The 57,671-nt window shown below is 61.6% G+C and carries 47 protein-coding genes (2 of these 47 running past the window's edge); 20 read left to right on the top strand and 27 right to left on the bottom strand.

The genetic code is table 11. The annotated features are described in order from the left end of the window. From bioC to bioB, 4 genes are all read right to left on the bottom strand, one after another. A protein-coding gene (bioC, locus tag J3P95_RS02680) for a malonyl-ACP O-methyltransferase BioC (protein ID WP_434578806.1) crosses the window boundary here: on the bottom strand, nt 1–627 show its 5' portion. The gene continues 186 nt to the left of window position 1, outside the view; the window shows 627 of its 813 coding nt (coding positions 1–627); its start codon is at nt 625–627; the stop codon falls past the left edge of the window. Then, nucleotides 620–1,351: an alpha/beta fold hydrolase gene (locus tag J3P95_RS02675; RefSeq protein WP_434560518.1), complete on the bottom strand. Its 732-nt coding sequence runs from the start codon at nt 1,349–1,351 to the stop codon at nt 620–622. Before J3P95_RS02675 ends, bioC begins: the two co-directional genes overlap by 8 nt. Next, nucleotides 1,344–2,522, bottom strand: a complete 1,179-nt coding sequence (gene bioF / locus J3P95_RS02670) for an 8-amino-7-oxononanoate synthase (RefSeq protein WP_434578808.1) — start codon at nt 2,520–2,522, stop codon at nt 1,344–1,346. Before bioF ends, J3P95_RS02675 begins: the two co-directional genes overlap by 8 nt. An 81-nt stretch (nt 2,523–2,603) precedes the next feature. Further along, a complete protein-coding gene (gene bioB, locus J3P95_RS02665; protein ID WP_434560514.1) occupies nt 2,604–3,659 on the bottom strand; it encodes a biotin synthase BioB in 1,056 nt (351 codons plus the stop codon). Between the two features lie 90 nt (nt 3,660–3,749). On the opposite strand from bioB, the gene J3P95_RS02660 reads away from it, so the two are divergent. The 5 genes from J3P95_RS02660 (at nt 3,750) to rarD (ending at nt 9,359) form a co-directional block, all read left to right on the top strand. Further along, nucleotides 3,750–4,490 carry a ComF family protein gene (locus J3P95_RS02660; RefSeq protein WP_434578810.1) on the top strand — a complete coding sequence of 247 codons (741 nt, stop codon included), beginning with the start codon at nt 3,750–3,752 and terminating at the stop codon, nt 4,488–4,490. A gap of 57 nt (nt 4,491–4,547) precedes the next feature. After that, on the top strand, nt 4,548–5,312 hold the full coding sequence (locus tag J3P95_RS02655; protein ID WP_434560510.1) for a TOBE domain-containing protein: 765 nt from the start codon (nt 4,548–4,550) through the stop codon (nt 5,310–5,312). Between the two features lie 67 nt (nt 5,313–5,379). After that, a complete protein-coding gene (locus J3P95_RS02650; protein ID WP_434560508.1) occupies nt 5,380–7,281 on the top strand; it encodes a PhoX family protein in 1,902 nt (633 codons plus the stop codon). Nucleotides 7,282–7,409: 128 nt separating this feature from the next. After that, the gene (locus J3P95_RS02645; RefSeq protein ID WP_186612855.1) at nt 7,410–8,384 is read left to right on the top strand and encodes a serine/threonine protein kinase; all 975 of its coding nucleotides are present in this window, start codon (nt 7,410–7,412) and stop codon (nt 8,382–8,384) included. A gap of 87 nt (nt 8,385–8,471) precedes the next feature. Then, nucleotides 8,472–9,359: an EamA family transporter RarD gene (gene rarD, locus J3P95_RS02640; protein ID WP_434560506.1), complete on the top strand. Its 888-nt coding sequence runs from the start codon at nt 8,472–8,474 to the stop codon at nt 9,357–9,359. A 217-nt stretch (nt 9,360–9,576) separates the two neighbouring features. Here rarD and J3P95_RS02635 read toward each other — a convergent pair whose 3' ends face one another. Next, nucleotides 9,577–10,095, bottom strand: a complete 519-nt coding sequence (locus tag J3P95_RS02635; RefSeq protein WP_434578813.1) for a glycine cleavage system protein R — start codon at nt 10,093–10,095, stop codon at nt 9,577–9,579. Nucleotides 10,096–10,534: 439 nt separating this feature from the next. Here J3P95_RS02635 and J3P95_RS02630 point away from each other — a divergent pair, with 439 nt between their 5' ends. Then, nucleotides 10,535–12,712: a malate synthase G gene (locus J3P95_RS02630; protein WP_434560502.1), complete on the top strand. Its 2,178-nt coding sequence runs from the start codon at nt 10,535–10,537 to the stop codon at nt 12,710–12,712. A 230-nt stretch (nt 12,713–12,942) separates the two neighbouring features. Here the strand turns inward: J3P95_RS02630 and J3P95_RS02625 are convergent, their stop codons facing one another. Next, nucleotides 12,943–13,389, bottom strand: coding sequence for a response regulator (locus J3P95_RS02625; RefSeq protein WP_060740319.1), 447 nt, complete (start codon nt 13,387–13,389; stop codon nt 12,943–12,945). A gap of 258 nt (nt 13,390–13,647) precedes the next feature. Between J3P95_RS02625 and J3P95_RS02620 the strand changes: the two genes are divergently transcribed. The 8 genes from J3P95_RS02620 (at nt 13,648) to J3P95_RS02585 (ending at nt 22,606) form a co-directional block, all read left to right on the top strand. After that, the gene (locus J3P95_RS02620) at nt 13,648–15,582 is read left to right on the top strand and encodes a putative nucleotidyltransferase substrate binding domain-containing protein (protein WP_434560500.1); all 1,935 of its coding nucleotides are present in this window, start codon (nt 13,648–13,650) and stop codon (nt 15,580–15,582) included. After that, nucleotides 15,579–16,286 carry a 3'-5' exonuclease gene (locus J3P95_RS02615; RefSeq protein ID WP_434560498.1) on the top strand — a complete coding sequence of 236 codons (708 nt, stop codon included), beginning with the start codon at nt 15,579–15,581 and terminating at the stop codon, nt 16,284–16,286. The genes J3P95_RS02620 and J3P95_RS02615 overlap by 4 nt, the downstream gene beginning before the upstream one ends. Nucleotides 16,287–16,424: 138 nt before the next feature. Continuing rightward, a complete protein-coding gene (locus tag J3P95_RS02610) occupies nt 16,425–16,943 on the top strand; it encodes an RNA polymerase sigma factor (protein WP_434560496.1) in 519 nt (172 codons plus the stop codon). Beyond that, the gene (locus J3P95_RS02605) at nt 16,940–17,920 is read left to right on the top strand and encodes a FecR domain-containing protein (protein WP_434578816.1); all 981 of its coding nucleotides are present in this window, start codon (nt 16,940–16,942) and stop codon (nt 17,918–17,920) included. Before J3P95_RS02610 ends, J3P95_RS02605 begins: the two co-directional genes overlap by 4 nt. Before the next feature lie 151 nt (nt 17,921–18,071). Next, nucleotides 18,072–20,510, top strand: coding sequence for a TonB-dependent siderophore receptor (locus tag J3P95_RS02600; RefSeq protein WP_434578818.1), 2,439 nt, complete (start codon nt 18,072–18,074; stop codon nt 20,508–20,510). 68 nt (nt 20,511–20,578) lie between these two features. Further along, a complete protein-coding gene (locus J3P95_RS02595) occupies nt 20,579–21,709 on the top strand; it encodes a PepSY-associated TM helix domain-containing protein (protein WP_434560490.1) in 1,131 nt (376 codons plus the stop codon). Beyond that, nucleotides 21,706–21,885 (top strand): hypothetical protein, encoded by a 180-nt coding sequence (locus J3P95_RS02590; RefSeq protein ID WP_434560488.1) that lies wholly within the window; start codon nt 21,706–21,708, stop codon nt 21,883–21,885. Before J3P95_RS02595 ends, J3P95_RS02590 begins: the two co-directional genes overlap by 4 nt. A 91-nt stretch (nt 21,886–21,976) precedes the next feature. Beyond that, on the top strand, nt 21,977–22,606 hold the full coding sequence (locus J3P95_RS02585; protein ID WP_434578821.1) for a glutathione S-transferase N-terminal domain-containing protein: 630 nt from the start codon (nt 21,977–21,979) through the stop codon (nt 22,604–22,606). A 181-nt stretch (nt 22,607–22,787) separates the two neighbouring features. Here J3P95_RS02585 and creD read toward each other — a convergent pair whose 3' ends face one another. The 4 genes from creD to J3P95_RS02565 form a co-directional block, all read right to left on the bottom strand. Next, nucleotides 22,788–24,161 (bottom strand): cell envelope integrity protein CreD, encoded by a 1,374-nt coding sequence (gene creD / locus J3P95_RS02580; RefSeq protein ID WP_434578823.1) that lies wholly within the window; start codon nt 24,159–24,161, stop codon nt 22,788–22,790. Between the two features lie 118 nt (nt 24,162–24,279). After that, nucleotides 24,280–25,698, bottom strand: coding sequence for a two-component system sensor histidine kinase CreC (creC, locus tag J3P95_RS02575; protein ID WP_434578825.1), 1,419 nt, complete (start codon nt 25,696–25,698; stop codon nt 24,280–24,282). Further along, the gene (creB, locus tag J3P95_RS02570; protein WP_434560480.1) at nt 25,698–26,378 is read right to left on the bottom strand and encodes a two-component system response regulator CreB; all 681 of its coding nucleotides are present in this window, start codon (nt 26,376–26,378) and stop codon (nt 25,698–25,700) included. Before creB ends, creC begins: the two co-directional genes overlap by 1 nt. Before the next feature lie 69 nt (nt 26,379–26,447). Beyond that, entirely contained in the window at nt 26,448–26,954 is a 507-nt protein-coding gene (locus J3P95_RS02565; RefSeq protein ID WP_434578827.1) for an ATP-dependent zinc protease family protein, read from the bottom strand. Nucleotides 26,955–27,145: 191 nt separating this feature from the next. Between J3P95_RS02565 and J3P95_RS02560 the strand changes: the two genes are divergently transcribed. Next, nucleotides 27,146–28,033 (top strand): acyltransferase, encoded by an 888-nt coding sequence (locus tag J3P95_RS02560; RefSeq protein ID WP_434578829.1) that lies wholly within the window; start codon nt 27,146–27,148, stop codon nt 28,031–28,033. On the opposite strand, the gene J3P95_RS02555 is transcribed toward J3P95_RS02560, so the two are convergent. Next, entirely contained in the window at nt 28,034–28,603 is a 570-nt protein-coding gene (locus J3P95_RS02555; protein ID WP_434578831.1) for a DUF2780 domain-containing protein, read from the bottom strand. 306 nt (nt 28,604–28,909) lie between these two features. Between J3P95_RS02555 and J3P95_RS02550 the strand changes: the two genes are divergently transcribed. The 3 genes from J3P95_RS02550 (at nt 28,910) to J3P95_RS02540 (ending at nt 30,407) form a co-directional block, all read left to right on the top strand. After that, the gene (locus tag J3P95_RS02550) at nt 28,910–29,332 is read left to right on the top strand and encodes a DUF3757 domain-containing protein (RefSeq protein WP_434578833.1); all 423 of its coding nucleotides are present in this window, start codon (nt 28,910–28,912) and stop codon (nt 29,330–29,332) included. An 89-nt stretch (nt 29,333–29,421) separates the two neighbouring features. After that, nucleotides 29,422–29,997 carry a hypothetical protein gene (locus J3P95_RS02545; protein WP_434560472.1) on the top strand — a complete coding sequence of 192 codons (576 nt, stop codon included), beginning with the start codon at nt 29,422–29,424 and terminating at the stop codon, nt 29,995–29,997. Nucleotides 29,998–30,194: 197 nt separating this feature from the next. Beyond that, nucleotides 30,195–30,407: a cold-shock protein gene (locus tag J3P95_RS02540; protein WP_434578835.1), complete on the top strand. Its 213-nt coding sequence runs from the start codon at nt 30,195–30,197 to the stop codon at nt 30,405–30,407. A gap of 96 nt (nt 30,408–30,503) precedes the next feature. Here J3P95_RS02540 and fdhA read toward each other — a convergent pair whose 3' ends face one another. From fdhA to J3P95_RS02500, 8 genes are all read right to left on the bottom strand, one after another. Beyond that, complete coding sequence (gene fdhA, locus J3P95_RS02535) at nt 30,504–31,703, bottom strand: formaldehyde dehydrogenase, glutathione-independent (RefSeq protein WP_434560468.1); 1,200 nt, start codon at nt 31,701–31,703, stop codon at nt 30,504–30,506. A gap of 127 nt (nt 31,704–31,830) precedes the next feature. After that, nucleotides 31,831–32,688 (bottom strand): formyltetrahydrofolate deformylase, encoded by an 858-nt coding sequence (gene purU, locus J3P95_RS02530; RefSeq protein WP_134926133.1) that lies wholly within the window; start codon nt 32,686–32,688, stop codon nt 31,831–31,833. Between the two features lie 158 nt (nt 32,689–32,846). Beyond that, complete coding sequence (locus J3P95_RS02525; protein WP_305498315.1) at nt 32,847–33,479, bottom strand: sarcosine oxidase subunit gamma; 633 nt, start codon at nt 33,477–33,479, stop codon at nt 32,847–32,849. A 59-nt stretch (nt 33,480–33,538) separates the two neighbouring features. Next, nucleotides 33,539–36,556 carry a sarcosine oxidase subunit alpha gene (locus J3P95_RS02520; RefSeq protein ID WP_434578838.1) on the bottom strand — a complete coding sequence of 1,006 codons (3,018 nt, stop codon included), beginning with the start codon at nt 36,554–36,556 and terminating at the stop codon, nt 33,539–33,541. Further along, complete coding sequence (locus tag J3P95_RS02515) at nt 36,553–36,882, bottom strand: sarcosine oxidase subunit delta (RefSeq protein ID WP_014340581.1); 330 nt, start codon at nt 36,880–36,882, stop codon at nt 36,553–36,555. The genes J3P95_RS02520 and J3P95_RS02515 overlap by 4 nt, the downstream gene beginning before the upstream one ends. Before the next feature lie 14 nt (nt 36,883–36,896). Next, a complete protein-coding gene (locus tag J3P95_RS02510) occupies nt 36,897–38,147 on the bottom strand; it encodes a sarcosine oxidase subunit beta (RefSeq protein WP_003177603.1) in 1,251 nt (416 codons plus the stop codon). A gap of 21 nt (nt 38,148–38,168) precedes the next feature. Beyond that, nucleotides 38,169–39,422 (bottom strand): serine hydroxymethyltransferase, encoded by a 1,254-nt coding sequence (gene glyA / locus J3P95_RS02505; RefSeq protein ID WP_434560464.1) that lies wholly within the window; start codon nt 39,420–39,422, stop codon nt 38,169–38,171. A gap of 177 nt (nt 39,423–39,599) precedes the next feature. Continuing rightward, on the bottom strand, nt 39,600–40,304 hold the full coding sequence (locus J3P95_RS02500; protein WP_434578841.1) for a TraX family protein: 705 nt from the start codon (nt 40,302–40,304) through the stop codon (nt 39,600–39,602). A gap of 196 nt (nt 40,305–40,500) precedes the next feature. Between J3P95_RS02500 and J3P95_RS02495 the strand changes: the two genes are divergently transcribed. Then, nucleotides 40,501–41,541 carry a low specificity L-threonine aldolase gene (locus J3P95_RS02495; protein WP_434560460.1) on the top strand — a complete coding sequence of 347 codons (1,041 nt, stop codon included), beginning with the start codon at nt 40,501–40,503 and terminating at the stop codon, nt 41,539–41,541. A gap of 192 nt (nt 41,542–41,733) precedes the next feature. Here the strand turns inward: J3P95_RS02495 and gbcB are convergent, their stop codons facing one another. Then, entirely contained in the window at nt 41,734–42,834 is a 1,101-nt protein-coding gene (gene gbcB, locus J3P95_RS02490) for a glycine-betaine demethylase subunit GbcB (protein ID WP_434578843.1), read from the bottom strand. A 284-nt stretch (nt 42,835–43,118) separates the two neighbouring features. Between gbcB and gbcA the strand changes: the two genes are divergently transcribed. After that, complete coding sequence (gene gbcA, locus J3P95_RS02485; protein WP_434578845.1) at nt 43,119–44,414, top strand: glycine-betaine demethylase subunit GbcA; 1,296 nt, start codon at nt 43,119–43,121, stop codon at nt 44,412–44,414. A 43-nt stretch (nt 44,415–44,457) separates the two neighbouring features. Here gbcA and J3P95_RS02480 read toward each other — a convergent pair whose 3' ends face one another. From J3P95_RS02480 to dgcA, 7 genes are all read right to left on the bottom strand, one after another. Beyond that, a complete protein-coding gene (locus J3P95_RS02480) occupies nt 44,458–45,705 on the bottom strand; it encodes a metallophosphoesterase (protein WP_434578847.1) in 1,248 nt (415 codons plus the stop codon). 27 nt (nt 45,706–45,732) lie between these two features. Continuing rightward, on the bottom strand, nt 45,733–47,601 hold the full coding sequence (locus J3P95_RS02475) for a hypothetical protein (RefSeq protein ID WP_434578849.1): 1,869 nt from the start codon (nt 47,599–47,601) through the stop codon (nt 45,733–45,735). Between the two features lie 153 nt (nt 47,602–47,754). Beyond that, nucleotides 47,755–51,207, bottom strand: coding sequence for a GMC oxidoreductase (locus J3P95_RS02470; RefSeq protein ID WP_434578851.1), 3,453 nt, complete (start codon nt 51,205–51,207; stop codon nt 47,755–47,757). A 1,004-nt stretch (nt 51,208–52,211) separates the two neighbouring features. Beyond that, the gene (locus J3P95_RS02465; RefSeq protein WP_434578853.1) at nt 52,212–52,982 is read right to left on the bottom strand and encodes an electron transfer flavoprotein subunit beta; all 771 of its coding nucleotides are present in this window, start codon (nt 52,980–52,982) and stop codon (nt 52,212–52,214) included. 15 nt (nt 52,983–52,997) lie between these two features. Further along, on the bottom strand, nt 52,998–54,218 hold the full coding sequence (locus J3P95_RS02460; protein ID WP_434560446.1) for an electron transfer flavoprotein subunit alpha/FixB family protein: 1,221 nt from the start codon (nt 54,216–54,218) through the stop codon (nt 52,998–53,000). Beyond that, on the bottom strand, nt 54,218–56,167 hold the full coding sequence (gene dgcB / locus J3P95_RS02455; protein WP_434560444.1) for a dimethylglycine demethylation protein DgcB: 1,950 nt from the start codon (nt 56,165–56,167) through the stop codon (nt 54,218–54,220). The genes J3P95_RS02460 and dgcB overlap by 1 nt, the downstream gene beginning before the upstream one ends. A gap of 104 nt (nt 56,168–56,271) precedes the next feature. Further along, nucleotides 56,272–57,671 carry the 3' portion of a dimethylglycine demethylation protein DgcA gene (dgcA, locus tag J3P95_RS02450; RefSeq protein ID WP_434560442.1) on the bottom strand. It continues 661 nt past the right edge of the window, so the window shows 1,400 of its 2,061 coding nt (coding positions 662–2,061); the start codon falls outside the window, past its right edge — the gene reads right to left on this strand; it ends in the stop codon at nt 56,272–56,274.

The following is a 57,671-nucleotide window of genomic DNA, read 5'->3' as shown; positions in this document are numbered from 1 at the left end:
GTCCGGGTAATGCAATACATGAGGCTGATTTTCAAGACTGACGACCTTCAATCCGCTGGTAGCGCACAGCTGTTGATAAGTCTCGAATGGACGGAAACGGTTGACGTGCACCAGGCCATCCACCTGCCGCCAGCTGTCGCGCAGCTCGTACAGTGTGCCGACACACAGACTTGTGAAAGCGAACATTCCGCCCGGTTTCAGGACGCGATGGGCCTCGCTCAACACCGAGGCGAAATCGGCGCACCATTGCACCGCAAGGCTGGAGAAAACCAGCTCGCAGCTCGCCGATTGCAAAGGCAAGCGCTCAGCGTCGCCGGCGATGAAATGCGCCGCACCGCCTTGGGGGCGAGCATGGTTGAGCATGCCCTCGGCGATATCCAGCGCCAAGCCGGTCGCCACGCCGAAGCGCGCGCCCAGCGCCCGGGTGAAATAACCCGTGCCGCACCCCAGATCCATCCAGCGCCCCGGTTTGAATGACGACGGCAAACACCCGAGTAATTGCCAGCCCACATCACGCTGCAATTGCGCGACGCTGTCATAGCTGGCCGCCGCTCGGGAAAACGAGGCCGCCACCTGACGTTTATCCGGTAAGGCACCGGGGAGTTTCACAGCAGCCAAATCAGTCATCACCGAACTCATGCAAAAAAGCCTGGATCGCCCCCGCCACGCCGTGGGGATCATCCAGAAGGAATCCGTGACCGGCCTGTTCAATCAGACCGATTTCGACATCCGGCAGTAACGCCAGCAAATCACCGGCCGCTTCGGCCGGTACCAAGGCGTCGAGGCCGGCAAACAGATGCAATTGCGGGCCGCGAAAGCCCTGCAACGCAACGCGGGTGTCGAGTTGCGCCAGCAGTTCGAGCCCGGCCATCAAGCCATCGGGCGACGTGGTCGGTGCACCGGCGAGCAACAACCGCGACAACCCACGCGGGTCGCTGCACCCTTGGGCACACAGCAAGCTGAAGCGCTTGAGCGTCTGGCGCGGGTCGGCGGCACATCCGGCAAGAAATCCATCGAAGGTCTCGCCGGCCATCGCGCTCGGCCATTGTTCGTGGGCCACGAAAGAAGCATTGCTCGCCAGGGTCAACAGGCCGCAGCAGCGCTCGCCCCGGCGCGCCGCCAGTTCCGATGCCAACATACCGCCCAGGGACCAGCCGCCCAGCCAGGCATCCTGGGGCAAGGTGGCATCCAGCTCATCGAGCCATTCATCGAGGTCGCTCGATGCCAGTGCAGGCAAGGGCTCGATTTCCACCTGCAAGTGCTCGTCGAGCCCTCGTAGCGCCGCCGCAAGAGGTTCGAGCGGCGAAATGCCCAGCCCCCAGCCAGGCAACAAAATCAGTCGATCACGCATCACTTGGCTCCGGTCCCAGCCGGGCAACACACTCGGCCAGTGCCTCTAACAATAGTTGCACCTGAGCTTCGCTGTGGGCAGCGGTCAGGGTTACCCGTAAACGGGCGCTGCCGGCCGGCACGGTCGGTGGGCGGATCGCCGTGACCATCAGCCCCCGCTCTTGCAGCATTTTCGACAAGCGCATAGCCCGCCCCGCGTCACCGATCAGAATGGGCTGGATCGGCGTGAAGCTGTCCATCAATTGCAGGCCGATCTGCTCGGCACCCAGGCGGAACTGGCGGATCAGCACCTGCAAGTGCTCGCGCCGCCAACGTTCGCTGCGCAGCAATTCAAGACTCTTGAGGGTGGCGCAGGCCAATGCCGGCGGCTGGCTGGTGGTGTAGATATAAGGCCGTGCGAACTGGATCAGGCTTTCGATCAGTTCCTCGCTACCGGCTACAAAGGCACCAGCGGTGCCGAACGCCTTGCCCAGCGTGCCGACCAGCACCGGCACGTCGTCCTGGCTCAAGCCGAAATGTTCGACGACACCGCCGCCGGTGGCGCCTAGCGTGCCGAAACCGTGCGCATCATCGACCATCAGCCACGCCCCTTTGGCCCTGGCTTCGCGGGCCAGGGCCGGCAGATCGGCGATGTCGCCGTCCATGCTGAACACGCCATCGGTAACTACCAGCGTATTGCCGACGGCCTTTTCCAGACGGTTAGCCAGGCTTTGGGCATCGTTGTGCAGATAACGGTTGAAACGGGCTCCGGACAACAGCCCGGCGTCAAGCAACGAAGCGTGGTTAAGACGATCTTCCAGCACCGTATCGCCCTGCCCGACCAATGCGGTCACGGCGCCAAGATTGGCCATGTATCCGGTGGTGAACAACAGCGCCCTCGGCCGCCCGGTCAAGTCGGCCAGGGCCTCCTCCAAAGCGTGATGCGGTCCGCTGTGGCCAACCACCAGGTGCGAGGCGCCACCGCCCACGCCCCAACGAGACGCCCCGGCGCGCCAGGCTTCGATGACCTGGGGGTGATTGGCCAGGCCGAGGTAATCGTTATTGCAGAACGCCAGCAACGATTGGCCGTCCACCACCACTTCCGGCCCCTGGGGACTTTCGAGCAGCGGGCGCTGGCGATAAAGATTTTCGGCACGACGGGCAGCCAGGCGTGCGGCGAGATCGAAGGGCATGCAGGCCTCGGGTGAACCGTTATTCAAAGGCTGGAAAGATCCCAATGGGAGCGGCTTGCTCCCACTGGGTTATGCATCCACTCAAACCGCTGCGTTGTAGAACTGCTCGCTGCTCTTCTGCTCCACCAGCGCCTGCTCGATAGCGGCCTGGTGCACTTCGTCGGCGTGTTCTTCGCGGGCTTCGGGCTGGATGCCCAGGCGCGCGAACAACTGCATGTCCTTGTCCGCCTGCGGATTGGCGGTGGTCAGCAACTTGTCACCGTAGAAAATCGAGTTGGCGCCAGCAAAAAACGCCAGTGCCTGCATCTGCTCGTTCATCGCTTCACGACCAGCGGACAGCCGTACATGGGACTGGGGCATCAGGATCCGCGCTACGGCGAGCATGCGGATGAAATCGAACGGATCGATGTCTTCGGCGTTCTCAAGCGGCGTGCCGGCGACTTTCACCAGCATGTTGATCGGCACCGACTCCGGATGCTCCGGCAGGTTCGCCAACTGGATCAACAGATTGGCGCGGTCATCCAGAGACTCGCCCATGCCCAGGATCCCGCCGGAGCAGATCTTCATCCCCGAGTCACGCACGTAGGCCAGGGTCTGCAGACGCTCGCTGTAGGTGCGGGTGGTGATGATGCTGCTGTAGAACTCAGGCGAGGTGTCGAGGTTGTGGTTGTAGTAATCCAGGCCGGCCTGGGCCAGCGCTTCGGTCTGCTCCTGGTCGAGGCGACCAAGGGTCATGCAGGTTTCCAGGCCCATGGCTTTCACGCCTTTGACCATCTCCAATACGTAAGGCATGTCCTTGGCGGAGGGGTGCTTCCAAGCGGCGCCCATGCAGAACCGGGTCGAACCGATGGCCTTGGCGCGCGCGGCCTCCTCGAGGACCTTCTGCACCTCCAGCAGCTTCTCTTTTTCCAGCCCGGTGTTGTAGTGGCCGGACTGCGGACAATATTTGCAATCTTCCGGGCAAGCACCCGTCTTGATCGACAGCAGCGTGGAAACCTGGACGCGGTTGGCGTCGAAGTGCGCGCGGTGCACGGTCTGCGCCTGGAATAGCAGGTCATTGAACGGCTGGACGAAGAGTGCTTTGACTTCGGCCAAAGACCAGTCATGACGCAGGTTGGCAGTGGTGCTGGCGCTCATGGGCATTTCCTTGATTATGCTTGGCTGGCACCTGGGGCATGGAATACCCACAGGCGCGACACGGATGTTCGGCATATTTAAGGAAGAGTCATGCGCTGTCAACCACGAGCCAAAGGACCGGTTTACATCTGGTTAAAAAACAAACAATCCTGCCTGCTGTGTGGCGAGAGCACCGATACGCCACAGCCGATCTGCACCCCTTGCGAAAGCGAGCTGCCCTGGCTCGGCGGCCAATGCAGCGTATGTGCCCTTGCGCTGCCCACGACCGGGCTGCGTTGCGCACAATGCGCCACACGCGCCCCTGCCTACGAGCGCGTCCTGGCGCCGTGGGCCTACGATTTTCCGGTGGACAGCCTGATCACCCGCTTCAAGCATCAGGCGAAGTGGCCGCTGGGCCGGTTGCTCGGCGAATTGCTCACGCAATCACTGCAGCACCATTTCGACGAAGGGCTGGAGCGTCCCGATGCGCTGGTGCCGGTGCCGCTGGCAACCCGACGTTTGCGCCAGCGGGGTTTCAATCAGGCGACGCTGTTGGCCCGTTGGCTCAGCGGGCCGCTGCAGATCCCTTGCGAAGAGAACCTGCTGCTGCGCGTTCAGGACACGCCCGCGCAACAAGCCCTGGACGCCCGGGCCAGGCGTCGGAATCTGCGCCAGGCCTTCGCGTTGATGCCCGACGCGTTATTCAAGAATCGGCACCTGGCGCTGGTGGACGATGTACTCACCACTGGCGCCACGGCTGAGACATTGGCGCGCCTGCTGCTCGATGCCGGTGCCGCACGGGTCGATGTCTACTGCCTGGCGCGAACACCGAAACCCGGCGACCCGGCTTGACGCGCGGCGGCCGAGGAGCCAACGTCGGCACATCGCCCCCTGCGCACAGTTTCCGTCATGTCATTGCCCACGCTTCTGACCCAGCACATCGCCCGCCGGCCACAACGCATCGCCCTGTTGCAGCACATTGCCGAACAGGGCTCGATCACCCGGGCCGCGAAAAGCGCCGGGCTGAGCTACAAGGCAGCATGGGATGCGATCGATGAGCTGAACAACCTTGCGGATCAGCTGTTGGTCGAACGCAGCGTCGGTGGCAAGGGCGGCGGCGGCGCGAAATTGTCCGAAGAGGGCCGGCGCGTGCTGCGCCTTTACCAGCGCCTGCAAGCGTTGCAGGCGCAACTGCTGGAAGCCAGCGAAGACGCGGGCGACCTGGGTCTGCTCAGCCGTCTGATGTTGCGCACCAGCGCCCGCAACCAACTGCACGGCAAAGTCGTACGCATCGAGGCCCACGGGCACAACGACCGGATACGCCTGGAACTGGCGCGAGGGTTGCTCATCGAAGCGCAGATCACCCGTGACAGTACGCTGCGCCTGGAGTTGGAGATCGGCGCCGAAGTGGTTGCATTGATCAAGGCCGGCTGGCTGGAGCTTTATCCCGCCGATCAGCCAGGCCATCCGCAGATCAACAGTTTGCCAGGCGTAATCGAGCACATCGCCGCCGCCGAAGACGGCCCCAGCGAAGTGCGCATTGGCTTGCCCAACGGACAGACGCTATGCGCCCTGGCCGCCCCGCTCCAGTTAAGCGAGCGAAACCTGGCCGCCGGCTCCCCGGTTCAGGTGCGGTTTTCGCCGTCAAACGTGCTGCTTGGCACACCGCTTTAGTGCCCTGAAACAAAAGCTTCATGTGCCCGCTTTAAGGTGACTGCCAAAACCAGCAGGGAGCCTCCCGATGAGCCTATTAGAAGAAAACCAATCCACCGACCTGGAAAAAATCGTCGGCATGAGCCGTCGTCGCTTCATCGGCGCCGGCGCCCTGTGCGGCGCGGCGATGTTCCTGGGCGGCAACCTGCTGAGTCGCAGCGTCATGGCCGCCGCCGTGAGCGAAGGCAACAAAAGCATGCTGGGCTTCGACAGCATCGCTGCCGCAACCACCGACACCATCACACTGCCGTCAGGCTACAAGGCTTCGGTGCTGATCAGCTGGGGCCAGCCGCTGCAAAAAAATGCGCCGGCATTCGACCCAAGCGGCAACGGCACCGCCCGCGCCCAGGAAATGCAATTTGGCGACAACAACGACGGCATGAGCCTCTTTCCATTTCCCGGCGACAACAACCGGGCGCTGATGGCAATCAACAACGAATACACCAACTACCGCTACCTTTTCCCCCACGGCGGCCAGCCGCAGTCGAGCGAAGAAGTCCACAAGGCCCAGGCCAGCGAAGGCGTGTCGGTGATCGAGATCCAGCGTCGTCGAGGCCAGTGGCAGTTCGTCCAGGACTCACGCTACAACCGCAGGATCCACGGCAACACGCCGATTCGCCTGGGCGGCCCGGCAGCCGGCCACGACCTGCTGAAAACGAGCGCCGACAAGAGCGGCAAGAACGCGCTGGGGACTTTCCAGAACTGCGCCAACGGCATGACGCCATGGGGCACTTACCTGACCTGTGAAGAAAACTTCACCGACTGCTTCGGTAGCAGCGACGCCGACCTGAAATTCGACGACGCGCAAAAACGCTATGGCGCCACCCTCACCAGTCGCGAAATCAACTGGCACCTGCATGACCCGCGTTTTGACCTGGCGAAGAACCCCAACGAACTCAATCGCCACGGCTGGGTGGTGGAAATCGACCCGTTCGATCCAAAGTCCACCCCGGTGAAACGCACCGCCCTGGGCCGCTTCAAGCACGAAAACGCTGCCCTGGCGCAGACTCACGACGGTCGCGCCGTGGTGTACATGGGCGATGACGAGCGTGGTGAATTCATCTACAAATTCATCAGCCGCCAGCGCATCGACCACGGCAACGCCAAGGCCAACCGCGACCTGTTGGACCACGGCACCTTGTACGTGGCGCGCTTCGATGCCGGCGACGGCAATCCGGACCATCCGAAAGGCAAGGGCCAGTGGATCGAATTGACCCACGGCAAGAATGGCCTCGACGCCGGCAAAGGTTTCCCCGATCAGGCGCACGTGCTGATCCATGCGCGCTTGGCCGCCAGTGCCGTCGGCGCGACTCGCATGGACCGTCCGGAGTGGATCGTGGTCAGCCCGAAAGACGGCCAGGTCTATTGCACCCTGACCAACAACGCCAAGCGCGGCGAAGACGGCCAACCGGTGGATGGGCCGAACCCTCGGGCCAAGAACGTCTACGGACAGATCCTGCGCTGGCGCACCGAGCGCGACGATCATGCGTCCAACTCTTTTGACTGGGATCTGTTCGTGGTCGCCGGCAACCCGACGGTACACGCCGGCACGCCAAAAGCCGGCTCGTCCAACGTCAACGCCCAGAACATGTTCAACAGCCCCGACGGCCTGGGCTTCGACAAGGCCGGACGGCTTTGGATCCAGACTGACGGCGATTCCAGCAACGCTGGGGACTTCGCTGGCATGGGCAACAACCAGATGCTCTGCGCTGACCCGGACAGCGGCGAAATCCGCCGCTTCATGGTCGGCCCCGTGGGTTGCGAAGTGACCGGCATCAGCTTCGCGCCGGACTACAAGACGATGTTCGTCGGGATCCAGCACCCTGGCGAAAACGGTGGTTCGACATTCCCCGAGCACTTGCCTAATGGCAAGCCGCGGTCTTCGGTAATGATCATTACCCGGGAAGATGGCGGAGTCATCGGCGCCTGACACTTCGCGGCGAGGGAGCTCGCTCCCTCGCTGCGAAGAGCGATTTAACGCCCACCGATCAATCGGGACTGCTTTACGCTAAGATGCTGGGTCGGACGCGGCAGCCCTGCCGCTGCGCAGGAGTCAGCATGTCCCATCCGTTTGAAACCCTCACGCCCGACCTCGTCCTCGATGCCGTCGAGAGCATTGGCTTCCTCAGCGACGCCCGCGTGTTGGCCCTCAATAGCTACGAAAACCGCGTGTATCAGGTCGGCATCGAAGACGCCGAGCCACTGATCGCCAAGTTCTATCGCCCGCAGCGCTGGACCAACGAAGCGATCCTGGAAGAACACCGGTTCACTTTCGAGCTGGCCGACTGCGAAGTGCCGGTGGTGGCGCCGCTGATCCACAACGGCGAAAGCCTGCACGAACACGCCGGGTTTCGTTTCACCCTGTTTCCCCGTCGCGGCGGCCGTGCGCCGGAGCCGGGCAACCTTGACCAGCTCTATCGCCTGGGCCAGTTGCTCGGCCGTCTGCATGCGATCGGGGCGACTCGTCCGTTCGAGCATCGAGAAGCCCTGGGCGTGAAAAACTTCGGTCATGACTCATTGGCGACTGTGCTGCAAAGCGGTTTCGTCCCCCGCAGCCTGCTGCCGGCCTACGAGTCAGTGGCCAGGGATCTGCTCAAGCGTGTCGAAGATGTCTACGCCGCTACGCCCCACCAGAACATCCGCATGCACGGCGACTGCCACCCGGGCAACATGATGTGTCGCGACGAGGTGTTCCACATCGTCGACCTGGACGACTGCCGCATGGGCCCCGCGGTACAGGACCTGTGGATGATGCTCGCCGGGGACCGTCAGGAATGCCTGGGGCAGCTGTCGGAACTGATGGACGGCTATCGAGAGTTCCACGACTTCGACCCGCGCGAACTGGCCCTGATCGAACCCCTGCGCGCCCTGCGACTGATGCACTACAGCGCCTGGCTGGCCCGCCGCTGGGACGATCCGGCGTTTCCCCGCAGCTTCCCTTGGTTCGGCAGCGAGCGTTATTGGGGCGATCAGGTACTGGCGTTGCGCGAACAACTGGCGGCGCTCAACGAAGAGCCGCTGAAGTTGTTCTGACGTCCATCGCTCGAAAAGGCCAGCAGCGTTATCAGATAAATCTCCTTACAATCATGCTTTTGTTAGCTGCCTAAGCAAGGACTCTGCATGCAAGCCGCCAACCCGCGTCGCGGGTATATCCTGGGCCTGAGCGCCTACATTATCTGGGGCCTGTTCCCGATTTACTTCAAAGCCATCGCTAACGTGCCCTCGGTGGAAATCATAATCCATCGAGTGCTCTGGTCCGCCCTGTTCGGCGCGGTCTTGTTGATGGTCTGGAAACACCCGGGCTGGTGGCGTGAATTGCGCGACAATCCGCGTCGCCTGGCGATCCTTGCCCTGAGTGGCACGCTGATTGCCGCCAACTGGCTGACCTATGTCTGGGCGGTGAACAACGGGCGGATGCTCGAAGCCAGCCTGGGCTATTACATCAACCCGCTGGTCAACGTGCTGCTGGGCATGCTGATCCTCGGCGAGCGCTTGCGGCGCATGCAATGGGTGGCGGTCGGGTTGGCAGCGCTCGGCGTAGCACAGCAGGTCTGGCAGGTGGGCAGCCTGCCGTGGGTGTCGCTGATGCTGGCGTTGACCTTTGGCTTCTACGGGTTGATCCGCAAGCAGGCGCCGGTGAAGGCATTGCCTGGGCTGGTGGTGGAAACCTGGATGCTCGTACCGATTGCTGTCGCCTGGCTGTTGCTCAATCCAGCAGCCACCAGCGCCCAAGCGGTGTTCTGGACGACTTCCGAAGCCTGGTGGCTGGTGGCGGCCGGCCCGGTGACGCTCGTACCGTTGGTGTGCTTCAACGCAGCGGCACGACACTTGCCCTACACCACGCTGGGCTTCTTGCAGTACATCGCGCCGACGCTAGTGCTGCTGCTCGCGGTGCTGTTTTTCGATGAACATTTGTCCTCCAGCACCCTGGTCGCGTTCCTGTTCATCTGGGCCGGCCTGGCGGTGTACAGCGTGGACGCAGTGATGAGTATGCGCCGGCGCAACTGATCATAAATTGCACAAATGTCTACAGGCCACGTCTGGCGTGGCCTGCGTTTATCTTTCCCAAGGTTATCCACAACGTGATCCCCGCCGTTTGTGCACAAGCCCTTGAAAATTGGCGATTTTTTGACCATTACCCGCTAAGGCCCGGCGGGCCTGGGCTGGCGGCGGGTCTCTACAGGTTATCCACAGGCAGGCGCAACGTTTCCTTGGATAACCAGCATCAGCTTTCGTCGTTCAGTTTCAGTTCGACCATCAGCTCATCGGCCAGCGTTTCCAAGCGTTCCTGCAACATATCCAGCGACAAGGTCAAAGGCACGCCAAGAATCGCCTCGGCATGAAACAGCAATTCGCTGCTCATCGGTGCGGGTCGAACATGGGTCACCAGTCGCTCGACGTTCACGCCCTGCTCGCTCAGAAGGCGAGTGATGTCGCGCACGATGCCGGGACGATCGTTGCCCACCAGCTCCATGGCGATGGGTTTCCAGGTACAGGACTCTTCTATTGGATTTTCCGCGATCAGCACCCGAATGCCGCGGGCCGATAGTCCGTGCAAGGCTTCGATCAGTGCTTCATGAGACTCGGCCGGAGCGCTGAGGCGCAGGATCCCGGCGAACTGCCCGGCCAAGTGCGACATGCGGCTTTCCAGCCAGTTACCGCCGTGCTCGGCAATGCACTCAGCGATACGCTCGACCTGCCCCGGCTTGTCCGGTGCAAAAACAGTGATGACAAGGTGGTCCATGGCACAGCCTCTGTGGGGTGGATGACACAGTATAGGCAGCGCTGCGGATTAGGCCGGCAGGGCCTTCTCAGCAGATAATGTGTACAGTTAAAAAGATTTATCTGGAACAATCTGACTGTTTTTTGAGAACATTCGGTGCCGCGCCGTGACTGTACTGCTTTAATCGGTCGCGGAACGACGCAATTAGTCTGATTTTCACAACCGCAATTGATCATGTAGTATTCCGCAGCGCGCACTACATAACCGCGATACACCGGTTGTACCTATGTCTGCTTAAGGCCAGTCGCATCCCTGAATAGCCCCGTCAGCAAGGCTTGAACACCCAGCCGCCAGCGATGGCATGTACTGGTTCCGGGGTTTGTGGTTTAAATGTCCCGAGGCTTCATTATCAAAATCGAAGAGCTGAAAAGCGAAATAGCTGAGCAGAGTGAGGCAAGCAATGACTGAACACGTTCAAGTCGGTGGCCTGCAGGTCGCCAAAGTCCTGTTCGACTTCGTGAATAACGAAGCCATTCCCGGAACCGGCCTCACCGCCGACGCGTTCTGGGCCGGCGCCGACAAGGTCATTCATGACCTGGCTCCGACGAACAAAGCCCTACTCGCCAAACGCGACGATTTCCAGGCACAGATCGATGCCTGGCACCAGGCTCGTGCCGACCAGGCCCATGACGCCGTGGCTTACAAAGCGTTCCTGCAAGACATTGGTTACCTGCTGCCAGAAGCCGCGGATTTCCAGGCCACGACGCAAAACGTCGACGATGAAATCGCGCGCATGGCCGGTCCGCAACTGGTCGTGCCGGTGATGAATGCCCGCTTCGCCCTCAACGCCTCGAACGCCCGCTGGGGTTCGTTGTATGACGCGCTGTATGGCACCGACGCCATCAGCGAAGCCGACGGCGCGGAAAAAGGCAAAGGCTACAACAAGGTGCGCGGCGACAAAGTCATCGCCTTCGCCCGCGCCTTCCTCGACGAAGCCGCGCCGCTGGCGGCCGGCTCCCATGTCGATTCCACCGCGTACAAGATCGTCGACGGCAAACTGGTGATCACCCTCAAGGGCGGCAGCAACAGCGGCCTGCACGATGACGCCCAACTGATCGGTTTCCAAGGCGAGACTTCGGCCCCCACCGCAGTTTTGCTGAAGCATAACGGCCTGCACTTCGAAATCCAGATCGATGCCAGCACCCCAGTCGGCCAAACCGACGCCGCCGGCGTGAAGGACATCCTGATGGAGGCCGCGCTGACCACCATCATGGACTGTGAAGACTCGGTCGCCGCCGTCGACGCAGATGACAAGGTAGTGATCTACCGTAACTGGCTCGGCCTGATGAAGGGCGACCTGTCGGAAGAAGTCGCCAAGGGCGGCCAGACGTTTACCCGGACCATGAACCCCGACCGCGTCTACACCGCCGTCGACGGCTCAGGCGTGACCCTGCACGGCCGTTCGCTGCTGTTCGTGCGTAACGTCGGCCACCTGATGACCATCGACGCGATCCTGGACAGGGACGGCAACGAGGTGCCGGAAGGTATCCTCGACGGCCTGGTGACCAGTCTTGCAGCGATCCACAGCCTCAACGGCAACACCTCGCGCCGCAACAGCCGCACCGGTTCGGTGTACATCGTCAAGCCGAAGATGCACGGGCCGGAAGAAGCGGCGTTCACCAACGAATTGTTCGGTCGCGTCGAAGACGTGCTGAACCTGCCGCGCAATACCCTGAAAGTCGGGATCATGGACGAGGAGCGCCGTACCACGGTCAACCTCAAGGCCTGCATCAAGGCGGCGAGCGAGCGCGTGGTGTTCATCAACACCGGCTTCCTCGACCGCACCGGCGATGAAATCCACACCTCCATGGAAGCCGGCCCGATGGTGCGCAAGGCTGACATGAAAGCCGAGAAGTGGATCGGCGCCTATGAAAACTGGAACGTCGATATCGGCTTGAGCACCGGCCTGCAAGGTCGCGCACAAATCGGCAAGGGCATGTGGGCGATGCCGGACCTGATGGCAGCGATGCTCGAACAGAAAATCGCTCATCCGCTGGCTGGCGCCAACACCGCGTGGGTTCCCTCACCGACCGCCGCCGCCCTGCACGCGCTGCACTACCACAAGGTCGACGTGTTCGCCCGCCAGGCCGAACTGGCCAAGCGCACCCGCGCTTCGGTGGACGACATCCTGGCCATCCCGCTGGCGGTCAACCCGAGCTGGACGCCGGAGCAGATCAAGCACGAACTGGACAACAACGCCCAGGGCATCCTCGGCTACGTGGTGCGCTGGATCGACCAGGGCGTCGGCTGCTCCAAGGTGCCGGACATCAACGACATCGGCCTGATGGAAGACCGTGCGACGCTGCGTATCTCCAGCCAGCACATCGCCAACTGGCTGCGCCATGACATCGTCACGCAAGACCAGGTGATGGAAAGTCTCAAGCGCATGGCACCAGTGGTCGACCGCCAGAACGCCAGCGACCCGCTGTACCGGCCGCTGGCGCCGGACTTCGACAGCAACATCGCCTTCCAGGCGGCGGTTGAACTGGTGGTCGAAGGCACGAAGCAGCCTAACGGCTACACCGAGCCGGTGCTTCACCGTCGCCGTCGCGAGTTCAAGGCAGCCAATGGGCTGTGATTGAGCGGTAGACGCGGCACAAGAAAAAGCCCTGATCTCTCGATCAGGGCTTTTTCTTCTGCAATACATGACCGCCTTTGTGGCGAGGGAGCTTGCTCCCGCTCGGTTGCGCAGCGACCGCAATCCACGTCAAGAATATTCCGAACTCTGAAAAAAGGGTCTGCTTCGCAGCCCAGCGGGAGCAAGCTCCCTCGCCACAGAAGCACTTCGGCACCATTGAAGAGGATGGGTTAGAGATCCATCCCCAACTCATGCTTGACCAACCCCAGCAGCTTGTCGGTATCGATCGGCTTGAGCAGAAAGTCCACCACGCTCAAGTGCATGGCTTCGATGGCGTCCTTCACGTCTGCATCGCCTGACACGATGATGATCGGCAGCGCTGCCCGTTCGGACTCGCGCACCAGGCGCACCAGCTCCAGACCATCGACATTGCCCATGCGCAGGTCGGTGATCAGCAGGCCGATCGACGGCTTGGTTTCCAGCATCTTGAGCGCCGTTTCGCCACTGGCGGCGGTCATGCAGTGAATCCCGTCCAATGCCAGGATCTCCGACAGCAACTCGCGGGCGTCCTTGTCATCGTCGACGATCAAGACTCGCTGCGGCGGCAGGTCGGGTTCCAGCATGACGGCACTCAGCGCCTCGCGCTCGGCGTCACTCAAAATATCGTGGTCGGACATGATGCTCTCTACGTTTTTGAATCGATCCCCTGGCACAGTGGTCAGACATCGTTCTGCGGCGCTTCAATGTGCACTTCGTCGGATTTTTTTCCAAGAGCATTCCAGGAAGAATTTTCCGAGGCCGGGCGTAGGATTTTTCCGTAGTTTCGGCCCCGTTGCGGCGACCTAGACTTACGTCCAATGGGCAACCGCACGCTCAGGGGCCGACCATGGGGCACAGATCCGACCACAATAATTCGAAAAAGCTGCGTAATCGTTATGAAAAAAGCGGACGCCTTCATCCAGGCAGGGAAAACCGCGGTGTTGCAAAACATCCAGGGGACGCTGCAGTTTCTTCAGCGCTTCCCACCGTTCAACCAAATGGAAAACGCCCACCTGGCCTATCTGGTGGAGCAATGCCTGCTGCGTTTCTATGCGCCGGGCGAAACCATCATCAAGCCGGCCGACGGTCCGGTGGAACACTTCTATATCGTCAAGCAAGGTCGGGTGGTGGGCGAGCGCCCGCACACGGCCAAGGGCGGCACCGAGACGACCTTTGAAATCACCACCGGCGAATGCTTCCCCCTCGCCGCGCTGCTGGGTGAGCGAGCCACCCGCACCGAGCACCGGGCGGGCGAGGATACCTTCTGCCTGCAACTGAACAAATTGGCCTTCATCAAGCTGTTCGCCTTGTCCGCCCCGTTTCGCGACTTCGCCCTGCGCGGCGTCAGCAGCTTGCTCGACCTGGTCAACCAACAAGTACAGCAAAAATCCGCGCAGACCCTGGGTACGCAATATTCGCTCAATACCCGCCTGGGCGAACTGGCGATGCGTCATCCGGTCAGTTGCAGTCCCGAAACGCCGCTGCGCGAAGCCGTCAAGCTGATGCACGATCAGCAGGTCGGCAGCATCGTGGTGGTGAACGAGCAGAAAGCGCCTGTGGGTATTTTTACCTTGCGCGACCTGCGGCAGGTCGTGGCCGATGGTATCGGGGATTTTTCCGAGTCGATTGGAATGCGCATGACCCAGGCGCCGTTTTTCCTGTCACCGGACCACAGTGCCTTCGACGCGGCCATCGCCATGACCGAGCGCCATATTGCGCACGTCTGCCTGGTCAAGGACCAGCGCTTGTGCGGCGTGGTGTCGGAGCGCGACCTGTTTTCCCTGCAGCGGGTCGACCTGGTGCATCTGGCCCGGACGATTCGCAACGCCCCGAGGGTGGAAAACCTGGTGACCCTGCGCGGCGAGATCGGTCAACTGGTGGAACGCATGTTGGCCCATGGCGCGTCGTCGACCCAGATCACCCACATCATCACCCTGCTCAACGACCACACCGTCTGCCGCGTCATCGAGCTGACCCTGGCCGAAAAGGGCGACCCGGGCGTGCCGTTCAGTTGGCTGTGTTTCGGCAGCGAAGGCCGGCGCGAGCAGACCCTGCACACCGACCAGGACAACGGCATCCTCTTTGAAGCCCAGGACGCGGCCCATGCGGCGCAGATCCGCGGCCTGCTGTTGCCCATCGCCCAGCAGATCAACCAGAGCCTGGCGCTGTGCGGCTTCACGTTGTGCAAAGGCAACATCATGGCCGGCAACCCCGAGCTGTGCTTGTCCCGCGCCGAATGGGCGCGACGCTTCGCAGCATTTATCCGTGAAGCGACCCCGGAGAACCTGCTGGGCTCAAGTATTTATTTCGACTTGCGAGTGGTCTGGGGAGACGAGCAAGGCTGCGAGCAGTTGCGCCAGCAGATCCTGGGTCAGGTGGCTGACAACCGTTTGTTCCAGCGCATGATGGCTGAAAACGCCCTGCGCCATCGCCCGCCCGTTGGGCGTTTCAGGGACTTTGTGCTCAGCCGCAAGAACGGCGAAAAAGCCACCCTCGACTTGAAGGTGCAAGGCCTGACACCCTTTGTCGACGGTGCAAGGTTGCTGGCGCTGGCCAACGGTATCGAGGCCAACAACACCTTGGAGCGCTTGCGGCAACTGGTCGTCAAGGAAGTGATCGAGCCGCTCGACGGCGCTGCCTATGAAGAGGCTTATCACTTCATCCAACAGACGCGCATGCAACAGCACCAGTTGCAAACCCGGGAAAACCAGCCCTACTCCAACCGGGTCGATCCCGACAGCCTCAATCACCTGGACCGGCGCATCCTGCGCGAATCCCTGCGCCAGGCTCAACGCCTGCAAAGCAGCCTGACGCTGAGGTATCAGTTGTGAGCCTGTTTTCCTGGTTGCGTCCGGTCCAACCGACGTTGTCGGAGGCCTTGCAACAGCGCCTCAGGGACCTACCCACGCCCACTCAACTGACTGAACGCAGCCTGCGTGAACAGCGTTGGGTGGTGGTCGATCTGGAAACCACCGGCCTTAACCTGAACAAGGACCATGTACTGTCCATCGGCGCCGTGGTCATAGAAGACGGCGCCATCGATTTCAGCCAGCAATTCGAGCGGACCTTGCAATGCAACAAGCAGAAGCTCGGGCCAAGCGTACTGATCCATGGCCTGGCGCCGAGTGCCATCGCCGCCGGCAGCGATCCGGCCGAAGCCCTGCTGGCTTTCATGGAGTTCGTTGGCGACAGTCCGCTGCTGGCGTTCCACGCGCCTTTTGATTGCCACATGCTCGGGCGCGCGCTGAAAGACTACCTGGGCTATCGCTTGCAGCACCGCTTTGTCGATGTAGCCGACATGGCGCCGATGCTTTGCCCTCAGGCGAATATCCGCCAAGGGGGACTGGACGAGTGGATCGACTGGTTCAAACTGCAAATCTTTGACCGTCACAACGCCAGCGCCGACGCCTTGGCCACTGCGGAACTGGCCCTGATCCTGTTCAGTCGCGCCCGCCAACAAGCGATCCACAGCCCACTCGATCTGCAACAACGCCTCGGACAATGGAAACGGCGGCAGCAGGCGCCCTCGCTTTAATCCGCAGCCCTGAAGCGCAGGGTTCACGCGGGAGTGGCATATCGCTATAACTCCCGACCAGTGCCAATTGCTTTCTTTCCCCCGCCTCTGCCACAATTGCGAACAATTCTCGTTACTTAATGCGTCGGTGAATGTTCCGTGTCGTCAGTCCCCAGTTCCCACAGTGATTTGGTTGGTGCGTTGTACCGTGACCATCGCGGTTGGTTACTGGCGTGGCTTCGGCGCAACGTGGCCTGCCCGCAGCGTGCCGAGGACTTGAGCCAGGACACCTTCGTGCGCCTGCTGGGCCGTGGCGAGCTGACGGCACCGCGCGAGCCCCGGGCTTTTCTGGTAGCGGTCGCCAAGGGCCTGCTGTTTGATTACTTTCGTCGGGCGGCGCTGGAGCAGGCGTACCTGACCGAACTTATGCTGATCCCCGAGGCCGAGCACCCGTCGGTGGAAGAACAGCAACTGATCCTCGAAGACCTCAAGCAGATCGATCGCCTGCTCGGCAAACTGTCCAGCAAGGCCCGCGCAGCCTTCCTCTATAACCGCCTCGACGGCCTCAGCCACGCCGAAATTGCCGAGCGCCTGGGGGTTTCGGTGCCACGGGTACGCCAATACCTGGCCCAAGGCCTGAAGCAGTGCTACATCGCCCTTTATGGTGAGCCGACATGAACACGGCCCATGGCAAACCGGTCTCCGCGCGGGTGCTGGACGCAGCCATCGCCTGGCAGTTGTCCCTGGATCCAGGCGGCGGCAGTCCTCAGGAGCGGGAGGCGTTCGCCCAATGGCACGCGGCCGATGAGGAACATGCCCGCGCCTGGCAGCAACTGGGCATGCTCGACCAGCGTTTCAGCATCGCCAGTGGTCCAGCGCGGGCCGCGCTGCTGCAATCGAAGGCGAGCATCCGGCGCCGGGTGCGCAAGGTTGGCAGCGGCCTGGCCAGCATCGTCGCGGTCATCGGGCTGGCGCTGTTCGCCGGCGATCGTTATTTGCCGCTCGATTATTGGCTGGCCGACCAGCGCACCGCCACCGGTGAGCAGCGTACGTTGCGCCTGGCGGACGGCACGCTGATCAACCTCAACACCCACAGTGCATTGGATGTGCGTTTCGACGCCAAGCAGCGGCGCATCGTCCTGCAGGAAGGCGAAATCCTCGTGGAAACCGGTCACAACGATCCGCGTCCGTTCATCGTCGAGACTCGCGAGGGCAGTATGCGCGCGTTGGGCACGCGTTTTTTGGTCAAGCTCGAAGACCAGGGCACCCGCCTGAGCGTGTTGAAGTCCGCCGTGGCGGCGCATCCGCAGAGCGCCCAGGAAGAACAGATTCTGTACGAAGGCCAACAGGTGCTGATGCTCAAGGAAGGCCTGGGGCCAACAGTGGCCCTGACCCCCGGCGCCGACGCCTGGACACGCGGCATGCTGGTGGTGGACAACGCCCGCCTCGAAGACCTGGTCCATGAACTGGGTCGTTATCGACGCGGCTATCTGGGCGTTGAGCCGCAAGTGGCGGACCTGCGCATCACCGGCAGTTTCCCGCTGCATGACACCGACCTGGCGCTGACCGCTTTGCTACCGACATTGCCGGTGCAGGTCGAGCATCACACCCGCTGGTGGGTCGTGGTGGGACCGCGAGCCGAAGCCAAGCCTTGAAGTAAAAGGTTGATCCCCTGGGCCTGTCCTCTCGACGGCGACGCCAGCCCGTGCAATCTGAATCTAAATAATTTTCATCCAACCCTATCACTTTTCGATTTTCATCCGGCACACAGGCAATTGAGAAATATTTCCATTCAGGAGCCGCCGTATGTCCCGCCCGTTTGAGACCCTGTTGCGCCCCAGCCTATTGGCTATCGCCATCGCTCTGGCCACCCCGTTGGCCAGCGGCCCGTTGCTGGCCGCCGAGCAGGCCTCCGGCGTTCGGGCCTACAACCTGCCCGCCGCGCCGCTGGCCAGCACCCTGAACCAGATCGCCAGCCAGGCCGGCCTCGCCCTGAGCCTGAACCCGTCCCTGGCGTCGGGCAAAGCCTCGGCACCGGTCCAGGGCCAATTCGACGCCACCGGCGCCTTGCGGCAGGCCTTGCGTGGCACCGGCCTGCAATTGGAGCAAAGCAGCGCCGGCACCTACAGCCTGGTGGCCGTGCCCGAAGGCGTCATGGTGCTGCCGGAAACCAGCGTGATCGGCGCCGGCGTCAGCGAAACCGCGTGGGGACCGACCGAAGGTTACGTCGCCACCCGAACGGCGGCGGGCACGAAGACTGATACGCCGATTGTCGAGCTGCCGCGCTCGGTTTCGGTGGTCACGCGCCAGCAAATGGACGAGCGCTCCGTGCTCAACCTCAACGACGCCCTGCGCTATACCGCCGGCGTGCAAAGCAGCGGCTACGGTTCGGATTCGCGCAACGACTGGCTGCTGGTGCGCGGCTTCGTGCCAACCCAGTTCCTCGATGGCCTACCGCTGCCCAAGGGCAACTACATCACGACGAAAATCGAGCCCTGGAACCTTGAGCGCATCGCTGTGTTGCGCGGGCCGGCCTCTTCGGTCTACGGCCAGACGCCACCTGGCGGCATGCTCGATATGGTCAGCCGTCGCCCACAAGCCGAGAGCAGCAACGAAGTCCAATTGCAGGCTGGAAGCTACGAACACAAGCAGATCAACTTCGACAGCACCGGCAAGGTCGATGACGAAGGCCAGTTCCTGTATCGACTCAGCGGCACAGTGCGCGACAGCAATTCCCAGGTCGACCACATCCCGGACAAGCGCTACAACATCGCCCCGAGCCTGACCTGGAACATCAACGACGACACACGCCTGACCTTCTTGTCGCAATACACCCGCGACGACACCGGCATCACCGGTCAATTCCTGCCGCTGCAAGGCACCAAGCTGGCTTCACCAGCGGGCAAGATTTCCCATCACAAGAACCTGGGCGATCCGGATTGGGAATTCTACGACCGTACTTACTCCGCGCTGGGCTACAACTTTGAGCACCGCCTGAACGATACCTGGCAGTTCCGTCAGAACCTGCGCTATACCAAGAGCGACTTGGAATTCCAGGGTATCTCCGCCGGTGGAGCTTTCTTCCCGGATGGCCCGGACGAATCGGTGAGCGCCGATGGCACCGTCAAACGCAGCGCCAGTATTGTTGATGAAGACATCAGCCAATACGCCGTGGATAACAACTTCCAGGCCGACTTCCAGACCGCAGCCTTGAGCCATACGCTGCTGCTGGGCCTGGACCACCAGCGCTCCAATAGCAACGCTCGCTGGCGCTGGGGGTCTGGTGGTGTGCCTACCAGCAACGTCAACAACCCGACTTATGGACAGGACTTCTCCAACGTCCAGTATTTCGACATGTACCACTACAACCAAAAAACTCACCAGACTGGCCTGTACCTCCAAGACCAGATCGCTCTGGACAACTGGCGCCTGACCCTCGGTGGTCGTGAAGACTGGATTCACACCAGCACTGTATTCCACAACCAGAACGACGCGACGAACACCCAGCGCGACAAGAAATTCAGCGGCAACGCGGCGCTGAGCTACGTCTTAGATAACGGCGTGACGCCGTACATTTCCTTCGCACAGTCGTTCCAGGCTGTGGCGGGTTCAGCCGTTAACAGCACTGACTCGTTCAAACCAACCGAAGGCGAACAGTACGAACTCGGTATCAAATACCAGCCACCGGGCACCAAAACCCTATTGACCGCCGCAGTGTTTGACCTGACTCAGCAAAACAACTCCGTCAGCGAAAACAACATCACTCGCCAAGTGGGCGAGGTCCGCGTACGCGGTCTCGAACTGGAAGCCTCCGGCGACGTTACCGACAACTTGAAACTGATCGGTTCCTACACCTACAACGATAGCGAGATCACCAAGGGCACTGCGGCTGAAGAAGGCCAGCGCATGGCCCAGGTACCGCGCAACCAGGCCACCGCCTGGGCCGACTACACCTGGCACAACGGACCGCTGGGCGGTTTCGGCGTCGGTGCCGGTGTGCGTTATATCGGCGACACCTATGGCAACACCACCAACACTGATTGGGGCCACGTCGGTTCCTACACCGTCTATGACGCCTCGGCCCACTACGACCTGGGTCGTTTGAACCACACGCTCAAGGGCGTCACCGTGGCGGTGGATGCCAAGAACATTTTCAACAAGGAATACTTGTCGACCTGTGATGGCTTCTACTGCTACTACGGCGACCAACGCAACGTCGTCGCGAGCGTGAATTACAAATGGTAAACAGTTAGCATTTGCAAAACCCTCAGAGGGTCATGCACCAGCATGACCCTTTTGCATTCGGATCAATCATGAAAAGCAAAACCATTCGCCGCTGGTCCTTCGTCCACACCTGGAGCAGCCTGATTTGCACGGTGTTCCTGCTGATGCTGGCGATCACCGGGCTGCCGTTGATTTTCCATCATGAAATCGAGCACCTGCTGGGTGACGCGCCAGAGCTGCGGGAAATGCCAGCAGGCACGCCGCCATTGGATCTTGCGCAACTGGTGGAAAAAGCCAAGGCTCATCGTCCGGGTGAAGTGGTCCAATATTTTGGCTGGGACGAAGACGACCCCAACGGCGTCATTACCATCATGGCGCCGACGCCGGGCACCGAACCCAACTCCTCCCACACCTTCATGCTCGACGCGCGCACCGGCGAAGCCCTGGAAATGCCCTCGGCGAACGGCGGCTTCATGATGGTCATGCTGCGCCTGCACGTGGATATGTTCGCCGGGCTGCCGGGCAAATTGCTGCTGGCATTCATGGGCTTTTTGTTTGTGATCGCCATTATTTCCGGGGTGGTGTTGTACCTGCCGTTCATGCGGCGGTTGAAGTTCGCCACGGTGCGCCAGGACAAATCCACGCGCCTGCGCTGGCTAGACCTGCACAACCTGATCGGCGTGGTCACTCTGGTCTGGGCGCTGACTGTCGGCGTGACCGGCGTGATCGCAGCCTGCGCCGACTTGATCATCGCCGCGTGGCGCAACGACAGCCTCAGCGCCATGGTCGAACCCTATCGCAACGCCCCACCGCTGACACAATTGGCCCCAGCCACCCGATTGCTGGACATCGCCAAGGACGTCGCGCCGGGCATGGAGCCGAGTTTCATCGCCTTCCCCGGCACGCTGTTTTCCAGCGAGCACCATTACAGCGTCTTCATGAAGGGCGACACCCACCTGACCTCGCATCTGCTGACGCCTGTGTTGATCGATGCGACCACCCTGGACGTCACCGCCGTGGCCGAGCGGCCGTGGTACATGGACGTGATGAGCCTGTCCCTGCCGTTGCATTTCGGCGACTACGGCGGCCGGCCGATGCAGATTTTCTGGGCGACCCTGGACGTGCTGACGATTATCGTCCTGGGCAGTGGTGTTTACCTGTGGCTGGTACGGCGTAAAGCCGCCAAGCGCGCAACGGTCGGCGCGGAGGTTGCCCCGTGAGGCCTCGGCAGTCGAGTTTCTGGAAAGTGTTTGGTATCCCGGTGGCGATCGGCGCGCTTAGCGCGGCAGGACTGTTTTCAGCGCTGCTAGGCGATGGGGCGTGGGATGCGGTGAGCTGGGTTGGATTGGGAATCCCAACCGTTCTAGGGACTTGGGGGTTAATTAAACGAGGATGACTCGCCGAGCACAGCGGGACTCAACTGGCCGCTCGCCAGCCGCTGCCTAACTGTCTAGGCTACGCCTAGCCCGTCAACCGAGGATGTCTGCATGTCCACCCCCAGCATGACCCTGTTCCATAACCCTGCTTCGCCCTTCGTCCGCAAGGTCCTGGTGCTGCTGCACGAAACCGGCCAGCAGGACCGCGTGGCCTTGCAGCTCAGCCAACTCACGCCGGTCAAGCCCGACCGAGCGCTGATCGGCGACAACCCGCTGAGCAAGATCCCGGCCTTGCGCCTGGCCAACGGGAACGTGATCCACGACAGCCGCGTCATCCTCGACTACCTCGACCACCAGCACGTCGGCAACCCATTGATTCCCCGGGATGGCGCGGCCCGCTGGCGGCGCCTGACCCTGGCCTCGCTGGCCGACGGGATCATGGATGCAGCGGTGATGATCCGTTACGAAACCGCGCTGCGCCCCGCGGAAAAACATTGGGACGAATGGCTCGACGCGCAACGCGACAAGATTCGCCGCGCCGTGGCCACCCTTGAAGCCGAAGCGATTGCCGAACTGGCCAGCCATTTCGACGTCGCCTCCATCAGCGTGGCGTGCGCCGTGGGTTACCTGGACTTGCGCCACCCAGACCTGGAGTGGCGCAAGGCCAATCCCCAGCTGGCGCAGTGGTTTGCCGAAGTCAGTTTGCGGCCTTCGATGATCGAAACGGTGTCCAAGGTTTAAATCTGCCTCGGCTCTACAGGCCTTTTTGCGAGCAAGCCCCTTCCCGCGTGTCTTGCCTGTTGCTTGTGGGAGCGGGATTGCTCGTGAACCGGCCAACACGGTTGAGCCGCAAACAAACCGGTAATCAGCGCCACCAACCTCATCCCCTCACGCTGATCGTCCCGCAAACCCAACGACCGGCTCATTTCATCTCCCCCAGATCGAAGCTCATCGCAGCTGCGGGCTTCGCCCCGACCCCGTACCAGTCCAGCTTGCGCGTCAGCACCATGAACACCCCGAGCAGGCCGAACAGCAGCAGCGAGCCCATCAACAGCGCATAGTCCTCAGCGCTCAGCAGGCCGTAGAGCAAACCGTACAACCCCACCAGGCCCGCCGAAAAACCCAGGCCGTGACTCACGCTGCGCAACACATGGCAGACATAGAACCCGATCAGCACCACGCAAGCACTGGCCGATACCAGGTACGCCAAGGTGAAGCCGATGTGTTCCGACAGCGACAGCAGCAACAGGTAGAAGAATGCCAGCGCCACACCGACCAACGCGTACTGGACAGGATGCACCGCCAGGCTCTTGAGCACTTCGAAGAGGAAGAACCCGGCGAAGGTCAGCGCGATGAACAGCAGCGCATATTTGATCGCCCGGTCGCTTTTCAGATACTGATCCACCGGGTCGACGAAACTCACGCCAAAGGCCCGGCTGCGGAACGCCTCGCAGCCGTCGCTTGGGTCACAGGCTTGCAGTGTTTCCAAGAGGTTGGTGGAGAAGAACGAGGTCTGCCAATCAGCGCTGAAACCCTGCTCATTGATTTCGCGTTTGACCGGCAAATAGTTGCCGATGAAGCTGGGGTGCGGCCAGTCGGCGGCTAGATGAACCTTGGTGGACTTGCCCACCGGCAGGATTTGCAACTCGCCGGTGCCTTGCAGGCGCAGGTCGAAACCGAACGTCAACTCAGGGCTGCCCTGGGCGGTGATCATCGGCAGCGGCACATGGACGCCCTGCCCTAGCCAGCCGAGCCGCGAGCCGGGCAGGAAGTCCACCGCCTGCTGGTTCAGCGTCAGGGTCAACGCATTCTCGATGCCGCGGATGTCGCTGATCCCGACACTCAGGTACGGCTCGTCGAAGCGATAGTCGGCAAAATCCTTCGGGGCGATGCCATAGCGTTCCGGCACTTTGAAGCGCCCATCGATCCGATTGTCGGCATGGAATAATCGCGCTTCGTAGATACCCCGGGCCCGGGTTTCGGTGCGGATCTGGCCGTCGAGTTCGAATTGCTCCGGCAGAAAATACATCTCACCCGTTTGCTCGACGGTTTCCAGGAACCGCACGCCGGTCTTCTCATTGGTGTTCCAGACTTTCACGTCCTTGCGAAACGGCACCACGATCATCGGCCCGATCAACTGCTGGCTGTGGCTGGAGCTGCGGGCGATGTCCTGCAGCACTCCATCACGCAGCTCCTGACGCTCGTCAATCAGGCCGTTGATCATCAACAGCGGGATCATCAGCAAAAGAATCAATAGGGCGATCATGCCCAGTTTTATGGCGAGACTGCGGTTCATGTAGGGCTCTCCCTGTTCGAATGGGGAGAGTCTGGCGGCGCCTTGTGGAAAGTTTATGAGGGGAATGTGGAAATTGTGTGGAGACTGCATTCACCTGATCAACGTGAAGCCTGTGGGTTCAGGGCAAACGGAGCACCACCTCAACTCCACCCTCGACATTGCCGATGGCGAATTCGCCACCGTGCAACTGCACCACTTCCTCGACGAAGTTCAAGCCCAGCCCTGTGCTCTTGCGACCGGTACCTGGGCGCGGCAAGGAATAGAACCGTTCGCTCAGGCGCGGCAGCGCGTAGTCGGGAATCGGCTCGGCCTGATTGAACAACCGGAGCTCGACGCGCTTGCCGAGGCGCTCGGCGCTGATGCGCAACAGCCCTTCGACCGGGGTGAAGTCCAAGGCATTTTCCAGCAAGTTGCCCAAGGCCTGACGCAACAAGAACGCTTCCCCAGTCAGCGTCAGGTCGGCGGCTATGTGCCGCTCTATGCGCAACTGACGGTTTTCGATCCAGCCACCGCGGGCTTCGAGCAGCTCATCCACGAGCGCCGCCAACGGCACCTCGACGATGTCCTCTAGCCCCTGGCGCTGCTCGACTTGGGCCAGGTTCAGCAGGCGTTCGATCAATTGCTGCATGCGCACGCTTTCGCTGTCGATATTGCTGACAAAACGTTGGTGCTGGGCCGCGGGCATGTCGCTCTGGAGCAGCTCGGCGGCGCCGCGAATTGCGGCCAGCGGGCTCTTGAGTTCGTGGGTCAGGGTGTGGACATAACGCTCGACGTAAGCCTTGCCTTCGAGTTGGGTGCGCATGTGTTCAACGGCGCCCGCCAGTTGCTCGAACTCACCGCCGCGATAATGCGGCACCTCCACCCGACGTCCTTGGCTGACCGCCTGGGCGTAGCTCGTCAAACGGCGAAGTGCCGCGCTGAGCCACCACGACAACGCCGCGCCCAGCAACAGGCCCAGGCCGATCAGCCCGGCGCCATAGAGCAGCAGACGCCGTTCCGTGCGATCGATATAAGGTCGCAGCGAACTGTTAGGCTTGGCGACGGTGACCACGCCGATGATCCGGCCGTTGTCGCGGATCGGTGCCCCGACGTGCATCACCGAGGACGCCGGATCATCCGGATCACTGCGCGTCGAACGGGCGCCGTAGTGGCCGCGCAGGGTCAGGTAGACGTCATTCCAGCGTGAATAATCCTGGCCCACCGCTACACCGCTAGAATCGAGCACCACAATGCCGTCGGCATCAGTGACGTAGATGCGATGGCTGACCTGGTTTTTTGGCAGCCCCCAGATCGTCGCCGCCGGCTGGCGCTCACCGTAGGATTTGAGCAATTGCGGCCAGCGATTCTGGCTGAGCGTCCCAGCCTTGAAGTCGTCCCGCAGGATCTCGGCCATCAGGTTGGCCGTGTCCACCAGCGTCTCTTCGGTTGACTGGCGCACGCCGGGGCGGATTTCCTCCATCACCGTGTTGAGTACGAAGTAACCGGCCAAGCCGATAAACAGCACGTAGGCCAGGAAAATCCGAATGCCCAGCGGCATCAGCTGTGTCCCGGGCTGTAGCTGTAGCCCAGGCCCCGGTGGGTCTGGATCGGCTCGGCCTCGGCCCGGACCAGGCGCAACTTGGCGCGCAGGCTCTTGATGTGGCTGTCGATACTGCGCTCGTAGCCGGCATCGCTGGCCACGCCCAGGGCATCGAGCAACTGTTCGCGGCTGAAGACCCGTTCGGGTTGCTCCAACAGGCAGTGCAACAGGCGAAACTCATGGCGAGTGAGGTTCAACGGTTTGCCGCGATAGCTGATTTGCACTCGATCGTTGTCCACCTGGAACAATGCCGAACCCGTTTCCGCGACAGGCCTTGGCGCCACTCGCTTGAGGATGGCACGGACCCTGGCGGCCACTTCACGAGGACTGAAGGGCTTGACCACGTAATCATCGGCGCCGATCTCCAATCCCACCACCCGGTCGATCTCGCCATCCCGAGCCGTAAGAAAAATTACCGGAACGTCGCTGAAACGTCTGAGATTTTTACACGTCTCGAAACCGCTGATATCCGGCAGGCCCACGTCGAGAATAATCAGGTCCGCCGGGGTGTTTTTCTGGTGCTCGAGGGCGGCTGCGCCAAGGCTCAACCAAGTGGTGTCGAAGCCCTCGCCCTGCAGGGCAAACACCAGCGTATCGGCGATAGCAGCTTCGTCTTCGACAATCAGAATATGAGGCATGGCGTCCGAGCCCGACAGTAAAGTTGCCGGAACGGTGCCCCAAGCCCAGGAGCACGTCAATCGGGGAAATCAACAGTTGGGTTTATCCGCGGTAAACCGCCGCGCCGGGTTGACCGCCGCTTTGAATTCGCGCAGGGCTTTGGCGCCGATCAGCAGCGGGTAGTTGAAGCTGCTGCGGTCAGTCAAATTGACCTCGACGGTGCGCTTGACGTTGCCCAGGCACATTCCCAGTTCCACCACCGGACGTTTGCTGGGTGCGATTTTTTCATCGTCGTCCTCGTCCTCTTCGGAACGGGTCTTGATCTTGCTGATGCGCGCGACCTTGTGCTCGTAGATTTTGTTGCTCGCGTCCTTGGTCGCCAGGCGAAACCGCACCCAGTCATCGCCATCCCGGGTAAATGTCTCGATGTCCTTGGCCGACAGCGAGGCGGTCAACGCACCGGTGTCCATCTTGGCCTTGAGCACTTCGCCGCCGATTTCCGGTAGCGCGATGTATTCGTAGCGCCCGTACAGGGTGGGCTCGGCGGCGAGCACGGGAAGGGCCACCAGGGAAAGCAGGGCTAGCATGGATTTCATGTAAGAGCTTCCGTTGTGGGAGTGGGATTTTAGACCGTGGCCGACGAATTCGTTCGGTTGATCGCACACCTGTGGGCGAGGGAGCCAGCCCAGTCTAACCAAGCCAAAGTGAAACTTGCGTCCGAGCCAATTTGGCCTGCCGCCCGAAGCTTGCTTATCATGGCCCGCCCAACCGTTTGCAAGAGTCATTTATGCGCCGCCTGCTCACCGGCTGTTTCGTCACCCTGTTGCTGTTGCTCAACACCCTGGTGCTGTTCGGGCCGCTCATGGTGTTTGCATTGCTCAAGCTGATCCTGCCCGGACGCTTTCGCGACTATGCCTCGTGGGCAGTGATGTGGATCGCCGAGACCTGGGCGGAAATCGACAAGCTGATCTTTGCCCTGTGCATTCCCACTCAATGGGACATCCGCGGCGGTGGAGGCTTGCGCAGCGACACTTCTTACCTGGTGATCAGCAATCACCAGTCGTGGGTGGACATTCCTGCCCTGGTCCAGGCCCTCAACCGGCGCACGCCGTTCTTCAAGTTCTTCCTCAAGAAAGAACTGATCTGGGTGCCGTTCCTGGGGCTGGCCTGGTGGGCGTTGGATTACCCGTTCATGAAGCGCTACACCAAGGCGTTCCTGGCAAAGAACCCGGAGCTGGCCGGCAAAGACCTGGAAATCACCCGGCAAGCCTGTGAGCTGTTCAAGCGCCAACCGGTCACCGTGGTCAACTACCTCGAAGGCACCCGCTTCACGGCCGCCAAAAGCCAACAGCAACAGTCGCCCTTCGCCCACCTGCTCAAGCCCAAGGCCGGCGGTGTGGCGTTCGTGCTGGCGGCAATGGGCGAACAACTGGACGCGGTGCTGGACGTGACGGTGGTGTATCCGCAACAGCGGATACCTGGGTTTTGGGATTTGATCAGCGGCGCCGTGCCAAAGGTCATCATCGACATCCAGACCCGCGAGCTGGATCCTGCGCTGTGGCAGGGCGACTACGAAAACGACCCGGTGTTTCGCCAATTCGTCCAGCAATGGGTCAACCAACTCTGGGCCGAAAAGGACCGGCGCATCGCCGCGTTGCGCAACGAACGCAACTGATCAGATACCAGCGCCAGTGCCCCAAATACCGCCGAGGTTTTGCAGCAGCGAGCTGGCCACGCCCTGTTGGCCGAGGTATTGCAGGATGATCGGGGCAAATTGGCCAATCATGCCGCTGTCCATGCCCAGCGCGCTGAAGGCATTGTTCAGGTCGCCAGTGTCCTTGACGTTACCCAGCAGGCCGTCGAGCAAGGCGTTCTTGTCCGACCCGGCGCCGAGCAAACCGCCCAGGCCGTTGAGCCCGCCGATGGCGCTGTTGCCGGCGATCTGATCCAGTCCCGGCACGCTTTTGCTCAGTTCGGAAAACTGCGGCTCGCTGAGCCGATTCTTTGCCAGCCCCAACATCGCTCCGGCGCCGCCCACGGCCTGTTCCGGTGTGATCTTCAGCTCCGAGCCCAAGGTGTTAAGCAAGCCGGCGGCTTTCGGCGCAGCGGCCACGGCACCCTCCTGCTCGTCGCCTTGCATGGCGGACAAGACGTTGGCCGCGTCACCCAGGTTGAACTGCGCGAACGCCGGGCTGGCTGCCAATGACAGCAGGCAGGACAGTACAAAACCGCTTGAAACTTTCATGCGACATCCTCGATCACCGCGAAAAAGCCGCTTCGTAAGAAGCGGCGCAAAAGCACGGCGTTGGACTGAGGCAAATAGCGATTGTTCCGTCGTGGCGTTTATATCTATTCCCACATCAAGTTAAGAATCGCCCTACAACCATATCTGAAATTCCAGCTCTCCCGCTTAATATTCTTCGCTATAACAGCGCACCGATAAATATCCCCACATAATTCAGAATTGACATAAAGGACTGTCTACTCCGACAGTGGTCCGGCCCGGACAGAGCTGTAAATATCGAGCATGACCGAGCCAGGAGGCGCGTAGATGTTAAATAAATGGGCGCTGGGCGCAGGATTATTAGTTGGAATGACCAGCCAAGTTTACGCCGACCAAATAACATGCCCTGCCGTCGCCGATATACAGCGAAATATTGAGGCATTAGAAGATGTCTTCTTTGTCGATGAAACGAACGACCTCGACTGGCAAAGCCAAAGCCTGGTGAATGTAGTCAGCCCTGCTTTATTGTTATTCAACGGAGCCGAGTACGTCGTCCACGAAAACGACGATCAACCACTCATCGCACGTACTACCTTTACCTGTAAATACGGCGAGATAAATTTAATCCTGAAGGATATCCAGATGCAGGTTCCGTCATTCTCGCCATGGGTAAACAACCGTTGTGAAAGCCCTGACGTTCATCGCTGCGAGTTAATTAATGCTGATTACTTCCAAGTCAATTTTGAGTAGCGTAATTCATCGAGCGCCCGACTTTTCACCCCCCTGCCCTTCAAGACTCCGTTACCGTACAGTGCCGTGTCTCCCAACAGAGTTTCTCCATGAACGTAAAAATCGGCGGAGCCACCCTTGCCGTCATCCTGACAGGCATGCTCATCGTCCTGGGCGTCAACGAATGCCAGCGTGGGCCCTTGAACCCCGAGCTAGCGGACAACATCAGCGAAGAGCAAAAGGCCTGGCTGACCATCGAACACCGCATCAAACGCTCCGACCCGACCCTGACAGACGTGACCCGGGACCAGCATACGCTGACCGTACTTTACCGTCCGGGCGCTTGCGCGGATGACTGCGAGCCCTGGGTTGCACACATGCTGCGGGTTGTCGGCCACGGCCTGGCGGCGCTCAACAATGCGCCGGGGGGCAAGCAGTACACGCAAGTGACGGTCAAGGCGCGGATCCTTGCCGATGATGATGTGGAACTGGTCTATGACATGCCGGGGTTTGACGCCATCAAGACTCAACAAGGCGGATACGAAACCTTTGCCGGCATGCCCCGCAGCCTGAAATCCAGCGGTGACGCCCTGGTCCAGGCGCAAGCCTATTGCCAAGGCCCTAGCGCCAAAGGTTTCTACCCTGAGTTCTGCGAACGGGTCGGGACCGCAACTGCCCAGCAGTAGCCGCATGACTGCGGCGCCAGTCATCCGACTATCAACGCGCAAACCGTTATTTCCTCTCGGTATTGCCTACTGTCAACGTTGACAGTAGGCAACTGTTCATACGGTCCCTAAGCTCAGCCGTGACAACGAAAACAAGGCTCTGGGCGAACCACAGTCCCTGTGCCTTTCTTCATTCGGGCAAGCAGGAAGAATAAAAAATGAGCGACCGAGTCAAAGGAACCGTGAAGTGGTTCAACGATGCGAAGGGCTATGGCCTCATCACTTGCGGCAAAGGAAGCGATGAGTTGTTCGTTCATTACTCGGCGATAGATGGCGAGGGTTATAAAACGTTGAAACAGAAGCAGACCGTTTCGTTTGAAGCCCAGAAGGGGGACAAAGGCATGCAAGCCTCGAGAGTGATGCCGGAATAAAAACCCCGTCCATGTTCACGAGATCGGAGCTAGGGAACAAGCACAGCGGAAAAAGGCGACCGAAGTCGCCCTTTCCCCGTCTTGCCCTTCTACTGCTTACGCCGCACTGAACAATTTGTGCGGGTCAATCACAAACTTCTTCGGCACGCCCGCATCGAACTCGCCATAGCCCTTCGGCGCGTCATCCAGGCTGATCACTTGCACGCCAACGATTTCAGCAATGTTGATACGGTCCCACATGATCGCCTGCATCAGTTGGCGGTTGTACTTCATCACCGGGGTCTGGCCGGTGTGGAAGCTGTGGGATTTGGCCCAGCCCAGGCCGAAGCGGATGCTCAGGCTGCCCATCTTGGCCGCTGCATCGACAGCGCCCGGGTCTTCGGTGACGTAGAGGCCGGGGATGCCGATCTTGCCGGCGACGCGGACCACGCCCATCAACGAGTTGAGCACGGTAGCCGGGGCTTCGTGCTTGACGCCGTCGTGGCCGTGGCCGCGGGCTTCGAAGCCTACCGCATCGACGGCGCAGTCCACTTCCGGCTCGCCCAGCAATGCGGCGATCTGTTCGTGCAACGGCGTGTCGGTGGACAGGTCGGCAATTTCGAAACCCTGGGCCTTGGCGTGAGCCAGGCGAACCGGGTTGACGTCGCCGATGATCACCACCGCCGCGCCCAACAGGCGCGCGGAAGCGGCGGCCGCCAGGCCAACCGGGCCGGCACCGGCGATGTAGACCGAGCTGCCAGGGCCAACACCGGCGGTGACGGCGCCGTGGTAGCCGGTCGGCAGGATATCGGACAGGCAGGTCAGGTCACGGATTTTCTCCATGGCCTTGTCGCGGTCCGGCAGTTTCAGCAAGTTGAAATCGGCGTACGGCACCAGCACGTATTCGGCCTGGCCGCCGGTCCAGTCGCCCATGTCCACGTAACCGTAGGCACCGCCGGCACGGGCCGGGTTGACGGTCAGGCAGACACCAGTGTGTTGCTCCTTGCAGGAACGGCAGCGTCCGCAAGCCACGTTGAACGGCACCGACACCAGGTCACCGATTTTCAGGTTCTCGACGTCGCTGCCCTTCTCGATCACTTCACCGGTGATCTCGTGGCCCAGGACCAGGCCGGTCTGGGCAGTGGTACGACCGCGCACCATGTGTTGATCGGAGCCGCAGATGTTGGTGGAGACCACGCGCAGGATGACGCCGTGCTCGATCTTTCTGCCGCGCGGGTCCTGCATTTTTGGATAGTCGATTTTCTGTACTTCGACCTTGCCGTTGCCGAGATACACGACACCACGATTACCAGACATGTCAGTCACCTCTGTATTTGTTGTTGTAAAGAAAGTGAATTTAGCTTCAAGCGGCAAGCTACAAGCCGCAAGAAGCACGCATACCGCCTTTTCTTGCGGCTTGAAGCTTGTAGCTTGTAGCTTGAAGCTAAAGCACCACCGTCCTATTGGCGTTCAGGAACACTCTTCGCTCGATGTGATACCCCACGGCCCGGGCCAACGTCAGCCCTTCGATGTCCCGGCCCTTGGCGATCAGGTCTTCGGGATAATGGCTGTGGTCCACCACTTCGACGCCCTGGGCGATGATCGGACCTTCGTCCAGGTCGTTGTTGATGTAGTGCGCCGTAGCGCCCACCAGTTTCACGCCTTTGTTGTAGGCCTGGTGATACGGCTTCGCGCCCTTGAAGCCCGGCAGCAACGAGTGATGAATGTTGATCGCCTTGCCGTCGAGCTTGCGGCACAGCTCCGGCGACAGCACTTGCATGTAGCGGGCAAGGATCACCAGCTCGGCGCCGGTGTCTTCGATCACCTGCCACACCTGTCGCTCCTGGGAGGGCTTGTCGTTCGGGTCCAAGGGGAAATGGTAGTAGGGAATCTGGTGCCAGTCGGCCAGCGGCTTTAGGTCGGGATGGTTGGATACCACGGCTACCACATCCATGGACAACTGGCCGATGCGCTGGCGGTAGAGCAAGTCGTTGAGGCAGTGATCGGCCTTGGAGACCATGATCACCACTTTCGGCCGGTAGTTGGGCGGCGTCAGTTCGAAGACCATGCCGAAGGCTTGCGCCCGCTCCGCTAATCCCGCACGAAAGCTCTGCTCGTCGAAACCGTCGGGCTGGCGAAACTCCACGCGAATGAAGAAACGCGCCGAGAGCCGGTCGTCGAAGGAATGGTGTTCGGTGACATAGCAGCCCTGCTCGAACAGAAAGCGGGTCACCGCGTCCACCGTGCCGAGCACGCTGGGGCAATCGGCAGTCAAGATCCATGTATCCGGGGCGCGGCTCATTGCGGTGACTCCTGTTCGAATTTAACGAAGCGACACAAAACCCGTGGCGAGGGAGCTTGCTCCCGCTCGGTTGCGTAGCAACCGCCAAAAAGCGAGGGCCGCTACGCGCCCCAGCGGGAGCAAGCTCCCTCGCCACAACCGCATTCCAAGGCCAAGAATCAAGCCTGCACGCTCAGCCCATACTCAGCCGCCGCATCCTGCAACCACAGCCACCAGTAATCGGAGAAGCTGCGGCGGATCACCAGTTCCCAGGTGTCTTCGGCGGTGTGGCGAATCACCAGTTGCGACTTGGCGAACACCGTGCCCACGGCCTTGCCCACCGGGAAGTTGCTTGGGTGTACATCGTAGCTGGTGGATTTCATCAGCACATCGCGCACGTTCGGGCCGGACAGTTCGAGGATCTGCTGGCCGCCGCTGACGTTGACGATCTGGATGTGCAGGTCGCCGAGGGCTTCACGCAGGTTCTTCTCGGCGGCGAATTCCTCACCGCTCGGCACCACCAGCAGCCACTCATCCGGGCCCAGCCATTGCAGGCTGGTTTCACCCTTGACGATGACGGCCAGCGCACCTGGCAATTCCAGGCCCAGGGCTTTATGCACACCAGCGGCGAACGCCGGGTCGTGGCCGTCGCCACGAATAGTCAGGTGGCCGAGGAGTTTTTTCTCGCGCACGGTCACACCGGCGTTCTTGCGGCCTTTGCCCACCAGGCTTGCGAGGTCGGCATGGTGCAGCGACGACTCGGCCTTGGCCCCGGTGGTTGGGCGTTGTTGGTACACGTTGACTGCGGTCATATGGAGCACCTGTCTCGTAGATTGATCGTCCCCACGCTCTGCGTGGGAACGGTCAGGTATCAAATATTCTGCCGATCGCCCTTCGGATCGAAGAACACCGAAGAAACGATCTCTGCCTCGATCACCCGGCCATCGGCCAATGGCGCGAACACCCGCTCGCCCATCCGCTTGAGGCCGCCCTTGACCACACCCATGGCAAATGAATAACCCAGGGAGTTGTGGGCATAGCTGGAGGTCACGTGGCCCACCATGGTCATCGGGATCGCCTGCTTGGTGTTGAACACCAGTTGCGCGCCTTCCGGCAGCCAGACATTCGGGTCGATCGGCTTGAGGCCTACCAATTGCTTGCGCTCTTCACGCACGCAATCTTCGCGATTCATGCCGCGCCAGCCGATCCACGAGAACGGTTTGGTCCGGCCGACACACCAGCCCATGTTCAGGTCGTCCGGGGTCATCGAGCTGTCCGTGTCTTGACCGACGATGATGAAGCCCTTCTCGGCCCGCAGTACGTGCATGGTCTCGGTGCCGTACGGGGTCAGGTTGTACTTCTTCCCGGCCTCGGCGATCTGCTCGAGCACGCCCATGGCGTAGTCGGCCTGCACGTTGATTTCGTACGACAGTTCACCGGTGAACGAGATCCGGAACACCCGTGCCGGCACGCCGCCCACCAGGCCTTCCTTCCAGGTCATGAACGGGAATGCGTCCTTGTCCAGGTCGATGTCGGTGACGTCGCCCAGCAGCTTGCGGCTGTTGGGCCCCGACAGGGTCATGGTCGCCCAGTGGTCGGTGACCGAGGTGAAGTACACCTTCAGGTCCGGCCATTCGGTCTGGTGATAGATCTCCAGCCATTGCAGCACGCGTGCCGCGCCGCCGGTGGTGGTGGTCATGAGGAAGTGGTTGTCCGCCAGACAGGCCGTTACGCCGTCGTCGAAGACCATGCCGTCTTCCTTGCACATCAGGCCATAGCGGGCCTTGCCCACGTCGAGCTTGGTCCAGGCGTTGGTGTAGACGCGGTTGAGGAACTCGCGGGCATCCGGGCCCTGGATGTCGATCTTGCCCAGGGTCGAGGCGTCGAGCAGGCCGACGCTGTCACGCACGGCCTTGCATTCGCGCTTGACCGCGGCATGCAGGTCTTCGCCGTTCTTCGGGAAGTACCAAGGGCGCTTCCACTGGCCGACGTCTTCAAACTCGGCACCGTTTTTCACATGCCAGGCCTGCAGCGCGGTGTAACGCACCGGCTCGAAGATGTGCCCACAGTGCCGGCCCGCCACCGCGCCGAAGGTCACCGGCGTGTAGTTCGGACGGAACATGGTGGTGCCCATCTGCGGGATGCTTACGTTCAGCGAACGGGCCGCGATGGCCAGGCCGTTGACGTTGCCCAGCTTGCCCTGGTCAGTGCCGAAGCCCAGTGCGGTGTAGCGCTTGACGTGTTCAACCGATTCGAAGCCTTCGCGGGTGGCAAGTTCGATGGCGGCGGCGGTGACGTCGTTCTGCAGGTCGACGAATTGCTTCGGCCCCCGTGCAGTGGATTTTTCGTGAGGCACCTGGAACAGCGCCAGGGTCGGCTCTTCGTGACGGCTCAGGGCCTTTGGCAACACGCCCTCCACGGCCTTGAAGCCGGCTTCGCTGGCCGCGCGCACGCCGCCTTCAAAACCGTCGGCCAAGCTATCCCCGAGGCTGTAGACGCCGTTCACACCACCGACGCACACGCGCTTTTGCGGTGCTTCGCCCGGCACGAAACCGAGGATGTCTTCACGCCAGATCGGCTTGCCGCCCAGGTGCGAAGCCAGGTGGACCACCGGACTGTAGCCGCCGGAACTGGCCACCAGGTCGCAGTCCAGCCATTCGCCTGGACTGGTGACTTTGTGGGCGCGAACGTCGATCGCGGCAACACGTGCCCCGGTGACGCGCTTGCTGCCACGGGCCTCGATCACGGCGCTGCCGGTGAGGATGCGGATGCCCTTGGCACGGGCTTCTTCCACCAGCGCACCACGCGGGTTACTGCGGGCGTCGGCGACGGCAACCACTTGCAGGCCGGCGTCGAACCAGTCCAGGGCGACGCGATAGGCGTGGTCGTTGTTGGTGCTCAGCAGCAGTTTCTTGCCCGGTGCCACGCCGTAGCGACGCACGTAGGTGGACACCGCACCGGCCAGCATGTTGCCCGGCACGTCGTTGTTGCCGTAGACCAGCGGGCGCTCGCAAGCACCAGTCGCCAGCACCACGCGCTTGGCGCGAACGCGGTTGATGCGCTGGCGGACCTGGCCGATCGGTGCGCGGTCGCCGAGGTGGTCGGTGAGGCGCTCATGGATGGTCAGGAAGTTATGGTCGTGGTAGCCGTTCACCGTGGCGCGAGGCAGCAACACCACTTCCGGCATCGACTGCAGTTCAGCCACCGCAGCCGCGACCCATTCGGTCGCCGGCTTGCCGTCCAGGCTTTCGCGGGAGTCGAGCAGGCTGCCGCCGAACTCTTCCTGCTCATCCGCCAGGATGACGCGTGCACCGCTGCGAGCCGCGGCCAACGCGGCGGCCAAGCCGGCAGGGCCGGCCCCGACGATCAGCACGTCGCAGTGACGGTTCATGTAGTCGTAGGTGTCCGGATCGTTCTCGGTCGGTGAGCGACCCAGCCCTGCGGCCTTGCGGATGTACTTCTCGTAAGTCATCCAGAACGATTGCGGGTACATGAAGGTTTTGTAGTAGAAGCCCGGCGGCATCAGCTTGCCGCCGACCTTGCCGAGAATCCCCATCATGTCATTGTTCACGTTCGGCCAGCCGTTGGTGCTGGTGGCGACCAAACCCTGGTACAGCGCCTGTTGCGTGGCGCGCACGTTCGGAATCTGCGTGGCTTCGGTGGCACCGATCTGCAGCACCGCGTTCGGCTCTTCCGCGCCGGCGGCATAAATACCGCGCGGCCGGGAATACTTGAAGCTGCGACCGATGATGTCGACACCGTTGGCCAGCAGCGCGGCGGCCAGGGAATCGCCCTCGAAGCCTTTGTAGGTCTGGCCGTTGAAAGTGAAGCTCAGCGCTTTGTTGCGGTCGATCCGTCCGCCGTTGGACAGGCGATTGATCTGGCTCATACCTTCTCTCCCAGAGCCTGTGCAGCCGCTTTCGGACTGTCAGCCTTGTCGGTGAACTGCGGCTTTTGGCCGATCTTGTAGGTTTCGAGAATCTCGTAGGTCACGGTGTCGCGGGTCACGTTGAAGTACTGGCGGCAACCGGCGACGTGGTCCCACAGTTCATGGTGCAACCCGCGTGGGTTGTCACGGAAGAACATGTAGTCGCCCCACTCCTCATCGGTGCAGGCGTTCGGATCCAGCGGACGCGGGATGTGCGCCTGGCCAGATGCATGGAATTCCTCTTCGGAGCGCAGTTCGCCGCAGTGAGGACAGAAGATGTGCAACATAGGGATTTCTCCTGTTAGTGGGCGACGGCAGCAGCGCCGTGTTCGTCGATCAGTGCGCCGTTGTGGAAACGGTCGATGGAAAACGGCGCGGCCAGCGGGTGCATTTCACCCTTGGCCAGGCTTGCAGCGAAGACGTTGCCCGAACCCGGGGTGGCCTTGAAGCCGCCGGTGCCCCAACCGCAGTTGAAGAACATGTTCGGCACCGGGGTCTTGGAGATGATCGGGCAGGCGTCCGGCGTGGTGTCGACGATGCCGCCCCACTGACGGTTCATGCGTACGCGGGACAACACCGGGAACATCTCGACGATGGCCTGGACGGTGTGCTCGATCACCGGGTACGAGCCACGCTGGCCGTAGCCGTTGTAGCCGTCGATACCGGCGCCGATCACCAGGTCGCCCTTGTCGGACTGGCTGATGTAGCCGTGCACGGCGTTGGACATGATCACGCTGTCGATGATGGGCTTGATCGGCTCGGACACCAACGCTTGCAGCGGGTGGGATTCGATCGGCAGGCGGAAGCCCGCGAGCTTGGCCATGTGCCCGGAGTTACCGGCGGTGACGACGCCGACGCGCTTGGCACCGATGAAGCCTTTGTTGGTTTCCACGCCGATGCACACGCCGTTTTCCTTGCGGAAACCGATGACTTCGGTCTGCTGGATCAGATCCACGCCCAACGCGTCCGCCGCCCGGGCAAAGCCCCAGGCCACGGCATCGTGACGGGCCACGCCGCCGCGACGCTGGACGGTCGCGCCCATCACCGGGTAGCGGGTATTTTTCGAGCAATCCAGGTACGGGATCTCGTCGGCCACTTGCTTGGCGTTGAGCAGCTCGCCGTCCACGCCATTGAGGCGGTTGGCGCTGACGCGACGCTCGGAATCACGGATGTCCTGCAGGGTGTGGCACAGGTTGTAGACGCCACGCTGGGAAAACATCACGTTGTAGTTCAGGTCCTGGGACAGGCCTTCCCAGAGTTTCATCGCGTGTTCGTACAGGTGGGCCGATTCGTCCCACAGGTAGTTGGAGCGCACGATGGTGGTGTTGCGTGCGGTGTTACCGCCACCCAGCCAGCCCTTCTCGACCACGGCCACGTTGGTGATACCGTGTTCCTTGGCCAGGTAGTAGGCGGTCGCCAGGCCATGCCCGCCACCGCCGACGATGACCACGTCGTAGACCTTTTTCGGAGTCGGCGTGCGCCACATCCGCTGCCAGTTCTCGTGATGGCTGAGAGAGTGTTTGAAGAGGCCGAAGCCCGAATAGCGTTGCATAGTGATTACTCCAAAACCGACTCAGCGATAAACCGGGAAGTCCGCGCACAGGGCCGCCACTTGCTGCGCGACATTGGCCTCGACATCGGCGTCGCCGAGGTTGTCGAGAATGTCGCAGATCCAGCCGGCCAGGGTGACGCACTGGCTGACCTTGAAGCCGCGCGTGGTCACCGCCGGGGTGCCGATGCGCAGGCCCGAAGTCACGAACGGCGATTGCGGGTCGTTCGGCACGGCGTTCTTGTTGACGGTGATGTGGGCGCGGCCCAGGGCGGCGTCGGCGTCCTTGCCAGTCAAGCCCTGGCGAATCAGGCTGACCAGGAACAGGTGGTTATCGGTGCCGCCGGACACTACATCGTAGCCGCGCTTGATGAACACGCCAGCCATGGCCTGGGCGTTGTCGATCACTTGCTGCTGATAGGCCTTGAAGCCAGGCTCCAGCGCTTCCTTAAAGCACACCGCCTTACCGGCGATCACGTGCATCAGCGGGCCACCCTGGGCACCGGGGAACACCGCGGCGTTGAGTTTTTTCTCGATTGCTTCGTTGGCCTTGGCCAGGATCAGGCCGCCGCGTGGACCGCGCAGGGTCTTGTGGGTGGTGGTGGTGACCACGTCGGCGTAAGGCAGCGGATTAGGATACAGGCCAGCGGCAACCAGGCCGGCGACGTGCGCCATGTCGACGAACAACAAGGCACCCACCTTGTCGGCGATCTGGCGGAAGCGCGGGAAGTCGAGGGTCTTGGAATAAGCCGAGAAGCCGGCGACGATCATTTTCGGTTTGCACTCGACCGCCAGGCGCTCGACTTCGTCGTAGTCGATCAGGCCGGTGTCGGTGTTGATGCCGTATTGCACAGCGTTGTACAGCTTGCCCGAGGACGACACTTTCGCGCCATGGGTCAGGTGACCGCCGTGGGCCAGGCTCATGCCCAGGATGGTGTCGCCCGGCTGGATCAGCGCCAGGTACACGGCGCTGTTGGCCGATGAGCCTGAGTGCGGCTGGACGTTGGCGTAATCGGCGCCGAACAGCTGCTTGGCGCGTTCGATGGCCAGGGCTTCGACTTTATCGACGTGCTCGCAGCCGCCGTAGTAGCGCTTGCCTGGATAGCCTTCGGCGTATTTGTTGGTCAAGCCGCTGCCCTGGGCCTGCATCACGCGCTTGCTGGTGTAGTTTTCCGACGCGATCAGCTCGATGTGATCTTCCTGGCGTTGCTCTTCGGCGTTCATCGCCGCCAGCAGCGCATCATCGTAGCCTTGAATTTGGTCTTGTTTGCTGAACATCGCGTCTCTCCCAGCGGCGGCAGTGCGCCTTTCGTCTCGGTGAGGCACGGACCGTTTCGGTCGTGCCCTTTGGATGCGATGGTATGGCCGGCGCAGGCAGGTCAAATGCCTATGGACGCCACGCAAAGGTGCGTTTACGACATGGGATCAAATCGAATGGAACACCGGCCACAAGGGTCAAGTGGCAATCTGGCGAACCGCGAGCAACAGCAGGAAATGCGCGGGGTACAACGCATAGGCCCAGCGCCGCATCGCTGGCGGCTGAAAACGACCCGCCTGTCGCAAAAGCAAGAGCCCGAGCCCTGGCGCGATCAGGCAAGCCACCAGTCCCCACGACGCCACCGCATCCCCCAGCCATGCCGCGCCATACAACACCCGCCATTGATTGGCCGCCACGCAGACCATCCCCGGTAGCAACGCGAAATACCAGGGCCGACGAAACACCAGCAACATCGTCAGCGGCAGCAGCACGCCGTAGAACCCGAACATCAACCGTGACGAGCACAGCGCCGCCAGCAGCAGCGCCGCCACCGCCAGGCATCGCGCCTCCAACGTAGGGGTTTGCCAACTGCGCGCCACCAACAGTCCCAGCACCAGCGTCGGCATCACGTTCAACGTCGTGGGCTGGGGAATGAACAAGCGGTAGGGGATTTCACTGATGGCGCTGAACAGCAACAGCCAGCCCAGGTAGCGCCATGGAAGCGAGCTGGCGCCGTTGCGTGCGAGGTTGGCCGCCATTGCCAGGCAGAACCAGGGAAATGCCAAGCGGCCCAGCACATAGAGCCAATCGGCGGAAAAACCGACATATCGCAGATGATCGAGGACCATCGCCAACAGTGCCAGCCACTTGAGCAGGTCCAGCGCACCTTCGCGCCGACTCATGTGTACAGCGGCCCGCTGATTTTGTGATTTTCTGACCGAAACATCCCGTGTGCTCCCTCGCTAATCTTGGGTAAAGTGCGCGCCACTATTGAACACGGCGTTCTGCACTCAAGGTTCGCCGGACCGCGGAATTCTCCATCCGGGAATTCCACCAGGGATCTCTTTATCCAGGACTCTCTATTCAAGGAGCAAGGCCATGACCGACAAGAGTCAACAATTCGCCAGCGACAACTATTCCGGCATTTGCCCCGAAGCCTGGGCGTTTATGGAAAAAGCCAACCAGGGCCACCAGCGCGCCTATGGCGACGACGAATGGACCCACCGCGCGGCGGATGATTTCCGTGCCCTGTTCGAAACCGACTGCGAAGTTTTCTTCGCGTTCAACGGTACCGCCGCTAATTCCCTGGCCCTGTCATCGTTGTGCCAGAGTTACCACAGCGTGATCTGCTCTGAAACCGCCCACGTCGAAACCGACGAATGCGGCGCGCCGGAATTTTTCTCCAACGGTTCCAAGCTGCTGGTGGCGCGCACCGAAAACGGCAAGTTGACTCCCGAGTCGATCCGCGAGATCGCCCTCAAGCGCCAAGACATCCACTACCCCAAGCCGCGCGTGGTGACCCTGACCCAGGCCACGGAAGTCGGCAGCGTCTATACGCCGGAAGAAATCCGCGCCATCAGCGTCACCTGCAAGGAACTGGGGCTGAACCTGCACATGGACGGCGCGCGCTTCTCCAACGCCTGCGCCTTCCTCGGCTGCACCCCGGCCGACCTGACCTGGAAGGCCGGCGTGGACGTGTTGTGCTTCGGCGGGACGAAAAACGGCATGGCAGTGGGCGAGGCGATCCTGTTCTTCAACCACGACCTGGCTGTGGACTTCGACTACCGCTGCAAGCAGGCCGGGCAATTGGCTTCGAAAATGCGCTTCCTGTCCGCGCCGTGGGTCGGATTGCTGCAAAACGACGCCTGGCTCAAGCACGCCCGCCATGCCAACCACTGCGCCCAATTGCTGGCGCAACTGGTCAGCGACATTCCTGGCGTCGAGCTGATGTTCCCGGTCCAGGCCAACGGCGTGTTCCTGCAACTCTCGGAACCGGCCATCGCCGCCCTGACCGCCAAGGGCTGGCGCTTCTACACCTTCATCGGCAAGGGCGGTGCACGCTTCATGTGCTCGTGGGACACCGAAGAAGCGCGGGTGCAGGAATTGGCGGCGGATATTCGGGAAGTGATGAGCGCCTGAAGCAACGACCGATATCTTCAGGCCTTGAAGCTTTGAAGCTTTTGTGGCGAGGGAGCTTGCTCCCGCTGGGGTGCGCAGCAGCCCCATGCGGCCTATCAGTTAATTCGTGCTTTCGGGATGACGACTGCTGCGCAGCCGAGCGGGAGCAAGCTCCCTCGCCACAGGGGGCTCACCGCTACCAGGATGGGCAGATCAAAACTCAATCCGCACATCCCCCTTCGGCACGCTGCAGCACGACAGAATGTAACCCTCGGCCTCGTCATCTTCGGTGATCCCGCCGTTGTGCTCCATTTCCACTTCCCCGCCCAGTTTCAATACTTTGCAGGTGCCGCAGATGCCCATGCCGCAAGCCTTGGGGATCATCATGCCGAGCTTGGCGGCGGCGGCGTGTACGGTTTCTCCCGGCCCTACGCGGATGCTCTTGCCCGAGGAGGTGAACTCCACCAGGTGCAGGTCCGCGGCATCGACCTGCGGAGCGTCGGCCGCCTGTTCGGCCTGCTCCACTGCATCGGCACGGGCTTCCGGTGGCGTGGCGCCGAAGGATTCCTCGTGATAACGCTTCATGTCGTAACCAGCCGCTTCCAGCAGGCGCTTGACCGCGCTCATGTACGGCGTCGGGCCGCAGCAGAACACTTCGCGCTCAAGGAAATCGGGCACCATCAGTTCCAGCATTTTATGGTTCAGGTAACCGCGGTAACCGGCCCACGGCTCGCCCAGGCCATGCTTTTCGCAGATCAGGTGCAAGCTGAAGTTGTCGATCCGCGACGCCATGTGCTCCAGCTCGCGGTGGTAGATGATGTCCTTGGGCGAGCGAGCGCTGTGGACGAAGGTCATGTCGACGTTGGCGTTGGTGTCGTAGAACCAGCGGGCCATGGACATGCATGGCGTGATTCCGACGCCACCGCTGAGGTACAGGACCTTCGGGCTCGGGAAATCCATGGCATTGAACAACCCCACCGGCCCGTGCACCGCCAGTTCCTGGCCTTCGTGCAGCGTGTCGTGCAGCCAGTTGGAAACCTTGCCCCCCGGCACGCGCTTGATGGTCACCGAGAAGCTGTAGGGCACCGACGGCGAACTGGAGATGGTGTAGGAACGCATGATCGGCTGGCCTTCGATTTCCAGCTCCAGGGTGACGAACTGCCCGGGCTTGAAAAAGAACAGGATCGGCTGGTCGGCCATGAAGCAGAAGGTGCGCACATCCCAGGTTTCCTGGATGACTTTGACGCAACGAACGATATGTCGGCCATTGGCCCAGGTCTGGGTGGTGACCGGGTTCAGGAAAGTATTGGACATGCTGATCTCCACGGCCGACTGTCGGCCTTCATGATGGCGATTGTGCGCAGGCGCCTGCGCCGCCATTTACCTATCTGCGACATTCACATACTTATCGCGACCAGCCCCCTATTACCGGGGCTTGCGCGTCGGGAACAGATTGGGCCATGTCGCCCATGGATAAGGTTGCGCCCCTGCGCGGCCCCACACTCGCCCCAACAGATAAACAAAGTTTTCTGCCTTGCGTAGCACAACCGATTAGCCATTTTCACCGGCTCCATTTAGAGAGCCACGAGGATAAAACGATGGACGTCACCACTACCCTGAGCCTGGGCGATCCGCTGGAACCCGCACGCAAGGCCACCGCGCAAATGCTGCAAGAGCGCGAGCGCACCTTCTCGCTGCCGCAGCCGTTCTACTCCGATGAGCGCCTGTTTGATATCGACATGCAGGAAATCTTTCAGAAGGAATGGTTGATCGCCGGCATGACCTGCGAGATCCCGGCCAAGGGCAACTATCTGACGCTGCAGATCGGCAAGAACCCGATCATCGTGATTCGCGGCGCCGAGGGCGTGGTACATGCGTTCCATAACGTCTGCCGCCACCGTGGTTCGCGGCTGTGCACCAGCGAAAAGGGCAAGGTCGCCAAGCTGGTCTGCCATTACCACCAGTGGACCTACGAGCTGGACGGTCGCCTGCTGTTCGCCGGCACCGAGATGGGTGCCGACTTCGACATGAAGCAGTACGGCCTAAAGCCGGTGAACGTGAAGACCGCCGGCGGCTACATTTTCATCAGCCTGGCCGAGAACCCGCCGGCCATCGATGACTTCCTGTCGACGCTGAACCACTACATGGAACCCTACGACATGGAAAACACCAAGGTGGCGATCCAGACCACCTTGTTCGAAAAGGCCAATTGGAAGCTGGTGCTGGAAAACAACCGCGAGTGCTACCACTGCAACGCCTCGCACCCTGAATTGCTCAAGACCCTGCTGGAATGGGACGACGTCACCGACCCACGGGCCGACCAGGCGTTCAAGGACCATGTGGCCGCTTCCGCCGCCGCCTGGGACGCCGAGAAAATCCCTTACGCCCACGCCAGCTTCGGCCTGCGTAACCGCATCGTGCGCATGCCGCTGCTCAAGGGCACCGTGTCGATGACCATGGACGGCAAGCAGGGCTGCGCCAAGCTGATGGGCCGCATCAAGAACCCGGACCTGGGCTCGATGCGCATCCTGCACCTGCCGCACTCGTGGAACCACTGCATGGGCGACCACATCATCGTGTTCACCGTGTGGCCAATCAGCGCCCAGGAAACCATGGTCACCACCAAATGGCTGGTGCACAAGGACGCGGTCGAAGGCGTGGACTACGACGTGGCGCGCATGCGCGAAGTCTGGGACGCCACCAACGACCAGGACCGTCGCCTGGCCGAAGAAAACCAGCGCGGCATCAACTCCACCGCCTACCAGCCAGGCCCGTACTCGAAGACCTACGAGTTCGGCGTGGTGAACTTCGTCGACTGGTACAGCGAGCGCATGCTCAACAACCTGGGAGCTGAACCGGCGCCATACCTCAAGGGCGTTCCGGTCCAGGGTTAAGTCAAAACCCGCATGATCGTTCCCACGCCGGGCGTGAGAACGATCATGGGCTGGACGACCACCGCACACTGCCATCCTCTCCATAAAACGTCTCGACAATCTCCTCCCCCTTAAGCCGCACCTTCACGTACCCATTCAACACCCGCTCCGGATACGCCTCGTCCCCCGCCAATTCCGTTTCCGACCACAGCACCCGGGCATGCCCGTTCAGCTCGCTGGTGGTGCCGTAAGGGATCGCCCCGTGCCCGGCGCAACGCGCGTGCAGTCCGCCTTGCGGCGCGTAGCAGATGCCGTTGTGCAAATGCCCCCAATACCAGTAATCCGGTTCACGCCCCAGGGCATCGCAGACCGGTTGGTAGAGCGCGGTCTTGTGGTGTCCGGAAATATCAAAGCCCTGGTGATGACTGAGCACCATGAGCTTCTTGCGCTTGGGCAGGGTTTTCATCCACTCGATCTGCTGAGTGTTGAGGGTGCCGTCCATGTACAGGTTCATGGCGTCCGAGGCGTAGGCGCTGTCCAGGCCGACCACCAGCCAGTCGTCGTTGTACAAGGCAAAGTAGCTGGTGCCTTGCTGCACCGGGAAGCGCTTGGCCAGTTCCTTGAAATAGCCGTGGCCGCCGCTGTACATCTCGTGGTTGGAATTGAGGGTGAACGAGCCGTGCTTGCCCTGGGGCCAGCCGACCATGTCGACGTCTTCCTGGGAGTGCGTGCCGGCGTAATACACGTCGCCCAGATGAATGGTGAAATCGGCAAGGGCCAATTGCATCTGGTTGGCCACCGCCACCGCCGGCGCGTGGCTGTCGAACGGCCCAGTGCCCCAGTCGCCGGCAATGGCGAGTAGCACATCGTTGTCCATTTTCACCAGCGCCGGGTTGGTAGCAAACGGCGCGTGATGGCGCAGGTTTTCGATCCACTTGAGCAGCGCCTCGCTCCACAGCAAGTCCAGCAGCTCCCACTTTCGACAGCCCAGCAAAGTGCCGTCCTTGAGTACCCGCGTTGGCAGCTCCTGTTCTTTTTGCGGCAAGGGCGTGGCGTTGCCGATCTTGAGGATCGAAAGACCATGGGCCAGCTCCCATGGCACGGCCGGTTCGTCATCGGGCAAGTCACCGTGCTCGATGACATGCCGGGCCTGGTCGTGGCCTCGCTCCAGCAATTTGACGATGGCCTGGAATTCCTCGGGTTCCAGGTCGTTGACGAGTTTTTTCCAGGACATCTCCAGTCGCGTGACCAACCCATGCAGGCGGACCTTGACCTTGTCGAACTCATGTTCCCAATGGTGCAGTAATGACATGTGAACGCTCCTTCGTTTTGCCCTGGGCTACAGGGTCTTCATGTATTCGATCAGGGCCCGTTTGTCGACGTCCGACAGTTGCGTGCCATACAGGTGGCCACCGTTATGGTTGCCTTCCAGGCGGGTGTCGTATTTGAAATCCGCTGATACCTTCATCTGCGCACCGCTGGTGATGAAGCCAACCTTCTGCGGGTCGTAGATGTCGGAGCCCGTGTAGAAGACTTGCGGACGTTGCTCCGGCGGTTGCAGCAAATCCCACAGGGTCGGCACCGAACCGTTGTGCAGGTACGGCGCGCGCAGCCAGATGCCGTCAGTGGGCGTGTTGCTGTAGCTCTGGGTCTTGCGGTAGGCGCCAAAATCGAACGGCGCTTTCTTGAAGCCGTGGAACGCCGTCACCAGCCCGGTGGTGAAGGAATTCAGCCGATGGGGATCGGTGCCCAACTGGTCGATGTTGGTAGTGACCTGGCCGGTGTCGCTGCGGCCGAAGTCGTGGCAGCCGGCGCAGTTCTGCTCCCAGATCGGTTTGCCTTGGGCGACTTTTGCTTGATCCAAAGCGAACGGCCATGCCGGCGCCTTGTGGCCCAGCAGCCAGTTGGTCACCCGGTTGAAACTCGGCGGCAGCACCGACTGCGGCGTCGCGCCCACGGCCATGGCGGCGGCGTAGTTGCGTTCGTGGATCTGGTTGTTATTGCCGTCCCAATGCAGGTACATGGACTCGCGGGGTTTCTGGTTCCAGACCTGGGGCAAGTCCACCGTGCCGATGGTGGAATCATCCGGGAAGCCGAACACCACCATCTTGGTCGGGTTGAAGGTATCGGTCCGCCCTGGGCCTTGGGCCGGACGCAGCTTCTGCCAGGCGTAGGCCTGTTTCTGCTTGAGCAGCGAGCTCTTGGCCATCGGGATGATCAGGTAGCGGTTATAGAGCTTTTCGAAGAACCCCAACTGGAACTTGCCGTTGATCGCCGCCATCACCGCATCAGGGGTGAATTTCGGATCGCTGGCACACTCGTAGGCGAACCACTGGAAGGCTTGCAGTTGCAGGGTATTGGCCGGCGCGGCGGCGACCGGCACCGCGACGTCAGAAGCATTGGCCCGGTAGGAACCGGTGTGGCACAGGGCGCAGTTCGGCTCGACCGTGGGATAACCGAGCTGCCGCTTGGCCATGCCGATGGGTAGGTCGTTGCCGTTTTCATAGAGGAAACCGAACACCTCGTAACCGCCCGGCTTGGGCAGCTTTTCCGGGCACATCTGCGGCAGCACGGCGAACAGGTAGTAGGGAATCCGCGCCTCGATGCCCAGGCCGATGGCGGCGTATTTGTAATGGTCTTCGTCGGAAGCGAAGTCCGGTTGCGGTACCTCGCGGATCATCTGGTACCAGGTCTGGTAGCCGATGAAACCAAGCACCAACAGTACGACCAACAGTCCTGTTTTGAAGCCATGGCTTTGCCAGCGCTGTGCCCAGCCTTCACGCCACTCTCGCCAACCGACGCAAAGCAAGGCCAGCGGACGATTTTCCCGCGGGCTGCCCAAGTACAACAGCACGCCCAATATCAGGAACATGCCCAGGTCGCCCATCAACATCGGTACGAACAGCGCGCCTTGGTTACTGGTGTTGATCAGGTAGATCCAGAACACCACCGCCACCAGCCGCGAGAGCACGCACAACCATGAATGCACTACAAAACGCGACGCGTTGAACCCCGAGGGCATGTAGAACAGGCTGATCCCCACCAGCAACATGCCGGCGTTTTCCAGCCAGGGATCGGATAGAACCGGCGGCAGGCCGAGCATGGACGTCAGCAACGCCGGGGCGAACAGCGCCGGAATCGCGAAGACCATGTTCATGACGATTCCGATCCAGATAATGCGTTGGAACCAGCGGATGTAAGTGTTCATGGCATCCTTTTCCTTATTCCTGACTCACCACAAACCCATGTGGCGAGGGAGCTTGCTCCCGCTGGGCCGGGTAGCGGCCCCCAAGACTTCAAAAGCGACGACTGCTTCGCAGCCGAGCGGGAGCAAGCTCCCTCGCCACGGGATAGTCATACTTCAACCGAGCGCCGTCTTCTCCAGGTGCCCGAGGATGATCGGATACACATCCACCACCGCGTCCTTGCCGAACATGCAGTCGATGTGGCCGTAGCCGGGGACCTCATGGCGGCTGAACAACTGCGGCCCATGCATCTCGCACAACCGCTCGTAGGTCTTGAGGGTGCTTTGCGGCAGATAGCATTGGTTGTCGGCACCACTGATGAAGCAGATCGGCAGCTTCAGCCGATCAAAATGCGGCATGTAGACGTCGTTGCCCTTGAAGTCCACCAGATGCCCCTTGCGCACGATCAGCGCCAAGTGCTCGAAGGTCTGGATGTTCGATTCGCCGAACAACTCATGCAGGTTGTCGTGCAGGGTTTCGTTGAGGGTGTCGTGGCGGTACAGCGATGCATACATGAACGTAATGCGATGGCAGACCGGGTTGGTGCAATAGCCCTGGGCCTCGATCCGGGCATAGCCATTGAGAGCCTTATCGTAGAGTTTGTTGAACCAGCTTTCCTTGGTGTCCGCGTAGGCCGTCATGGACTTGATGCCGATGGCATCGAGCATGCCCGGCAAGTGCAAACCGGCCTTCAGACCCGTGGCGGTGGCGACCACCGTGTCGGCGGCGATCTGCGAGCAGACCACCGAACGCACGCCCTGCAAGCCCGCCAGCATTGACATGAAAAAGGTCGTCGCGCCGTAGCAATGCACCACGCATTGCACGTCGCGGGCCAAGGTTGCCTGTTGAATCTGCCCGATGGCGGCCTTGAAGTCGTACTGGGCCACCTGATCGCCGTTCCATTCGTTTTTACTGGCCGGCAGCAGGATGCTCACGCGCAGGTCCAGCAGCCAGACGTCGTACTCGTGCTTGCACAGGTATTCCAGCAGATTGGTGTGAATGGTGTCGGTGGAGAAGATATTCGAGCCCACGCCCAAGCCATGGACCAGCATCACCGGGCCTTTGCTGCCGGCCTGATAGCGGGTCAGGCGCAGCTCGACGTTGTCTTCGGTCTGGAAGAAATGCACCACCGGCGCGGGCGCATCCAGCGGCCGTTTCAAGCGAGCTGGCGCGTCGGGGTTGAAATAGACATCGCCAGCGAACACTCCGCCGTAGCTCTCCCACAGGATTCCAGCAAAAAACTTGCCGAACCGCGCCAGCGCCTCCACCCGCTCACGCTCATTACGGGCGTTAAGCACCTTCATGGTGGTCATCTGCTTGGCGAAGTCGGCCGGCAGGATGTGCATTACCCCGGAGCCGATCACCGCGCCGGTCTTGTCCGGCCCACGATAGAGCGTGACGTACAAGGTGCTGGTGTCATGCCAGATGTTCAGCACGCCGTCGTCCTCCGGCACGGTCTTGAACGCGCTGAAGAAATACTCAGTGCCGTCCTCGGCGGCCAGTTTCATGTCGTAGTTCATGTGCCGCACGCCAACCTGTTCCTGATATTGCTCGAATAGGTTGAATACGCCGTTACTGGCCACCAACGGCTTGGGCGACAACAGCGGCGCGTCGAGAGTGCCCACCAGTGTCGCGGCGTGCTCCGGCTCCTTGATCAGCCGATCGAGGTCGGCAGCGGTGATGGTCAAGGTGAACTCGATGGGCGAGTTGTCGGCCTCGCCCCGCTTGGCCGCAGCTTCGTAAAGAGCCAGGTCGGTGCCCTGGGGTTGGGTGAAGGCGCTGGAAAAATAGCCCTTCATGGTTTCGGTGAACTGCACGCCAAGGGTCGGCGCCGCCACCGGTTTGCGCGGGGCCGAAGGCAGCGCGTAGTCGATCAGCCAACCGCGATCGGCCGCCAGCAGCCCCATGTTGCGTTCGCTCACCGCTGAAATGGTCAGCAGCGGATTGACCGCCAGGGACGTCGGGATCACCGAGCCGTCCGTGACGTACAGGCCTGGGTAGACGTCGGTGCCGCTGGCGCCACTGAACACCTGTCCCTTGTGATTGACCACGCCTTGGCTCGCGTCTTCCCCCATCACACAGCCGCCCAGCGGATGGACCGAGACGATGCTGTGCTTGAGCAGCTTGGTCCAGATCGGGTTCTCGACCCAGATGCCGCCCAGCGCCTTGGTGCTCTGGTGCAACCGTTCGTTGCCGAGGGTGACGTTTTCCTGCTCGCCGACACCGGACCAGTCGATACGCAACTGGTCCTTGTTGTCGAGAACCATGCGGCCCTTACCGTTGTCGTGGCTCATGATCAGATAGGTCTGCATGTTATGCAGCGCGCCGTAATACGGGCCACGCAGGAAGCTTTCGGCTTCGCGTCCCTTGTATCTGAGGCTGGCACCGAACCCGGTGTCGGTGGGCACGCCGACCATCTCGGCGAATGCCGCCATGCTCGGCACCATGGCCCGGCCGAGGGCGCCGGGGATCGAGCCCTCTTCGATCACCATGCGGCTGCGCCAGTCGCCTTCGGTGCGCATGTCGATCACCGAGGTGATGCACGGCCCCACCGGTTCCAACTCCTTGGCCGAATGGGCGCCGAAGCCGATGCCGTTGATGACTTGGTCGCAGTTGTGGCCGAACCCGAGGATGTCGCCGTTACCGCTCATGTTCTCGCCCAACTGGTTGGACATGGACAGGCCCTTGTCCCGTGAACGCAACATGATTTCGGTGGAACCCAGGGTACCGGCCGACACCACCACGATACCGGCGCGTACGAACAGCGTCGGCGCCGAGAACATTTCGCGGCCACTGTCCAGGTACTGGAAATGCACGATCCAGCCGTCGCCATCGCGCTCCAGATGGCGCACTTCGGCCTGGCAGAAAATCTCGGTGCCGTGGTTCCAGGCGTCCGGCAGGTAATTCATCAGCGTGGTGTTCTTGGCCTTGTTGTTACAGCCCGAGACGCAATCACCACAACCATTGCACGGCAACTGTTCGACGCCGACGTGGTTGAGGTTGTTCGGCAGCTTGTCGAACGTCACGTTGATCGGCGGCCTGTAGAAGTGCGCGCCCTGCTTGAGGTAGTCAGCGGATTTCTTGTGGGCATCGAGCTTGGGCAGGTTCGGCGCGGACGCCGGATAGGGATTGGGCTTGAGCATCTCCCGGGCCCGCGCGTAGCCGTCCTTGAGCAACGTGTCGCTGTGTTCGCGCATCGCCAGCGGCCAGCGCGGGTCCTCGAACACGCCCGGCTCGGCTTCCAGCGCGACGTTGGCGTTGATCAGCGAAGTGCCGCCCAGGCCACACCCGACCACTACGTTCTGCTGGGCGTTGACGTGCAGGTCGAACAGCCCGGTGCGCGAACCGATGTGGCCGTCCGGGTCATGCACTTGCAATTCCTCGGTGGCGGCGAGCAACGTGTTGGGGTATTCGCCCGGCTGGATCTCCCGGCCACGTTCCAACAGGCAGACGCTGCGCCCGGCCCGGGACAAGCGCGAGGCGGCAATCCCGCCGCCGTATCCCGAACCGATGACGATAACGTCGTAGTGTTCCTTGATCTCACTGATGGGGGTCGATATCCGTGTCATGTTCAAGTCCTCTCAGGCAGAAGGGGCAACTCTGCGGTTGCCTGTAAATTCACAGGCGCATGAACGCCTGGCCACTATCCCGTATGGGTTAAAGCGGCAGTCAACGGTGTTGATCGGGGGGAAACTCAGGCGCTATAGGCGTACTCGCTGATGGGCTGCACGATGAGCGCGCTGGGGTAGCGAAGTAACAGGTGTCGGGATGCACGTCGGGGCTGAAGCGGGATACGGGTGGGGGGCCTTGCTATCCATCGTGCGTTCTCCCTGAACCAGATATGGATAAAGTCGCGCTGTCCTTGTGCCCTGAGTGAAGACAGCCGACACCTCTACGTCAAGGCGGTTCCTTAGAACTGTATGAAATTTGATCTATTGCCTTTCGCGCTAAGCCCGCTGCGGCCTTCAGGGTTCCGCGAACAAGTTATCCACAAGGACACCCACAGCAAATGGGGACAAATGCGCGCAGGTCGGGAATTTTTTCTACGGCAACGCGAATAAAAACCGTGACTTATGGAGGATGACGGTTTTACTGGCTTATCGGTTGTTTTTTGAACAAACCTCTGTAAGCCCATGAATACATGGGCTGTGGCGGTGAACAAACACCTTATCCACAGAAGCGCCAACAGGGTTTGGGGGTAATTTTGACGCTTCTGTGGAAAACTCCATGAACGGCTTGTAAATCGCGGTTTACAAAGGTTTTCCTGATAAAAAACGCCAATCGATCATTTTATGACCAACCCACTGAACACCCCGTCCCGTACGGCTTGCAGCGTTGAGCGAACATCTTATCCACAGAAGCGCCAACAGAGATTGGGGGCAAGTATCAGAGGCTTAGTGTGGCGGTTGACAAAAACCCCGAAAAAACCGCCAGTTAGGCCGCACGTTTTTTGAGCGAAGGCCTGTAAGGCTTGATTGACGCGTGGTGCACCGAGAAGCGAACAGGTTATCCACCCCCTGTGGGGAGCTTGCTCGCGAGGGGGCCAGGACAGTCAATCGTGGTGAGTCTGGGCTCAGCGAACCACCCCTTCCTCCACCAACAGCTTGAGAATTGCCTCGGCCCCCGCCTCCGGGCTGACGCCCTTGAGCACCTGCCCACCTCCGCCGCTGGCCTTGGCCGTGGCAGCTTTCATACGGTCGGCGCCGCTCTTGGCCTTGATTACCTTCAGGCGCTTGGGCCGTGGCTTGGCCGGTTGCAGGGTCGCCACCGTCAGCAAGTTGTCGTCGACCACTTCGACTTCTTCAGCCTGTAATGCGCCACGCTGCGCCGGGCCGTAGGCACTTTGACGGGGCTTGGGGGCAGCGTTATCCACAGTGGCGAGAAACGGCAAGCGCACCTTGAGCCGTCGCCGCTGGCCACGCGGCAATGCTTGCAGCACCAGGGCCGCGCCGTTTTCGATGGATTCCACCTGGGCCAGCCCCACCACCAGCGGCCACCCGAGGTTTTCCGCCAGCAAAAACGGCAGCATGCCCGAACCTTCGCCGGTTTCCGCCTGGCTGCCGGTGAGCACTACTTGAGCGCCGGCGTCGCGCAGGTAATCGGTCAGGGCCGGCAGGGCGTCGGCGCCCTCCGGGTTTTCCAGCACATGAAGTTCATCCAGGCCCATGCCCAGGTAGGCACGCAAGGCCGGTTCGGCCACATCGCCGGCATGCAGCACTTGCAGATCCGTGCCGGCGAGTTGCAGGCCCAGCTCCACGGCGCGGGCGTCCTGTTCGGCGCGCCGGGGTCGACCGGAGGTCGGGTGGGCGCCGATGGAGACGAGGCTGATCACTTGGGTACTCATGAACGTTTCCTTAGCTTAAGCCGCATCGCGCCTGGCTTCGTTGCGGTAAGCCTCTACCGCCGCGATCAGGGCCTGGAGAATCGCCGCGCTGTCGCCGATCACCGACAGGTCCGCACGCTTGATCATGTCGCAGCCGGGATCGAGGTTGATCGCCACCACCTTGTCGCAAGCACCGATGCCTTGCAGGTGCTGGATCGCCCCGGAAATCCCCACGGCCACATAGACCCGCGCCGTAACCCAGGTGCCGCTAGCGCCGACCTGACGGTCGCGGGCCATGAAGCCGTCATCCACCGCCACCCGCGAAGCGCCTTCGGTGGCGCCAAGGGCCGCGGCCGTCCTGTGGAAAAGCTCCCAGTCCTTGACGCCGTTGCCGCCGGAGAAAATGAACTCGGCCTCAGCCATCGGAATCGCGCCAGGATCCACCGCCACCGCACCGAGGTCTTCAATTCGCGACAAGCTGCGGGCCACGCCTGTGGATAACTCCACCGGCAAGGCTTCGTGACGGGTTTCGCTGACTGGCTCGGCGCATTCGGCCGCTGCCAGGATCAAACGCGCCAACGGCCTGGCCAAGTCTTGCAGGCCCGCACCGGCGCGGCCGATACACTCCTCGCCCTTGACCTGCCAGACCCGCGTGGCCGGGCGCTCGCCCAGGGCGGCGGCAAAACGCCGACCCAGTTCGCCGCCACCAGTGCGGCTGTCTGGCAACAACCAATGCCGCGGGCCGAACTGGTTATCCACAGCCCGCAGGCCTTGCACCCGTTGTTCCGGTGCATAGCCGCTGAACTCTTCACCTTCAAGCACCAGCAAGCGGTCCACGCCCGCCGTGGCGAAGGCATTCTCTTTATGCTCGCCGAACACCACCGCCAGGACCGCGCCTTCCGCGCCCGCCAGCTGGTGGGCGAGGCCCAACAGATCGCGGTCGTGACTGCTGAGACGGCCACCGACCATGTCCGGCACTACGCTGATGTAGAACGCCGGTTGCGGCACCTGATGCAATGGCAATTGGACTTCCACGGCAGCGGTGCGTTTGCTCGCACCACCTTGCTGGACACCGCTGCGATCAATCCGCTTGATGCCGTTGGGGCCGATGAAGCCGACGCCGTGGACGTTCTTGCGAATGACGCCATTGGGCCCCATCCAGCTGTGCTGTACCGGTTGCATGGCCGCATGCAGCGGGTGCAGGCGGTTGCGGGCGATCCACTCGGCGCGAGGGTCGCGGCGGATGATGTCGCTCATTAATGCACCTCCGCAGGTTCACGTTTGGCCGGGGTCACGGGCTTGCTCGGGGCCGCGTCTTCGAGCAGCGCGTCGGCCACCAGTTCGGCAATGTCCTTGATCATCGGCCGTGGTTCGACCACGCCCTCCAACATCGCGGTGCACTGTGGACAACCCACGGCCACCAGTTCGGCGCCGGTTTCGCGGATGTCGTCCATGCGCATGTCGGGAATGCGCTGCTTGCCCGGGATGTCGGTGATCGGCGCACCGCCACCGCCGCCGCAGCAACGCGAGCGGAAACCGGAACGCTGCATTTCCTTGACCTCGATGCCCAACGCACGCAGCACCTGGCGCGGCGCCTCGTACTCGCCGTTGTAGCGCCCCAAGTAGCACGGGTCGTGATAAGTCACGCTGTCGCCTTTGTGTTGGCCGAGGTTCAGCGCGCCGGCGTCGATGATTTCCGCCAGGTAGGTGCTGTGGTGCTGCACCAGGTAATTGCCATCGAAGGCACCGTATTCGTTTTTCAGCACGTGGAAGCTGTGGGGGTCGCAGGTGACGATGCGATTGAAGCTGTATTTTGCCAGGGTCTGGATGTTGCGCTTGGCCAACAGTTGGAACGTCGCTTCGTCACCCAGGCGCCGGGCCACGTCGCCGCTGTCGCGCTCTTCGAGGCCGAGCACGGCGAAGTCGATTTTCGCTGCCTTGAGCACTTTGACGAAGGCGCGCAGGGTGCGCTGGTTGCGCATATCGAAGGCACCGTCGCCGACCCAGAACAGCACGTCGGTGGATTTCTTCTCGCTGAGCAGGTTCAAGTTCAGGTCTGCGGCCCAGTTCATCCGCCCGCCCGGGGCGAAACCACCTGGGTTGTCGGTGGCGATGAGGTTTTCCAACACCTCGGCGCCCTTGTTCGGCGTGGCGCCTTTTTCCAGGGTCAGGTGGCGGCGCATGTCGACGATGGCATCGACGTGCTCGATCATCATCGGGCATTCCTCGACGCACGCCCGACACGTGGTGCAGGACCACAGGGTCTCGGCGTCCACCAGACCGTTGACGATCGGCTGATGCGGGTTACCGCCGTGCTCGCCTACGGGCTTGCCTGGGTAAGGGCTGCCGGCAAATTTCGCATCGGTGCCGCCGGCCAGGCCGACGACCATGTCCTGGATGAGTTTTTTCGGGTTCAACGGCTGGCCGGCGGCAAACGCCGGGCAGGCTGCTTCACACTTGCCGCACTGCACGCAGGCGTCGAAGCCCAGCAGCTGGTTCCAAGTGAAATCCTTGGGTTTTTCCACACCCAGCGGCGCGGCGCGGTCGTTCAGGTCCAGCGGCTTGAGACCGGTGGAGCGGCCACCGCCAAAGCGTTCGGCACGGCGGTGCCAGGCCAGGTGCAGGGCGCCGGCGAAGGCATGTTTCATCGGCCCGCCCCAGGTCATGCCGAAGAACATTTCCGACACGCCCCACAGCACGCCCAGGCCCAGCAACGCCACCAGCAACCAGCCGCCAAAGTCCGCCGGCAGGATCCCGGCCACCGGCAAGGTCACCAGGAAGAAGCTGATGGAAAACGCGAACAGGCTTTTCGGCAAGCGCATCCAGGGGCCCTTGGACAGCCGCGAGGGGGGATTGCGGCGGCGCAGGGCAATGAAGATCGCGCCGCTGAACATCAGCAGCGTGGCGAACAGCAAGGCATAGCCGAGGATGAGGTTTTGCAGGCCGAAACCGTGCACAAGAATGGCCAGCACCGCCGCCAGGACAAACCCGCCCGCCGTGGCGACGTGGGTGTTGGCGATGTACTTGTCCCGCGCCACCACATGGTGCAGATCCACCATGTAGCGCTTGGGCATGGCGAAGAGGCCACCGATCAGGTCGACTTTGGAGGGTCGGCCCCGGCGCCACATATTCACCCGCCGCAAGGCACCCAGGGCAGCGAGGCCGAGGGCTGCGAACAGCAGGATTGGAAGAAGGGTGTTTAGCATCAGAGTTACCTCAAGCGGCAAGCTTCAAGCCACAAGCGGCAAGTAAAAGCCAGTCCTGCATTGCTCTTTTCTTGCAGCTTGAAGCTTGTGGCTCGTGGCTGTTCTTAAAAATCCTTGCACAACCGCAGGGCGTCATAGATGGCGGCGTGAGTATTACGCTGGGCCACGCAGTCGCCGATGCGGAACAGCAGGTAGCCGTCGCCGCTCTGCGCAAGACACGGCTGGGGCTTGATCGCGAACAGGGCTTCGACGTCGATCTGGCCCTTGTTGCGCGAACCTTCCTTGAGCGCGTAGTAGATTTCTTCGTCCGGCCGCACGCCGTTCTCCACCACCACCTGGTCCACCACGCGCTCTTCCTTGGCGCCGGTGTATTCGTTCTCCAGCACCGCTACCAATTTGTCGCCTTCGCGGTAGACCTTCTCCAGCATCATGTCCCCGGTCATGATCACTTCCTTGGGGTACATGCTGCGGTAGTAGGTAGGGAACGACGTCCCGCCAATGGCCACGCCAGGCTTGATGTCGTCGGTGACGATCTCGACCTGGCTGCCTTTGTCGGCGAGGAAGTCGGCCACCGACATGCCGGTGAATTCGCAGATGGTGTCGTAGACCAGCACGTTCTTGCCCGGTGCCACCTTGCCATCGAGCACGTCCCAGCTGCTGACCACCAGCCCTTCGGCGGCGCCCCAATGTTCGTTCTGCTCGATGAATGGATGCCCGCCGACGGCTAGCACCACCACATCCGGACGCAGGTCCATGATGGTCGGCGCGTCGGCGGCAACGCCCAGGCGCAGGTCGACTTTCAAGCGCGCCAGCTCCAGTTGGAACCAGCGAGTGATACCGGCGATCTGGTCCCGTTGCGGGGCTTTCGAGGCCGTGGTGATCTGCCCGCCGATGAATTCCTTCTTCTCGAACAGGGTCACGTCGTGTCCACGTTCGGCGGCCACACGCGCCGCTTCCATCCCCGCCGGGCCGGCACCCACGACGACCACTTTGCGCTTGGGCCCGGTGGACTTCTCGATGATGTGCGGCACGCCCATGTATTCACGGGACGTCGCGGCGTTCTGGATGCACAGCACGTCCAGACCCTGGTACTGGCGGTCGATGCAGTAGTTTGCACCGACGCACTGCTTGATCTGGTCGATCTGGCCCATCTTGATCTTGGCGATCAGGTGCGGGTCAGCGATGTGAGCGCGGGTCATGCCGACCATGTCGACGTAACCACCCTCGAGGATTCGCGTGGCCTGGTTCGGGTCCTTGATGTTCTGCGCGTGCAGCACCGGGACCTTGACCACTTCCTTGATACCGGCGGCCAGGTGCAGGAACGGCTCCGGTGGATAACTCATGTTCGGAATGACGTTGGCCAGGGTGTTGTGGGTGTCGCAACCCGAGCCCACCACGCCGATGAAATCGAGCATGCCGGTATCGTCGTAGTATTTGGCGATCTGCTTCATGTCCTCGTGGGACAAGCCGTCCGGGTGGAACTCGTCGCCGCACAGGCGCATGC

Origin of the sequence: Pseudomonas sp. Z5-35, from assembly GCF_051131945.1 — a bacterium.
In the GTDB taxonomy this organism is placed as follows: Bacteria; Pseudomonadota; Gammaproteobacteria; order Pseudomonadales; family Pseudomonadaceae; genus Aquipseudomonas; species Aquipseudomonas marvdashtae.
Note: the sequence above shows the minus strand (reverse complement) of the source record. Positions and strands in the feature narration are given on the sequence as shown.

Coding starts and splice junctions, on each gene's coding strand:
- fdhA (WP_434560468.1), bottom strand. CDS start 31,703: ATGTCTGGTAATCGTGGTGTCGTGTATCTCGGCAACGGCAAGGTCGAA.
- J3P95_RS02655 (WP_434560510.1), top strand. CDS start 4,548: ATGTCATTGCCCACGCTTCTGACCCAGCACATCGCCCGCCGGCCACAA.
- J3P95_RS02520 (WP_434578838.1), bottom strand. CDS start 36,556: ATGAGCCAGATCAATCGCCTGTCCAACGGCGGACGGATCGACCGCAAC.
- J3P95_RS02480 (WP_434578847.1), bottom strand. CDS start 45,705: ATGTCATTACTGCACCATTGGGAACATGAGTTCGACAAGGTCAAGGTC.
- J3P95_RS02465 (WP_434578853.1), bottom strand. CDS start 52,982: ATGAGTACCCAAGTGATCAGCCTCGTCTCCATCGGCGCCCACCCGACC.
- J3P95_RS02595 (WP_434560490.1), top strand. CDS start 20,579: ATGAAAAGCAAAACCATTCGCCGCTGGTCCTTCGTCCACACCTGGAGC.
- J3P95_RS02475 (WP_434578849.1), bottom strand. CDS start 47,601: ATGAACACTTACATCCGCTGGTTCCAACGCATTATCTGGATCGGAATC.
- J3P95_RS02585 (WP_434578821.1), top strand. CDS start 21,977: ATGTCCACCCCCAGCATGACCCTGTTCCATAACCCTGCTTCGCCCTTC.
- purU (WP_134926133.1), bottom strand. CDS start 32,688: ATGAGCCGCGCCCCGGATACATGGATCTTGACTGCCGATTGCCCCAGC.
- rarD (WP_434560506.1), top strand. CDS start 8,472: ATGCAAGCCGCCAACCCGCGTCGCGGGTATATCCTGGGCCTGAGCGCC.
- J3P95_RS02630 (WP_434560502.1), top strand. CDS start 10,535: ATGACTGAACACGTTCAAGTCGGTGGCCTGCAGGTCGCCAAAGTCCTG.
- J3P95_RS02660 (WP_434578810.1), top strand. CDS start 3,750: ATGCGCTGTCAACCACGAGCCAAAGGACCGGTTTACATCTGGTTAAAA.
- gbcB (WP_434578843.1), bottom strand. CDS start 42,834: ATGTCCAATACTTTCCTGAACCCGGTCACCACCCAGACCTGGGCCAAT.
- J3P95_RS02460 (WP_434560446.1), bottom strand. CDS start 54,218: ATGAGCGACATCATCCGCCGCGACCCTCGCGCCGAGTGGATCGCCCGC.
- glyA (WP_434560464.1), bottom strand. CDS start 39,422: ATGTTCAGCAAACAAGACCAAATTCAAGGCTACGATGATGCGCTGCTG.
- J3P95_RS02495 (WP_434560460.1), top strand. CDS start 40,501: ATGACCGACAAGAGTCAACAATTCGCCAGCGACAACTATTCCGGCATT.
- bioF (WP_434578808.1), bottom strand. CDS start 2,522: ATGCCCTTCGATCTCGCCGCACGCCTGGCTGCCCGTCGTGCCGAAAAT.
- J3P95_RS02525 (WP_305498315.1), bottom strand. CDS start 33,479: ATGACCGCAGTCAACGTGTACCAACAACGCCCAACCACCGGGGCCAAG.
- bioB (WP_434560514.1), bottom strand. CDS start 3,659: ATGAGCGCCAGCACCACTGCCAACCTGCGTCATGACTGGTCTTTGGCC.
- J3P95_RS02635 (WP_434578813.1), bottom strand. CDS start 10,095: ATGGACCACCTTGTCATCACTGTTTTTGCACCGGACAAGCCGGGGCAG.
- J3P95_RS02600 (WP_434578818.1), top strand. CDS start 18,072: ATGTCCCGCCCGTTTGAGACCCTGTTGCGCCCCAGCCTATTGGCTATC.
- J3P95_RS02515 (WP_014340581.1), bottom strand. CDS start 36,882: ATGTTGCACATCTTCTGTCCTCACTGCGGCGAACTGCGCTCCGAAGAG.
- J3P95_RS02620 (WP_434560500.1), top strand. CDS start 13,648: ATGAAAAAAGCGGACGCCTTCATCCAGGCAGGGAAAACCGCGGTGTTG.
- J3P95_RS02645 (WP_186612855.1), top strand. CDS start 7,410: ATGTCCCATCCGTTTGAAACCCTCACGCCCGACCTCGTCCTCGATGCC.
- J3P95_RS02550 (WP_434578833.1), top strand. CDS start 28,910: ATGTTAAATAAATGGGCGCTGGGCGCAGGATTATTAGTTGGAATGACC.
- J3P95_RS02565 (WP_434578827.1), bottom strand. CDS start 26,954: ATGAAATCCATGCTAGCCCTGCTTTCCCTGGTGGCCCTTCCCGTGCTC.
- J3P95_RS02555 (WP_434578831.1), bottom strand. CDS start 28,603: ATGAAAGTTTCAAGCGGTTTTGTACTGTCCTGCCTGCTGTCATTGGCA.
- J3P95_RS02560 (WP_434578829.1), top strand. CDS start 27,146: ATGCGCCGCCTGCTCACCGGCTGTTTCGTCACCCTGTTGCTGTTGCTC.
- J3P95_RS02540 (WP_434578835.1), top strand. CDS start 30,195: ATGAGCGACCGAGTCAAAGGAACCGTGAAGTGGTTCAACGATGCGAAG.
- J3P95_RS02545 (WP_434560472.1), top strand. CDS start 29,422: ATGAACGTAAAAATCGGCGGAGCCACCCTTGCCGTCATCCTGACAGGC.
- creC (WP_434578825.1), bottom strand. CDS start 25,698: ATGCCGCTGGGCATTCGGATTTTCCTGGCCTACGTGCTGTTTATCGGC.
- J3P95_RS02470 (WP_434578851.1), bottom strand. CDS start 51,207: ATGACACGGATATCGACCCCCATCAGTGAGATCAAGGAACACTACGAC.
- J3P95_RS02500 (WP_434578841.1), bottom strand. CDS start 40,304: ATGAGTCGGCGCGAAGGTGCGCTGGACCTGCTCAAGTGGCTGGCACTG.
- J3P95_RS02675 (WP_434560518.1), bottom strand. CDS start 1,351: ATGCGTGATCGACTGATTTTGTTGCCTGGCTGGGGGCTGGGCATTTCG.
- J3P95_RS02650 (WP_434560508.1), top strand. CDS start 5,380: ATGAGCCTATTAGAAGAAAACCAATCCACCGACCTGGAAAAAATCGTC.
- gbcA (WP_434578845.1), top strand. CDS start 43,119: ATGGACGTCACCACTACCCTGAGCCTGGGCGATCCGCTGGAACCCGCA.
- creD (WP_434578823.1), bottom strand. CDS start 24,161: ATGAACCGCAGTCTCGCCATAAAACTGGGCATGATCGCCCTATTGATT.
- J3P95_RS02605 (WP_434578816.1), top strand. CDS start 16,940: ATGAACACGGCCCATGGCAAACCGGTCTCCGCGCGGGTGCTGGACGCA.
- J3P95_RS02510 (WP_003177603.1), bottom strand. CDS start 38,147: ATGCAACGCTATTCGGGCTTCGGCCTCTTCAAACACTCTCTCAGCCAT.
- J3P95_RS02625 (WP_060740319.1), bottom strand. CDS start 13,389: ATGTCCGACCACGATATTTTGAGTGACGCCGAGCGCGAGGCGCTGAGT.
- creB (WP_434560480.1), bottom strand. CDS start 26,378: ATGCCTCATATTCTGATTGTCGAAGACGAAGCTGCTATCGCCGATACG.
- dgcB (WP_434560444.1), bottom strand. CDS start 56,167: ATGCTAAACACCCTTCTTCCAATCCTGCTGTTCGCAGCCCTCGGCCTC.